At 63.9% G+C, this 55598-nt stretch carries 54 protein-coding genes (1 of these 54 running past the window's edge); 24 read left to right on the forward strand and 30 right to left on the reverse strand.

The features are described from left to right. Window positions 1–44: 44 nt before the first annotated feature. Entirely contained in the window at window positions 45–170 is a 126-nt protein-coding gene (locus tag HYG81_RS45445; RefSeq protein WP_255647635.1) for a hypothetical protein, read from the reverse strand. 330 nt (window positions 171–500) lie between these two features. On the opposite strand from HYG81_RS45445, the gene gatC reads away from it, so the two are divergent. From gatC to HYG81_RS37125, 3 genes are all read left to right on the forward strand, one after another. Beyond that, window positions 501–779, forward strand: coding sequence for an Asp-tRNA(Asn)/Glu-tRNA(Gln) amidotransferase subunit GatC (gene gatC / locus HYG81_RS37115; protein ID WP_180841166.1), 279 nt, complete (start codon window positions 501–503; stop codon window positions 777–779). A gap of 2 nt (window positions 780–781) precedes the next feature. Then, complete coding sequence (gene gatA, locus HYG81_RS37120) at window positions 782–2053, forward strand: Asp-tRNA(Asn)/Glu-tRNA(Gln) amidotransferase subunit GatA (protein ID WP_180841167.1); 1272 nt, start codon at window positions 782–784, stop codon at window positions 2051–2053. 126 nt (window positions 2054–2179) lie between these two features. Continuing rightward, on the forward strand, window positions 2180–2593 hold the full coding sequence (locus HYG81_RS37125; RefSeq protein ID WP_180841168.1) for a DUF8048 family protein: 414 nt from the start codon (window positions 2180–2182) through the stop codon (window positions 2591–2593). Between the two features lie 85 nt (window positions 2594–2678). Here the strand turns inward: HYG81_RS37125 and HYG81_RS37130 are convergent, their stop codons facing one another. From HYG81_RS37130 to HYG81_RS37165, 8 genes are all read right to left on the reverse strand, one after another. Continuing rightward, entirely contained in the window at window positions 2679–3029 is a 351-nt protein-coding gene (locus HYG81_RS37130; RefSeq protein ID WP_180841169.1) for a helix-turn-helix transcriptional regulator, read from the reverse strand. A 72-nt stretch (window positions 3030–3101) separates the two neighbouring features. After that, the gene (locus tag HYG81_RS37135) at window positions 3102–3920 is read right to left on the reverse strand and encodes an NRDE family protein (RefSeq protein WP_180841170.1); all 819 of its coding nucleotides are present in this window, start codon (window positions 3918–3920) and stop codon (window positions 3102–3104) included. A gap of 53 nt (window positions 3921–3973) precedes the next feature. Next, complete coding sequence (locus HYG81_RS37140) at window positions 3974–5563, reverse strand: BCCT family transporter (protein ID WP_180841171.1); 1590 nt, start codon at window positions 5561–5563, stop codon at window positions 3974–3976. 330 nt (window positions 5564–5893) lie between these two features. Further along, window positions 5894–7504, reverse strand: a complete 1611-nt coding sequence (locus HYG81_RS37145) for a class I adenylate-forming enzyme family protein (protein ID WP_180841172.1) — start codon at window positions 7502–7504, stop codon at window positions 5894–5896. Beyond that, entirely contained in the window at window positions 7501–8619 is a 1119-nt protein-coding gene (locus tag HYG81_RS37150) for a mandelate racemase/muconate lactonizing enzyme family protein (RefSeq protein ID WP_180841173.1), read from the reverse strand. The genes HYG81_RS37145 and HYG81_RS37150 overlap by 4 nt, the downstream gene beginning before the upstream one ends. After that, window positions 8616–9560, reverse strand: coding sequence for a 1,4-dihydroxy-2-naphthoate polyprenyltransferase (locus HYG81_RS37155; RefSeq protein ID WP_180841174.1), 945 nt, complete (start codon window positions 9558–9560; stop codon window positions 8616–8618). The genes HYG81_RS37150 and HYG81_RS37155 overlap by 4 nt, the downstream gene beginning before the upstream one ends. A 73-nt stretch (window positions 9561–9633) precedes the next feature. Next, on the reverse strand, window positions 9634–10854 hold the full coding sequence (locus HYG81_RS37160; protein WP_180841175.1) for a DUF7350 domain-containing protein: 1221 nt from the start codon (window positions 10852–10854) through the stop codon (window positions 9634–9636). Window positions 10855–10894: 40 nt separating this feature from the next. Further along, window positions 10895–11788, reverse strand: a complete 894-nt coding sequence (locus HYG81_RS37165; RefSeq protein ID WP_180841176.1) for a 1,4-dihydroxy-2-naphthoyl-CoA synthase — start codon at window positions 11786–11788, stop codon at window positions 10895–10897. Between the two features lie 170 nt (window positions 11789–11958). On the opposite strand from HYG81_RS37165, the gene HYG81_RS37170 reads away from it, so the two are divergent. Next, a complete protein-coding gene (locus HYG81_RS37170; protein ID WP_180841177.1) occupies window positions 11959–12840 on the forward strand; it encodes a hypothetical protein in 882 nt (293 codons plus the stop codon). Between the two features lie 274 nt (window positions 12841–13114). After that, complete coding sequence (locus tag HYG81_RS37175; protein ID WP_180841178.1) at window positions 13115–14101, forward strand: J domain-containing protein; 987 nt, start codon at window positions 13115–13117, stop codon at window positions 14099–14101. A 258-nt stretch (window positions 14102–14359) separates the two neighbouring features. Here the strand turns inward: HYG81_RS37175 and menD are convergent, their stop codons facing one another. From menD to HYG81_RS37190, 3 genes are all read right to left on the reverse strand, one after another. Continuing rightward, window positions 14360–16195, reverse strand: a complete 1836-nt coding sequence (gene menD, locus HYG81_RS37180; RefSeq protein WP_180841179.1) for a 2-succinyl-5-enolpyruvyl-6-hydroxy-3-cyclohexene-1-carboxylic-acid synthase — start codon at window positions 16193–16195, stop codon at window positions 14360–14362. Between the two features lie 11 nt (window positions 16196–16206). Continuing rightward, window positions 16207–17559: an isochorismate synthase gene (locus tag HYG81_RS37185; protein ID WP_180841180.1), complete on the reverse strand. Its 1353-nt coding sequence runs from the start codon at window positions 17557–17559 to the stop codon at window positions 16207–16209. A gap of 63 nt (window positions 17560–17622) precedes the next feature. After that, window positions 17623–18219: a sulfite oxidase-like oxidoreductase gene (locus tag HYG81_RS37190; RefSeq protein ID WP_180841181.1), complete on the reverse strand. Its 597-nt coding sequence runs from the start codon at window positions 18217–18219 to the stop codon at window positions 17623–17625. Window positions 18220–18522: 303 nt separating this feature from the next. Between HYG81_RS37190 and HYG81_RS37195 the strand changes: the two genes are divergently transcribed. Both HYG81_RS37195 and HYG81_RS37200 read left to right on the forward strand, forming a co-directional pair. Beyond that, window positions 18523–18822 (forward strand): hypothetical protein, encoded by a 300-nt coding sequence (locus HYG81_RS37195; RefSeq protein ID WP_180841182.1) that lies wholly within the window; start codon window positions 18523–18525, stop codon window positions 18820–18822. A 158-nt stretch (window positions 18823–18980) separates the two neighbouring features. Further along, complete coding sequence (locus HYG81_RS37200; RefSeq protein ID WP_180841183.1) at window positions 18981–19211, forward strand: ribbon-helix-helix domain-containing protein; 231 nt, start codon at window positions 18981–18983, stop codon at window positions 19209–19211. A gap of 1 nt (window position 19212) precedes the next feature. Here the strand turns inward: HYG81_RS37200 and HYG81_RS37205 are convergent, their stop codons facing one another. Then, entirely contained in the window at window positions 19213–19401 is a 189-nt protein-coding gene (locus HYG81_RS37205) for a DUF7550 family protein (protein WP_180841184.1), read from the reverse strand. Window positions 19402–19596: 195 nt separating this feature from the next. Here HYG81_RS37205 and hisF point away from each other — a divergent pair, with 195 nt between their 5' ends. Beyond that, window positions 19597–20412, forward strand: coding sequence for an imidazole glycerol phosphate synthase subunit HisF (gene hisF / locus HYG81_RS37210; RefSeq protein ID WP_180841185.1), 816 nt, complete (start codon window positions 19597–19599; stop codon window positions 20410–20412). A gap of 120 nt (window positions 20413–20532) precedes the next feature. After that, window positions 20533–21408, forward strand: a complete 876-nt coding sequence (locus HYG81_RS37215) for a Zn(II)2Cys6 transcription factor domain-containing protein (protein ID WP_180841186.1) — start codon at window positions 20533–20535, stop codon at window positions 21406–21408. A 161-nt stretch (window positions 21409–21569) separates the two neighbouring features. Here the strand turns inward: HYG81_RS37215 and HYG81_RS37220 are convergent, their stop codons facing one another. Further along, entirely contained in the window at window positions 21570–21854 is a 285-nt protein-coding gene (locus tag HYG81_RS37220) for a DNA-directed RNA polymerase subunit L (protein ID WP_180841187.1), read from the reverse strand. 168 nt (window positions 21855–22022) lie between these two features. On the opposite strand from HYG81_RS37220, the gene HYG81_RS37225 reads away from it, so the two are divergent. Continuing rightward, window positions 22023–23861: a rhomboid family intramembrane serine protease gene (locus HYG81_RS37225; protein ID WP_180841188.1), complete on the forward strand. Its 1839-nt coding sequence runs from the start codon at window positions 22023–22025 to the stop codon at window positions 23859–23861. Between the two features lie 243 nt (window positions 23862–24104). Here HYG81_RS37225 and HYG81_RS37230 read toward each other — a convergent pair whose 3' ends face one another. Both HYG81_RS37230 and HYG81_RS37235 read right to left on the reverse strand, forming a co-directional pair. Further along, a complete protein-coding gene (locus HYG81_RS37230) occupies window positions 24105–24761 on the reverse strand; it encodes an METTL5 family protein (RefSeq protein WP_180841189.1) in 657 nt (218 codons plus the stop codon). 9 nt (window positions 24762–24770) lie between these two features. Further along, complete coding sequence (locus HYG81_RS37235; RefSeq protein WP_180841190.1) at window positions 24771–25166, reverse strand: DUF7961 family protein; 396 nt, start codon at window positions 25164–25166, stop codon at window positions 24771–24773. Window positions 25167–25351: 185 nt separating this feature from the next. On the opposite strand from HYG81_RS37235, the gene HYG81_RS37240 reads away from it, so the two are divergent. Then, window positions 25352–25534, forward strand: coding sequence for a zinc finger domain-containing protein (locus tag HYG81_RS37240; protein WP_180841191.1), 183 nt, complete (start codon window positions 25352–25354; stop codon window positions 25532–25534). 78 nt (window positions 25535–25612) lie between these two features. Here HYG81_RS37240 and HYG81_RS37245 read toward each other — a convergent pair whose 3' ends face one another. Then, window positions 25613–26644: a disk-shape morphogenesis protein volactin gene (locus HYG81_RS37245; protein ID WP_180841192.1), complete on the reverse strand. Its 1032-nt coding sequence runs from the start codon at window positions 26642–26644 to the stop codon at window positions 25613–25615. Window positions 26645–26740: 96 nt separating this feature from the next. Next, window positions 26741–27661, reverse strand: coding sequence for a cell division protein CdpA domain-containing protein (locus tag HYG81_RS37250; protein ID WP_180841193.1), 921 nt, complete (start codon window positions 27659–27661; stop codon window positions 26741–26743). Window positions 27662–28006: 345 nt separating this feature from the next. Here HYG81_RS37250 and HYG81_RS37255 point away from each other — a divergent pair, with 345 nt between their 5' ends. The 6 genes from HYG81_RS37255 (at window position 28007) to HYG81_RS37280 (ending at window position 34746) form a co-directional block, all read left to right on the forward strand. After that, complete coding sequence (locus tag HYG81_RS37255; RefSeq protein ID WP_180841194.1) at window positions 28007–28594, forward strand: HalX domain-containing protein; 588 nt, start codon at window positions 28007–28009, stop codon at window positions 28592–28594. A 257-nt stretch (window positions 28595–28851) separates the two neighbouring features. Continuing rightward, on the forward strand, window positions 28852–29901 hold the full coding sequence (gene dph2 / locus HYG81_RS37260; protein ID WP_180841195.1) for a diphthamide biosynthesis enzyme Dph2: 1050 nt from the start codon (window positions 28852–28854) through the stop codon (window positions 29899–29901). Between the two features lie 261 nt (window positions 29902–30162). After that, entirely contained in the window at window positions 30163–30912 is a 750-nt protein-coding gene (locus HYG81_RS37265; protein WP_180841196.1) for a DUF7344 domain-containing protein, read from the forward strand. A 132-nt stretch (window positions 30913–31044) separates the two neighbouring features. After that, window positions 31045–31878 carry an MBL fold metallo-hydrolase gene (locus HYG81_RS37270; RefSeq protein WP_180841197.1) on the forward strand — a complete coding sequence of 278 codons (834 nt, stop codon included), beginning with the start codon at window positions 31045–31047 and terminating at the stop codon, window positions 31876–31878. A gap of 72 nt (window positions 31879–31950) precedes the next feature. Beyond that, on the forward strand, window positions 31951–33753 hold the full coding sequence (locus HYG81_RS37275) for an AAA family ATPase (RefSeq protein ID WP_180841198.1): 1803 nt from the start codon (window positions 31951–31953) through the stop codon (window positions 33751–33753). A gap of 57 nt (window positions 33754–33810) precedes the next feature. Continuing rightward, window positions 33811–34746, forward strand: a complete 936-nt coding sequence (locus HYG81_RS37280) for a phosphoribosyltransferase HisG-related protein (protein WP_180841199.1) — start codon at window positions 33811–33813, stop codon at window positions 34744–34746. Window positions 34747–34769: 23 nt separating this feature from the next. On the opposite strand, the gene HYG81_RS37285 is transcribed toward HYG81_RS37280, so the two are convergent. The 4 genes from HYG81_RS37285 to HYG81_RS37300 all read right to left on the reverse strand — a co-directional run bounded on the left by HYG81_RS37285 (window position 34770) and on the right by HYG81_RS37300 (window position 38709). Next, window positions 34770–36083 (reverse strand): hydroxyacid-oxoacid transhydrogenase, encoded by a 1314-nt coding sequence (locus HYG81_RS37285; protein WP_180841200.1) that lies wholly within the window; start codon window positions 36081–36083, stop codon window positions 34770–34772. Next, complete coding sequence (locus HYG81_RS37290) at window positions 36080–36883, reverse strand: N-acyl homoserine lactonase family protein (RefSeq protein ID WP_180841201.1); 804 nt, start codon at window positions 36881–36883, stop codon at window positions 36080–36082. The genes HYG81_RS37285 and HYG81_RS37290 overlap by 4 nt, the downstream gene beginning before the upstream one ends. A 394-nt stretch (window positions 36884–37277) precedes the next feature. After that, window positions 37278–38324, reverse strand: a complete 1047-nt coding sequence (locus HYG81_RS37295) for a tyrosine-type recombinase/integrase (protein ID WP_180841202.1) — start codon at window positions 38322–38324, stop codon at window positions 37278–37280. Beyond that, entirely contained in the window at window positions 38314–38709 is a 396-nt protein-coding gene (locus HYG81_RS37300) for a DUF5805 domain-containing protein (protein ID WP_180841203.1), read from the reverse strand. Before HYG81_RS37300 ends, HYG81_RS37295 begins: the two co-directional genes overlap by 11 nt. A 1476-nt stretch (window positions 38710–40185) precedes the next feature. Between HYG81_RS37300 and HYG81_RS37305 the strand changes: the two genes are divergently transcribed. Beyond that, on the forward strand, window positions 40186–41052 hold the full coding sequence (locus HYG81_RS37305) for an SDR family NAD(P)-dependent oxidoreductase (protein ID WP_180843065.1): 867 nt from the start codon (window positions 40186–40188) through the stop codon (window positions 41050–41052). A gap of 13 nt (window positions 41053–41065) precedes the next feature. Here the strand turns inward: HYG81_RS37305 and HYG81_RS37310 are convergent, their stop codons facing one another. From HYG81_RS37310 to HYG81_RS37325, 4 genes are all read right to left on the reverse strand, one after another. Further along, window positions 41066–42094: a patatin-like phospholipase family protein gene (locus tag HYG81_RS37310; RefSeq protein WP_180841204.1), complete on the reverse strand. Its 1029-nt coding sequence runs from the start codon at window positions 42092–42094 to the stop codon at window positions 41066–41068. Window positions 42095–42166: 72 nt separating this feature from the next. Beyond that, the gene (locus HYG81_RS37315) at window positions 42167–43771 is read right to left on the reverse strand and encodes a PH domain-containing protein (RefSeq protein WP_180841205.1); all 1605 of its coding nucleotides are present in this window, start codon (window positions 43769–43771) and stop codon (window positions 42167–42169) included. Continuing rightward, on the reverse strand, window positions 43768–44256 hold the full coding sequence (locus HYG81_RS37320) for a PH domain-containing protein (protein WP_180841206.1): 489 nt from the start codon (window positions 44254–44256) through the stop codon (window positions 43768–43770). Before HYG81_RS37320 ends, HYG81_RS37315 begins: the two co-directional genes overlap by 4 nt. A gap of 337 nt (window positions 44257–44593) precedes the next feature. Further along, window positions 44594–44827, reverse strand: coding sequence for an HVO_2901 family zinc finger protein (locus HYG81_RS37325; protein ID WP_180841207.1), 234 nt, complete (start codon window positions 44825–44827; stop codon window positions 44594–44596). A gap of 297 nt (window positions 44828–45124) precedes the next feature. Here HYG81_RS37325 and HYG81_RS37330 point away from each other — a divergent pair, with 297 nt between their 5' ends. Both HYG81_RS37330 and HYG81_RS37335 read left to right on the forward strand, forming a co-directional pair. After that, window positions 45125–46201: a CNNM domain-containing protein gene (locus HYG81_RS37330; protein ID WP_180841208.1), complete on the forward strand. Its 1077-nt coding sequence runs from the start codon at window positions 45125–45127 to the stop codon at window positions 46199–46201. Window positions 46202–46267: 66 nt separating this feature from the next. Next, the gene (locus HYG81_RS37335; protein ID WP_180841209.1) at window positions 46268–46699 is read left to right on the forward strand and encodes a universal stress protein; all 432 of its coding nucleotides are present in this window, start codon (window positions 46268–46270) and stop codon (window positions 46697–46699) included. Between the two features lie 59 nt (window positions 46700–46758). Here HYG81_RS37335 and HYG81_RS37340 read toward each other — a convergent pair whose 3' ends face one another. Further along, complete coding sequence (locus HYG81_RS37340; RefSeq protein WP_180841210.1) at window positions 46759–48168, reverse strand: class II fumarate hydratase; 1410 nt, start codon at window positions 48166–48168, stop codon at window positions 46759–46761. 209 nt (window positions 48169–48377) lie between these two features. Here HYG81_RS37340 and HYG81_RS37345 point away from each other — a divergent pair, with 209 nt between their 5' ends. Genes HYG81_RS37345 through HYG81_RS37360 form a run of 4 tightly spaced genes read left to right on the forward strand, consistent with a single transcriptional unit; the run spans window position 48378 to window position 52771 of the window. Then, window positions 48378–49637, forward strand: a complete 1260-nt coding sequence (locus tag HYG81_RS37345; RefSeq protein WP_180841211.1) for an ABC transporter substrate-binding protein — start codon at window positions 48378–48380, stop codon at window positions 49635–49637. A 14-nt stretch (window positions 49638–49651) separates the two neighbouring features. Further along, window positions 49652–50623 (forward strand): carbohydrate ABC transporter permease, encoded by a 972-nt coding sequence (locus HYG81_RS37350; protein ID WP_180841212.1) that lies wholly within the window; start codon window positions 49652–49654, stop codon window positions 50621–50623. Continuing rightward, window positions 50620–51558 (forward strand): carbohydrate ABC transporter permease, encoded by a 939-nt coding sequence (locus tag HYG81_RS37355; RefSeq protein ID WP_180841213.1) that lies wholly within the window; start codon window positions 50620–50622, stop codon window positions 51556–51558. Before HYG81_RS37350 ends, HYG81_RS37355 begins: the two co-directional genes overlap by 4 nt. A 40-nt stretch (window positions 51559–51598) precedes the next feature. Then, window positions 51599–52771: an ABC transporter ATP-binding protein gene (locus HYG81_RS37360; protein WP_180841214.1), complete on the forward strand. Its 1173-nt coding sequence runs from the start codon at window positions 51599–51601 to the stop codon at window positions 52769–52771. An 87-nt stretch (window positions 52772–52858) separates the two neighbouring features. Here HYG81_RS37360 and HYG81_RS37365 read toward each other — a convergent pair whose 3' ends face one another. The 3 genes from HYG81_RS37365 to HYG81_RS37375 all read right to left on the reverse strand — a co-directional run. Further along, window positions 52859–53563 (reverse strand): DUF4013 domain-containing protein, encoded by a 705-nt coding sequence (locus HYG81_RS37365; RefSeq protein ID WP_180841215.1) that lies wholly within the window; start codon window positions 53561–53563, stop codon window positions 52859–52861. 155 nt (window positions 53564–53718) lie between these two features. Beyond that, window positions 53719–55329, reverse strand: coding sequence for a PH domain-containing protein (locus HYG81_RS37370; RefSeq protein WP_180841216.1), 1611 nt, complete (start codon window positions 55327–55329; stop codon window positions 53719–53721). Window position 55330: 1 nt separating this feature from the next. Next, on the reverse strand, window positions 55331–55598 hold the 3' portion of the coding sequence (locus HYG81_RS37375; protein WP_180841217.1) for a PH domain-containing protein. Its footprint extends 194 nt past the window's final position; the window shows 268 of its 462 coding nt (coding positions 195–462); its start codon lies off the right edge, out of view; the stop codon is at window positions 55331–55333.

The raw sequence follows: 55598 nt of genomic DNA on the forward strand, positions 1-55598 counted from the left end.
GCTGGGCTCGCGTCTCGAGCGTCCCGATCCAGCCTGGCGGATCATCACGTCCAGACGCGGAGGCAGTCGGTCGAGCAGAAGTGGAGGTCGACGCTCTCCCCGATGCCGGACTCGACGTAGGTCGTTAGCGTATACGCAACCTCGTCGGCCTCACAGTTGTCACAATCCATACGTCCTGTCTCGGGACAACGACCTTGAGTATGAACTGATTAGCGGTCTCGATTTCACTGTTAGTAATATATTAGATGGAGGTAATATCACCTTGAAATTGCGGTTGCGCTCCGGTATCGCGCACCCAGCCTCGATCGCTTCGGAGCCGCCCGTCGACAGAACTGGAACGGACAACCGTGTCGTCTCTCGAGAGCGGCGTTGTTCTCTTTTCGTGAAACTATCTCGGCGACGCTGGGGGTTTCGCTGCCCTCGTTCCGGACGTCCGGGTCGACGTTCGAGAATGGGGCGGTATCGAAACCCTTACTCTCCGGAGGCCGGTGCGAACACGTATGAGCGACGACGCCGTCAGTGCCGAGGAGGTCCGCCACGTCGCGGAGCTGGCTCGCATCGACCTCGACGACGACGAGGTCGACCGATTCGCCGAGCAGTTCGCGGATATCCTCGAGTACTTCGAGACGCTAGACGAGGTGCCGGAGGTCAATCGCGACGCCGAGCTCGCGAACGTGATGCGACCGGACGAGGAACGCGCGTCCCTCGAGCACGAGGAAGCGCTCCGAAACGCGTCGGAGACCGAGGACGGCTACTTCAAGGGGCCGAACGTCTCGTAATCATGTCGGAGAACATTTTCATCACGGAAGCGCGAATCGAGGGGGACGACGACGGCCCGCTGGCCGGCAAAACGGTCGCGGTCAAGGACAACATTTCGACGGAAGGCGTCCGGACGACCTGCGGCTCCCGGATGCTCGAGGACTACGTCCCGCCCTACGACGCGACGGTCGTCTCCCGGCTGAAAGACGCCGGTGCGACCATCGTCGGCAAGGCCAACATGGACGAGTTCGGGATGGGGACGACCACCGAGACTTCCCACTTCGGCGAGACGGACAACCCCGCCGCACCGGGCCACGTTCCCGGTGGCTCCTCGGGCGGCTCCGCAGCTGCAGTCGCCGCCGGCGAAGCCGACCTCGCGCTGGGCTCCGACACCGGCGGCTCGGTCCGCTGCCCGGCCGCCTTCTGCGGCGTCGTCGGCATCAAGCCCACGTACGGGCTGGTCTCCCGATACGGCCTCGTCGCCTACGGCAACAGCCTCGAGCAGATCGGCCCCTTCGGCGAGACCGTCGAGGACGCTGCGGGGTTGCTCGACGTGATCGCTGGGAGCGACGAGCGGGACGCGACGACGCGTCCTCCCCAACTCGAGGGCGAACGCTACGCCGACGCCGCGACCGGCGACGTCGACGGCCTCCAGATCGGTGTTCCCACGGAGCTGCTCGAGGGGGCCGACGAGGGCGTCGTCGAAACGTTCTGGGACGCGCTGGGAGCGCTCGAGGACCGCGGTGCGGAGTACCACGAGGTCTCCCTCCCCTCCGTCGAACACGCCGTCGAGGCCTACTACGTGATCGCGATGTCGGAGGCCTCCTCGAACCTCGCGCGGTTCGACGGCGTCCGCTACGGCCATTCGGGCGGCTACGACGGCAACTGGAACGAGGCCTTCGCCAAGGCCCGCGAGGAAGGGTTCGGCGACGAGGTCAAGCGTCGCATCCTGCTGGGAACCTACGCGCTCTCGGCGGGCTATCACGACAAGTACTACAAGAAGGCCCAAGACGCCCGCGCGTGGGTCAAGCAGGACTTCGACGAGGCGCTCTCGGAGGCCGACGTGCTCGCGAGCCCCACGATGCCGGTGCCGCCGTTCGAACTCGGCGAGAGTCTGGACGACCCGCTCCAGTTGTACCTCGCCGACGCGAACACCGTTCCCGTGAACCTCGCCGACCTGCCCGCGATCTCGGTTCCGGCGGGCGAAACCGACGGCCTCCCCGTCGGCCTCCAGCTCGTCGGCCCCGCGTTCGGCGAAGAGCAGTTGATTCGCGCCGCGAGCGCACTCGCCTGAACGGGCTGCAGCGACCGTTCATCGCCCTCCTTTCGTCGATCGTGTCTCGACCTTCGCCGACAGATACATTTTTATACAGTACTGTCAACTAGGACCATACCGAACGGATCACCTGAGGAGACTCTCATGAAACTCGCACAGAATCAGGAAGTCGAATTTGACGAATTTTCGAGAGCGTGCGACCTCGTCGAGGAGTATTTCGCCGACACGATCGACGATGTCGCGTTGCACGCGCCCGTCTCTCGTCGGCAGCTTATCGCCGTCCTCGCACGCGCCCAACTTTCCGGCCGCCAGCTCGCGATCGACGGACTCACAGAGGATGGAGAGGTCGTCTACCAGTCGAACGACGAAACCCTGCTCTGGCTCGACGGCGAGTTCTGGACGGATATGCGCGGACAGCATCACTTGGCGCCCGACGAGGGCCGAGCCGCACGCGAGGTCCACCGACGACTCATCGAAGCGCTCGACGGCGACGTGCCGTACTACAATCGCGAACGTGACCCGTTCGTGCTCATCGAGCGATTCGATCCGTACGAGTAGCGCTCGTCGGAGCGATACCGGCGAAAAGAGGGTTTTGAAGCGATCAACCGTTCTCGAGGACAGTGACTCCCTTACGACGAGGAGCTCATTCCTCGTACGCGAGGTTCATGATCCACTGCGAGAAGGCGTCGCTGTTGGGGTCGACCTCCTCCTCGCCGATAAAGGGCGAGAGCATGTCGCCGGCCATCAGGAGGGTGAAGTCGAGGTCTCGAGCGGTCGGTGAGACGTAGTAAGTGTTGTGACCGTCGTAGACGGTCTCCTCGCGGTCAACGAGTTCCTTTTCGACGAGCGACTCGACGATCCGGCTGCCTTTGCGCGAGGAGACGTCCAGTTCCTTCCAGAAGTCGCTCTGGTGGATACCGCCGGACTCGCGGACGAGCTCGAGTCCGGCCCGCTCGTCCTCGGAGAGTTCGGCTTCGGCCGCGGTAACGCTCACGGAGACCACCTCGACGTGTGCGTCGCTACAGGCAGGAGTGCGTCCATATCCATACGAGATGGAGCGAGCCGCTTAAATGTGCCCTTCCCCTTCGAATGCAGAGTCGCCGGCCTCGTCGCACCCGCGTTCGAGCTCGAAATTCGCGCTACCGCCGGCTGTGATGGAGATATCCTCGTAGCTCGTCCGACAGGGAGGTCCCGGTGCGAAGGCGTATCGAGTCGTCTCAGGACCGAGCGCGATCAGCGACGACGATCGGGTCCCGAACCCGTCCCGGTGGATACAGACGCCGTACTCGTGGTCTCCGAGCACGTTGCCCGCCCGCTCGAGCCAGTCCGTAGCGGTCTCTCCGGACTCGGCCGTGAGCGCCTCTCGCACTGCGTTCGCGTTCGCCGCTTGCTCCCGGCCCGCAGCTGGTCGGGCCGACGGCACGTCGACCGCGTCGTCGACGGCGACGTTGACGACCACGTGAACCCCGGGTTCGAACTCGGTCAGGGAGAGCGCGCCGTCCCACTCGTAACAGAACGCGTTCGCCGCGTCGGCAACGACGAGATAGAAACCGTCGTACTCGTCGGCGTCGGTCGCCGCCTCGACGATCGACTTCGCGTCCGCGGCGGAGCGGGCCTCGAGCGCGTCGGCGACGAGGAGACCCCGAGACCGATCGCCGGCGAGATCGGTCTCGGTCCACTTGTTCGTGATCCCGACGAAGACGCCGTACTCGTTGTAGCCGATCCACGTGCCGCCGGCTTCGGCGTCGCTCGGTGCGATGACCAGCGGCTCCTCACTGTAGACGGCGGGCGGCAGCGCCTTGCGCTCGATTGCCTCGTCACGATTCGCGGCGACCGCGACCGGTGCGTCGTCGAAGACCTGCCAGGCGAGCGTGAGCGTACACACGATTCGCGATAGGGGCGCCAGCGTCTTAACTTCGGTTCCGCACGGTCACTCGATCAATCGTCGTCGGTCACGCTGCGGGTAGCTCGCTGCTGACGGACCGTCTGGGGGCCCAGCCGATCCGTCTCCTCGTCGCGGACGTAGTCCCGAGCGACGACGTAACTTCCGTACAGGATGACCAACAGGAACAGCGAGAACGGAAGCGCCATGGTCACCGAGAGCGACTCGATGGCGCTGAACTCCTCGAGTCGGAGCGATATCATCCCGAAGAGCGCGAGCAGTGCACCCCACCACGCGCGGTTTCGCGGGTTCGGGTTCTCGTCACCTAGCGTTATGGCTGAGAGCATGAACACCGCCGAGTCGAGGGAGGTGATGATGTAGCCGGCGATGATGAAGACGAACAGCACTGCGAGCACCGTGCCGAACGGCGTGATCTCGAGCGCTCTCGCGACGGCTGCGGGATTGCCCGCCGAGGCCATCGCCGCTGCGACCGGTTCCTGGTAGCCCGGCGCGAGCACCCAGCCCCCGATGAGCCCGTGCTGGATCCAGGTGAAGACCGTCGGAACCACGACGAGCACGGCGAACATCTCCCGGATGGTCCGGCCCTTCGAGACGCGGGCGACGAAGCTCCCGACGAAGATGCTCCAGGCGGCCCACCAGGCCCACCAGAAGCCGGTCCAGTCGGCCGCCCAGTTCCCCTCGGCTCCCGGCGCGGTGTACAGCGTCAGGCGGAACAGATTGCTGAGCCAGACGCCCGTCGCGTCCAGACTCAACTCGAGCATGTAGAGGGTCGGTCCGACCACCACGAGCAGGGCCATCGCGACGCCGATGAGCACCACCGTCGCGCGTGCCGCGTTGCGGATTCCTTTCCGGAGACCGAGCCAGACGTCGGCGAGGAAGACGATACCGATGAGGGCAAACACCGCGTAGGTCAGGACCGTCGCATCGAGTCCAAAGACGCTACCGAGGATCGCGGACATCGTCTGTGCGCTGAAGCCGAGCGTCGTCGAGATGCCGCCGATCGTGGCGATGAGCGCCGCCAGATCGACCAGCCAGTAGAGCCCCGGGATGCGGTCTTCGTCGACGATGCCGGCGAGCATCGAACTGATCTTGTAGTCGCCGACGCCGTCCGTGTAGACCACGATCCCGAAGGCGATCGCGACGGGGAGATACCACATCGCCAGCCCCGGGAACACCTCGTGAATAAACATGAAGGCCAGCGCCATCGCCTCGACGGATGCACCCTGGACGGGGGCCGGTTCCGGTGGCGGATGCTGGACGATCGACACCGGTTCCGCGACGCCCCAGATGAGAACCGAGGCACCGAACCCGACGGTGAACACCATCGACAGCCACGAGAAGAAGCCGAACTCCGGTTCGGCGTCGGGGCCGCCGATACGGAGCCGACCGTATCGCGAGGCCGTGAAGGCGAACACGGCGATGAGCAGAATGAATCCGAGGAGGATGAACCACCAGCCGAAGTAGGTGAGTATCCATCCCTTCGCGCCGATGAGAACGCTACTCAGCAGCGACGGCCGGAGAAAGCCGATCCCGCCGAGCGAGAGCATGACGCCCATCGTCACGAAAAAGAGGGCCCGCTCCGCTCGTGACGCGTCCTCGAGACCGAGGAGTTTCCCCGCGTTCATCGTTCGACCCCCCAGATAGCGCCGCCAACACCACGGTTGTTCGATCGCGCGATGTTCGACAGCGTGATGTCACTACTCACAGTTTCGTGAGCTACCATCAGATGTGACCCGAATCCCGCAGCCAAGTACTGATATACCCTTTGTCTCGAGGCGGTCTTCAGAGACGTTACCAAACGTGGCTGCGCGGTCTCGGTAACGGTCTTCTCGACGGAAACGCAGGAGGGACTTCGTCTCAGTGAGTCGATGCTTCTCGTCCCGCGAGGTGGGAATCCACGCGTATCAGAACCATCGAGACAGCATCCGTACGGCGATGGCGGCTACCACCTGCGATCACGATGACCCAGTCACGTCGATGCCGCCCTCGAGCAGTCGATCCCGAACGGCGTCGCGATCGACGGTTCCCGAGGCCGTCCGGGGAAGCGCGTCGGCGATTCCGATCGTCTTCGGTCGCTTGAATCCGGCGAGGTATTCGTCGCAGTGGGAGAGGAGTGACTGGGAGAGCTTCTCACCCGAATTGGTTTCGGAGTCGGGAACGACGAGCGCCGCGACCCGTTCGCCCCACTCCTCGTCAGGGAGCCCGACGACTGCGGCGTCGTCGACGCGGGGATGCGATCGGAGTGTCGCGACCACCTCGCCCGGATCGACGTTCTCGCCGCCGGTAACGATGCGGTCGCTGCGGCGATTGAGGATCCACAGTCGACCGTCCGCGTCGCGATAGCCGACGTCGCCGGTATGTAAGCCACGCTCGCCGAACGCGGACTCAGTGTGCTCGTCGTCGAGATAGCCCGGCGTCACCGTCGGCCCCGAAACGACGAGTTCCCCCTGTTCGTCGGGAGCGACTGTCGCGCCGGTCTCGTCGACGACGGAGACGTCAGTGAACAGCAGCGGCTGTCCGACGGTTCCTTCGTGTCTATCGATTTCTGCGGGCGTCGCCGTCGCGATCTGGGACGCCGTCTCGGTCATTCCGTAGGTCGGGTGGACCGGCACGTCCGCGTCCCGACAGCGCTCGAGCAACTCATCCGACGCGGGCGCGCCGCCGAGCAGGACGAATCGCAGGGCGTCGGCCGGCTCCCAGCCGGCCTCGAGCAGGCGCGTGCACATCGTCGGGACGAGCGAGACGCCCGTGATATCGTACGCCTCGAGCACCCGAGCGGTCGATTCAGCACCGAACTCGCGCTGGATCACGACGGGCGTGCCGTACAGCGCCGATCGGAGGACTGGCGCCAGCCCACCCATGTGGTACATCGGGAGACAGCACAGCCACCGATCGGCGGGGTCGACCCCCAGCCGGAACGCGGAGGCGGTGGCGCTCGCGACGAGGTTGCCGACCGTCAGCCGGACGCCCTTGGGCTCCCCGGACGTGCCGGAGGTGAACATGATCAGTTGCGTATCGTCGCGCTCGAGCGGGACCGGCTGAACCGATCGCGACTCGAAAGCGCTGTCGGGGTCGGACACGCCCCCATCGTTCGTCTCGGAGGACAGTGACTGCGTCCGATCGCTTTCGGGTTCGTCGACCGTGAACACGCCGACCGACCCGGTTTCGACTGCGAGCTCGAGCGCCGCCTTCTCGGTGTCCCGCTCACAGACGACGGCAGCGAGATCGGTCCGGGTAGCTTTCGCGGCGAGTTCGCCGGTCGTCTCACGGACGTTCAGCGGGACCATGGTCACACCGGTCCGCATGGCGGCGAAAAAGAGGGTCGCGAACGCGGGGCGAGTGTCCATGAGGACGCCGATTCGCTGCTGATTGCCTCGTTTCGAGTCGCTCAGTTCGAGAACCGCGTCCTCGAGCCCCGCCGCGGCGCGGTCGACGCGGCGGTCGAACTCGCGAAAACTCCACGCCGCGTCGGTCTCGATATCGAGCAGCGCCGTCCGCTGTGGCGTCGCGGCCGCGCGGTGCGCGATCGGATCGCGCGTCGGCCAGTCGACCGGACCCGGAGTCATCGCTCGCTCCAGACGTCCGAGACGCCGAGCCCCTTCGCCTGCGGGACGACTGCCGATCCCTTCTCGAGCAACACGGGATCCCGGCCGAGATCCGCCGCGAGCAGTTCGCCGGTCGCGAGTCCGCAGGCCGGGACGTCGGGGATCGCCGCCGCGAGGTGGACCGCACCCGTCCGCGCGACGACCCCGTCGATCGTCGTCGTCACCAGCGGCGTGACATCGAGTTCGGTCAGCCAGGCCGCGACCTTGCGAGCGACATCGATCCCGCCGAGCGCCATCGGCTTCAGGACGACGACGTCCGCCGCGTCGGCCTCACAGATAGAGTCGACGCCGTGCTCGAGCAACCCCTCGTCGAGCGCGATCGAGACGCCGCTGTTCAGCTCTCGGAGATCCGCGTGTCCCTCGAGCGCGCCGGCTGGCAGCGGCTGCTCGAGGATCGAAACTCCCAGATCCGTGAAGGCCTCGAGCGCCGATTCGGCTTCCTCGTAGGTCCACGCCTCGTTGGCATCGGCCCGCAGTTCGACGCTCGAGCCGACGGCCTCACGGACGCGACGAACGCGCTCGATATCCGCTTCGACGCTTCGGATCCCGACCTTCAGCTTGCAGCAATCGAAGCCGCGATCGACCGCCTCGCGCGCTTTTCTCACCGTTTCAGCGGGAGTCCCGTCGCTGATCGTCGCGTTGACGGGAACCCGGCCGACCATCGGCCCCTGGCCGAGGTAGCGGTACAGCGGCGTCGACTCGCGCGTCGCCTGCAGGTCCGCCAGCGCGAGCGCGAGCGCGTGCCGCGCTGCGACCTGGCGGTCGACGGTCTCGAGCGCCTCGATCGGCCCGTCAGTCTGCAGCGCGTCCCGGGCGCGCTCGAGGGCCCGTTCGCAGGCATCGAGGGACTCCGTCCAGCCCTGCAGCGGTGTCGCCTCGCCGTAGCCGACGGCAGGTCCGGCTGTTGGTTCGTCGCCGACGCCGACCACACCATCGCCGACATCGTCGCTCTCGTCGACCAGCCGAACGAGAAATCCGTCTCGCGAGTCGATTGTCCCGTCGGCCGTCTCGAGCGGCTCGGCGAGGTCCAGCGAGAACGATCGGTACTCGAGCGAGAGGTCCTCGGTGGAGCTCATAGGAACGCTAACCCCCCCGCGAAACAGATCGCGTACATCGCGAGCAGTTTGCCGGTCCCCTCGAGCGCCGGGTTGAGCGCCTCGCCGTCGGTTCGCGTACAGACCGTTCGGGCGACCATCGCGGCGTAGGGCAGCGTGACCAGCGGGAGCAGTACGCCGGGGCCGAACCCGGCTTCGAGCCAGAACCAGAACGGGACGACGTAGGCGAGCGCGAGCATGGCGACGTACTCGAGGCGGCTCCACCGGTAGCCGAGCCGGACCGCGAGCGTCCGTTTGCCGGTCTCGGCGTCGGTCTCCAGATCGCGGACGTTGTTCACGACGAGAATGGCCGTCGAAATCGCAGCGACGGGCAGGCTCGCCGCGATGGCTTCGCGCGGGACGGTTCCGTCGGGGATCGTCGTCGCCAGCGGCTCCGCGAGGACGGCCGCAGCCTGGACGTAGTAGGTCCCGGTCACGGCGACGAGGCCGAAGAAGACGAAGACGAACAGGTCTCCGAGGCCGTGATAGCCCAGCGGGTAGGGGCCGCCGGTGTAGGCCCAGCCGCAGAAGACGCTCACGACCCCGATCACGAGGATCGGGAGCCCGCCGACGTAGACGAGGTAGGTCCCAGTGAGGATCGCCAGCCCGAACGTTACGACGGTCGCGAGCTTGACCTGCTCGGGCGAGATGAGCCCCGACTGCGTTACTCGGGTAAACCCCTCGCGGTCCTCCGTGTCGGCACCGTTGACCGCGTCGTAGTAGTCGTTCGCGAAATTCGTCCCGATCTGTATCAACGCCGAGCCGACGAACGCCATCACTGCCGGCAGCACTGCGAATACCCCCTCGTCGGCTGCCAGCCCCGTCCCCACGATGATCGGGGCCGCAGCCGCGGGCAAGGTCTGGGGGCGGGCTGCCATCAGCCACGCCTTCGTCCGTGAGATCTCGACCTCGGCCGAACTCATGAATCGAGTGTCCCACTCGAGAGAGTGTCAACGTTGGCATTGCGAGTCGACCGACGACCACTCGACAGTGAAATTACGGCTCGGGAACGATCAGTTCGAGCGGCTCCATTTCGACGAACGCGGTCTCGTATCCCTGGTGTCGAGCCGTTTGCGGCGGTGATTCGACCGTGAGCGTCATCGAGTCGCCCGGTCGCGCGTTCGCGAGGGACCTTCCGTAGTGGAACCCGAACTCGCCGTCGAGCGTTTGCGTGAGCTCGAGCGGATCGTCGACGGCCGGTTCCCCGTCGCGTTCGACCTCGGCGCGCAGCGACATATTCGCGAGCGGCACGCGGTTGTACGGCGTCCGCGGCGAGACGAGTAGGTACCGGTCGTCGCCGTTTGCTAGTCGCGACCCAAACTCGAGCAGCGTGACGACGAACGCCGCATCGCCGCTCATCGGTACACCGCCGTTCGAATCCGTCCCGGAGTCTGCCTCCGGATCGATCAGTTGGGTTCCGGGGTAGTCGTCGGCGGGCGGCAGCGCGGAGTACGGAATCCCGGAGTGCATACCCTCCGTTTCTCCGTCGCTATCGTCGGTCATGGGCTCGAGCGCACCCCGCTGGCCCCAGCGCTCTCGATCCAGTAGTTCGATGCCGTCGACGACCTCCTCGCGAAAGGCGTCGTCGTAGGTAAACTCGAACGTCGCCGTCTTGGCCTCGCCGAAGCGTCCCTCGAACGTACCGGTTCGCCGCGTCGAAAGTGGCGGCAGTTCGACACTGACGGCGTAGGTTCCATCGCTCGGCAGGAAGACGTTGTCACCGAAGTGGAGCCCCATCTCCTGCGAGAGCATGGGCCAGAGCTGTCGCGACCGGACCTGATCGCCGTCCTTCGTGATCGTTACCCTCGGTTCGACATCGCCCGGAAGGACGATCCCGGTCTCCGGATCCCAGCAAACGACCATTAGATGGACGCCCCGATCGGCGTCCGGTTCGACGAGCTGGCGATCGGTCCCGGTGACGAGCCAGAACGGATGCGGGTACGTGAGCAAAGGTGCCAGCGCGTAGTCGCCGGCCTCGAGGGGGTCGAGGACTCGCATCGATTTCCGGTGGCCGGGGAGGTAGACCGCCTTCGGTGGGTCCTCGATCATCGGAATCGGCGCGGTTCCCGTGGCACCGTCGTCACCGTCGGCTTCGTTTGCGCGGTTGCCGCCGCTCTCGTTCTGATCGTCTGCCTCGTTTCCCGGAGCCGTACAACCCGCAACAGTGAGTGCCGCCGGGAGTACGGCCGTCCGCCGGAGGTACGTTCGTCGATTCATGCGATTCACTCGAGAGACCGACAATTAGGTGCTCGGGCACTCAGTAGTGCCACGGGTAGTCGTCGAAATCGGGGTCACGACCCTCGACGAATGCGTCCCGTCCCTCCTCAGCCTCGTCGGTCATGTAGCCCAGCCGGGTCGCCTCGCCCGCGAAGACCTGCTGGCCGACCATTCCGTCGTCGGTCATATTAAAGGCGTACTTGAGCATCCGCATCGCCGTCGGGCTCTTGGAATTGATGCGCTCGCCCCACTCGAGGGCGGTCGACTCTAACTCCTCGTGTGGCACCGCTTCGTTGACCATGCCCATCTCCGCGGCTTCCTCGGCGGAGTAGGTCTTCCCGAGGAAGAACACCTCGCGGGCCTTCTTCTGACCGATCTGCTTGGCGAGGTAGGCCGAGCCGAAGCCGGCGTCGTAGCTCGCCACATCGGGGTCGGTCTGGAGGAACTTCGCGTGCTCCTCGCTCGCGAGCGTGAGATCACAGACGACGTGCAGCGAGTGACCGCCGCCGACGGCCCAGCCGGGGACGACGCAGACGACGACCTTCGGAACGTGCCGGATGAGACGCTGGACCTCGAGGATGTGAAGTCTCCCCTGCTCCGATGCCCGTTCTTCGTCTCCTTCATACTGATAGCCGTCCTCGCCGCGAATCGTCTGGTCACCGCCGGAACAGAAGGCCCAGCCGCCGTCCTTCGACGATGGACCGTTCCCGGTCAGCAAGATGCAGCCGACATCCGTCTGGCGCTTGGCGTGATCCAGCGCGTCGTACAGTTCGTCGACGGTCCCCGGTCGAAAGGCGTTGCGGACGTCGGGTCGGTCGAACGCGATCCGAACCGTTCCGGAATCGACCGCCCGGTGGTACGTGATGTCCTCGAACTCGTCGTTCATGTCCGCGACCGGCTTCCACTGCTCCGGATCGAAGAGTTCCGAAACCATTTGCTCGAGAGTCGTCGGCGATAGCTGAAATAGGTTCGCGTCACGAGTCGGCCCAACCCGTGCCGTCACCGACCGGCGGCATATCTCATGGCCCTGCGGAATGGGATTTCAATCTCGGCGGTCGAAAGTGAGACGATGGCATTTAAGTTAGCCATTTGACTTTACTGCGTATGAATCGCACGCTCGCCGGTTCGGCCATACTTGGTTTTCTCGGCGGACTCGTGAACGTCGCAGTGACGCGTACATTGCTCACTCACGTGGACTCTCCATTCTTCGAACTGGGGAGAGACGCGGCCCCGAACGCGGTAATCATTAGGTCCATACGTGACACACCCCAGCTCTGGATCGGCGTATTCGCACTCGGCTTCGTCCCATTGTTTATCACCGCCAGTACCAGATTACTCGCGCCTACTGGTGGATTCGCCGCGCTTCTTGGCGGTGTCGCGTACGTCGTATTGACGTCCCCGTTTCCCCAGGGAGAGACCAGTGCCTCGGGAATATTCGTCAACGGACCGTTCTACGCATCGAACTACGCGAAGTCGTGGTACGCGTGGCTTTCCTTGTTGCTGGTTGCCGGCGTCGCCGAGTTCGCACTTCGACGCGGGTACGGGCTCCGCGATGGGCGACTTCGACATCTTCCGGATCTCTCTCTGTCTCGGTCACAGTTCTGGTCAGTCACCCTCGTCATGGGTGCCCTCGTCGGTCTCGGTGTCGGACTTTTGAACCCCTTGTATTACTATCAGTCGGACCTGTCCACCGTTCTCGCCGTTCTCGTAACGGCCGGGGCCGCGACGTGGATTGCCCTCGCCGCACTGCTGTCGAGAGGACTCGTCACACCGCTCGCCCTGGACGCGTACTGGGCGCAGGGGATCGTCGCCGCCACAGTGTTTCCGCCCCACCCTTCTCCGGAGTCTCATACGCACCCGGAACTACTGTTCCTATTCCTGTCCGTTGCCGTATCGCTCCTCGGACTCCTCGAGTTGGCGATCCGATCTCGCTACCGCGGCTGGGATGGCGGTTCCTTCACCGGCCGAACCGATACGCCGGAGTGACTTGTGGGCCGCCGGCCGGAATGGACGTGGATCGAACGGTATCGACGCTGTCTCGGCCAGAGCCAGTAGATAGCGCATTTCCCATCCGCTCGAGACCGGATCAGCAGTGCCCCGATTTCATATAGCATAATAGGATTCATCCGTCTCAAATCGTCCGATCTGATGCGACGATCAAATCGTAAGATCGGCGTTCACATTCGGAGCGTTCCGAGTCGACGCCGACACTCATCTAGCCAAAGTGATTTTTTATCCGGCCGGTCAACTTGGTCACAAGATGGGCGAGTCGTACTACGAGATACTCGAGGTTGACCCCGGTGCGACTCGAGACGAGATCGAGTCGGCCTACCGGGAGCGCGTTCTCGAGACGCATCCGGACCACTCCGACGACCCCGACGCAGCCGAGCGGTTCCAGCGCGTTACGGCCGCGAAGTCAGTCCTCACCGACGGGACGGAACGCGCACGCTACGATCGACTCGGTCACGACGCCTACGTCGGGCTCGCCCGCGGCCCTGCCGGCGGGGCCAGCTCGAGCGGAGGGGGCGAGGAACCCGAACGAGCAGCGTCGAACGCCCGACGACCGAACGCGGCGTCGTCGGGCCACGGCACGGAAACAGGGGGCTCCGCTACCGACAGCGAGCGGACGACTCAGGGTAGTGCCCGCTCGAGCGAGGGATGGACTCGAGACGGAGCCGGGACCGACCAGGACACTCGAGCGGGGAACCACCACGCTCGCCAGCGGGCCAGACGGCAGCGGCGACGGAAGCAGCGTCGGGCGACGGACGAGTGGCCGTTCGACGGCGACCGGTCGTCCGGCAGCGGCCGTTCGGACTCGAGATCGGCGGCCGCGGCCACAACGGCCACAGGAGACGACGGCGAGGATGGCTTTCGCTACGCGGTCCACGACTGGGACGGCGAGGTCGACCTCGAGTGGGAGGGACCACCAATCGACCGGACGACGGCGGTTTCGGTGGCGTCGATCGCACTCCTCTATCCGATACTCGTCATCGCGAGTCTCACACCGATGTTTTCGCTGCCGGTCAACGGAATCGTCGCCGCGTGCACGCTCTTGCTGGTCGGTTACCTGCTCACGATGCCTCGACTCGCGATAGTGACGTTCGGCGTCTGGAGCGTCCTCTTTCCGGCCGGGATGGTCGGGTTTTCGCTGGTCGATCCGCTCTCCCTCTTTGGCTTGCTGGCGCTCGGATTCGCCTGGGTGCCGTTCGGCTACGCCGTTGCCCTCTGGTGGGTCCTCCGGCCATGAAAGTCGAGGATATTTGCATAGACGCTGCTCGTGTGAAGAGAGACATTTGTTCGTGAGATTGAGATCAGAAGATGAGTGTCCTGCTCCCGTGGACACAGGGGATTTCCACACCCTCCCCAGCCGATTCGCTCACTCTTTTCAGTCGTTCGCTCATCCCTCGCACAATGTCATCGATCGTCCTCACTATCGTTCGGACGACCGATAGCGCGCGCCACCGCATGCCGGTTCATCAATCGAGGACGAGCCCCGAAATCCAAATCAGTCCGAACTGTCGACAGCATCGTCCTCGAGCACGCTGGCAACTGCGTCCGTAACCCGCCCTGCGAGTGCGTCGCGCCGCCGGTGGTTCGCTTCGGAATCGAATTCAACGGCGAGAACCTGCGTTCCCGCGGTCTCGAGCGATCGACGATACGCAGCGGTAAAGTCAGCGGGAGTCACGCGCTCGAACTCGAGGCCGTACAGCTCGCCGAGCGCGTCGAACTCGAGGCTGTGGGGCGTTTTGAACTGCTGGGTGAACGGCGGGTCGAACTCCTCGATCGGGAGTTTGTGGAAGATACCGCCGCCGTCGTTGTCCAGCAACACGATCGTCGCGTCCACGTCACAGCGATCGACCGCGAGCAGCCCGTTCGAGTCGTGATAGAAGGCCAGATCGCCGGTGACGAGCACGAGCGGGTCGTCCGTCGCACTCCCGGCGCCGAGCGCCGTGCTCGTGATCCCGTCGATCCCGCTCGCGCCGCGGTTCGCGAGCACCGTCAGCTCCGCGTCTCGCGGTCGGCCGAACCGGTCGGCGTCCCGGATCGGCATGCTGTTCGAGACGAACACCGTCGCCGGATTCGGCGCGTTCGAAAAGACGGATGCGAGGATCGCGCCCTCGAACGGCTCCGACTCGAGTGCACTCGCCGTCAGCGCCTCGTTTCGAATCTCCCAGTGGCGGCGCTCGGCGTCGTCGAAGGCTGCCAGCCACTCGGCTTCGATTTCGCTGTCGGTCGCATCCGCGCCGGCTTCGGCCTCGAGTCGCTCGCGCAGCCCATCGAAGACGGTGCCGGGTGCGGCCGCGAGCAGGTCCGTCGCGGTGAACGTCGCCTCGCGCCAGTCGCCCGCGGGGTCGATCAGGAACTGGCGAGCGTTGGCGTCGCGCAGGGCGTGGCGCAGCGGTTTCGAGGTCGGCGACGCGCCGAAGCGGACGACGACGTCCGGATCCGGGAGTTCGTCGACGTAGGCGTCGTAGCCGCCGTAGACCGGGCCGTCAGCGCTATCGTCCCCGATGTGGGGACCGAACCGCAGCCCCGAAAGCGGGTCGGCGAGGATCGGCGCGCCGACGCGCTCGGCGACTGCGACGACGTCCGCGGGCTCGAGGCGGGTCAGATCGACCGGATCGGCCGGCCCGGCGACGATCAGGGGCCGGTCGGCGTCCGCGAGCGCCCGAACGAGCGGTCGGTACTGGTCGTCCGAGAGCGTCCGCTCGCCTGCCGTGGTTTCGACGAACGCGCCGTCCCGCCCACCTCCGGCGAGCGTCTCGGCGAACGACTCGGGAACGTCACCGGGCACGTCGATCGGCTCGAGGGGCTTGCGGAACGGACAGTTGAGGTGGACGGGACCCGGCGGGACGCCGGTCGTTTCGGTGAGCGCTCGCACTGCGGTCGTTCGGAGGCTGCGCACTTTTCGCTCGTCGGGTTCGGGTTCGGGCAGTTCCGCATCCCACCGCACTGCATCGCCGTAGAGCTTAACCTGATCGACGGTCTGATTCGCGCCGCTGTCGCGGAGTTCGGGCGGGCGATCGGCCGTGAGCACCAGTAGCGGGACGCGCGCCTGATCGGCCTCTATCACTGCAGGGTGGAAGTTCGCCGCGGCCGTCCCAGAGGTGCAGACCAGCGCAGTCGGCTCGCCGGTCCGCCGGGCGCGACCGAGCGCGAAGTAGGCCGCCGAGCGCTCGTCGAGATGCGAGTAGACGTCGATGTCGTCGTGCGCTGCGAAGGTCACTGTCAACGGCGTCGATCGGCTGCCGGGCGCGATGCAAACGGCCTCGAGGCCGCCCTTTGCGAGTTCGTCGGCGAGAACGCGACCCCAGAGGGTCGCGCGGTTAGGTGCAGTCATCGTGTTACGTGCTATCGCAATTCATCGAGGATCGGCCGGAACTTCAGCTGTACTTCCTCCCACTCTTCGTCGGGATCGCTGTCGGCGACGATCCCGTTGCCCGCGAACAGCGTCACCGCCCCGTCGCCCGCGACGCCGGAGCGAAGCGCGACCGCGAACTCACCGTCGCCAGCGGCGTCGAACCAACCGACCGGCGCGGCGTACCAGCCTCGATCGAACGGCTCCGTGTCGCGGATCGTCTCCCAGGCCGCGTCGGGCGGAACGCCGCCGACAGCGGGCGTCGGATGGAGCGCCTCGACGATCTCGAGGACGTGTCGATCGCCATCGAGAATCGCCTCGATCGGCGTCTGCAGGTGCTGGATGGTCGCTAATCGGCGAATCGTCTGCTCGCTAACAGTGAGGTCGCGTGCGAGCGGCGCGAGTTGCTCGCGGATCGCGTCCACGACGAGTTCGTGTTCGTGCTGGAACTTCGCGTCTGCTCGCATCCGGTCGACGTGTGCCTCGTCTTCGGCCGGCGTCTCCCCTCGAGGGACCGAGCCGGCCAGCGCCTCCGTTTCGACGCGGTCACCACGTTTCGAGACGAGCCGCTCCGGCGGAACACCGAAGAACGTGCCGCCGACGTCCTGTCCGACCAGAAACCGGTAACAGTTCGGGTACTGCCGTCCCAGCTGCTCGAGCGTCGCGGGGACGTCGATCGGCCCCTCGAGGTCGACCGAGAGGGCCTGCGCCAGGACGACCTTCGTGAGTCGTCCCGCGGCGATCCGCTCGAGGGCGGTTTCGACCTGCTCGGTCCACTCCGCCGGCGAGGTCGTGCGCCGCGTCCCGGCGACGCCAGGAGGGGAGTCGTTCGGGCGGCTCACCTCGTCACTCGACGACGCCGTCAGGCGGCCGTGCCAGTGCTCGAGACGGTCCTCAGCCTCGTCGATTCGGCTTCCGACGGCCGTCACCCACGTCCCGTCGTCGGGACGGGTCACGAAGACTTGCGGGACGACGAACGCCGCCGCGTCGAAGCCGATCCAGGGCGGGCCCGGTTCGTGACCGTCGTGAAAGGAAAAGCCGCCGAACGCTCGTGGCCGTGCGTGTTCGGGGCCGTCGTGATCGAGGCCCTCGAAGGTCCGCTCCGCCTGTGTTCGAATCCGGTCGAATCTGTCGGTCCCGCCCGCGGTGAAGCGAGCGGCGGCACCGCGACCGACGAGTTCGTGACCATCGGGTGTGGTCCACTGTACGCGCCATTCGGCGCTTCCGTCGAGAATCGCACTGACGGAGCCAGCTTCGAGTTTGCGACTCCGACTGACGAGTTCGACGGCGTCGTCCGTCGACTCGGTCTCGCCCGCCAGTCGACCCTCGCCCGACGATCGATCCATCTATCCCACGTCGGGACCGCCCCGCCTTCAGCCTAACTATTTGCCGACCGTTCCCGAAGTGGGCTAGCTGTACCGCTCTTCTTGCCACGGATCCGCGGTCTGCGAATAGCCCCGGCGCTCCCAGTACCCGCGCTGGGATTCCGTGAGGAACTCGACGCCGTCGACCCACTTCGCGCCCTTGTAGGCGTACTTATGCGGCGTGACCACGCGAACCGGGCCGCCGTGATCGTCGGGCAGTGGCTCGCCGTCGAACTCCCACGTGAACAGGACCTCCTCGCGCATGCAGTCCTCGAGCGGCAGATCGGTCGTGTAGTCGTCCAGCGCCGAGAACATGACGTGAACTGCGTCGTCGTGAACACCGGCCTGCTTGGCGATTTCGGGGAACGAGACGCCGGTGAATTCGCAGTCGAACTTGCTCCAACCGGTCACGCAGTGAAAGTCCTGCCGCTGCGTGACGGACGGCAACGAGCGGAACTCGTCCCACGAGAAGGACAGTTCCTCGTCGACCGCGCCGGTAACGGTAAACTCCCACGTCTCGGGGTCCCAGTCGGGCGTCCCGCTCTTCGAGAGGACGGGGAACGCGGACGTCTCCCGCTGTCCCGGTGGCAGCCGCTCGTCGCCGAACTCCTGATAGAGGTCCGTAACGTCCGTCGTTTCCATGTTCGTGCGTACGCCGCGAGCGACGTATGTCTGACGCCATCACCTGAGAGTCGCGTTCGATTCGACCGCATGGCCGGTCTGTACTCGATCCGACGCTCCGATACCCCGGGCCGATCGAGCCAAATTGATAGCTGCACACGAGTCTCACAGTAGACGCGACCGGCCCGCTCGGGCAAGCCGATATTGCCACGACGGCGCCAGGACAACAACTGATCGAAACGATACCGTCGCGGACACAACTCGGGGGTTCCCAGCGAAACCCTCGTCATCCCTTAGTACAGTCTCGCCGACGACTCGCATTGCATGGCGAGCAGACAACAACTAACGGAACGGGAAATGACCGGACAGGAACCAGAAGAGATCGGCGAGCAAGCGATGGGGCCCGCGTTCGTCGCGTCGGCCGCAGCGGTCGGCCTCTCGCTGTACTACTTCTTCCTCCGCGGAGAGCGCCAGCTCGGTGCGTTTATCGGCCTCTGGCCGCCGACCATCCTCGCGTTCGCGAGTTACTTCAACCAGCGGAAGATGACCAAGCAACTCGAGACGCTGACCCAGCCCGGGACGAAGCTGAAGGACGCGTTCGATTCGATGATGGGCAACCGCTAGGTCGACCCGCTACGCCGGTTCCGTACCCACGCGGCCTCGCGTATCGTCTTCGACTTTTCTTCGAACGCCCCCATCGTTTCGACGAGACGGATCGCTGGTTCCGAGTACTATGGACTCCCCGTCAAACCTAAATACCCCCTCGCCGAAAGCCGAATCAGATGCCGAAAGTAGAGATCACCATACCGGAGCACCTCGAGATGCAGATCGCCCAGATGGTCGAACGCGGCGAGTTCGTCAACCGCGAGGAAGCGATCGAGGATCTCCTGTCGACGGGTATCAAGGCATACAAGACCAGTGGCCCCTCCGACGACGAGGACGGGGCAGGAACCGGCGGTACCGGCTTCGAAGACGACGGCATGATGGGCCACGACGACGAGTACGTCTTCTGACTTATACTCCGACCGCGAGCAACGGAATTCCAAACGCGATTGCTGCGCCGACCAGCGCGACGAGGGCACCGATGGCGACGGCACGCGACGAGTAGTCGCTCATCGGTGCGGTCGTTCGTTCGGCGTCGAGATCGTGACCGACGTCGGCTCCCGAGTCGTCATCCGCGGCGGTTTCGGTGTCGTCCGTCATACCCGCTCGTTCTCGACTCGGTCACTTAAGAACACCTACACGGATCGCCACCACCGGGAGTCGACGGCGGATGCTGGTCCGTTTCCTCGAGTCGACGCGCTCCCCTCCTGAGTCGACGGTCCGTTCCCGCATTACCCTGCCGTTCGATCCAGACGCCTTTACTACCCGGAACGCGAACAAAGCAGTAGTTACCACATGGTCCTGACCAAGCGAGTCATCCCGTGTATCGACGTGGACCTCGACGAGGACGGCAACCCGGCAGTTTACACCGGCGTCAACTTCGAGGATCTGAAATACACCGGCGATCCGGTCGAGATGGCCCGCGCGTACAATCGTGCGGGCGCGGACGAGTTCGTCTTCCTCGACATCACCGCCTCCGCGGAGGGACGCGAGACGATGCTCGACGTCGTCGAGCGCGTCGCCGACGAGGTCTTTATCCCCCTCACGGTCGGTGGTGGCATCCGCACCACGGAAGACATCAAAGAGACGCTCCGCGCCGGCGCTGACAAGGTCTCGATCACTACCGGTGCGCTCGAGCGACCAGAACTCGTCAACGAGGGCGCTCGCGCATTCGGCAGCCAGTGTATCGTCATCAGCGTCGACGCTAAGCGGCGATTCGACGAACAGGGCGAGCACTACGTCGAGATCGACGGCGAGTCCTGCTGGTTCGAGTGCACGAAGAAGGGCGGCCGCGAGGGGACCGGGATCGACGTCCTCGAGTGGGCCGCAGAAGCCGAGTCCCGCGGCGCCGGCGAGCTGTTCGTCAACTCGATTGACAAGGACGGTACCAAAGACGGCTACGACCTGCCGCTGACGACGGCCGTCAGCGAGACCGTCGATACGCCGGTCATCGCGTCGTCGGGCTGTGGCGGTCCCGAAGACATGTATGACGTGTTCACCGAGGCCGGCGCCGACGCGGGACTCGCGGCGTCGATCTTCCACTTCGACGAGTACTCGATCGAGGAGACGAAGGCCTACCTCGACGAGCACGGCGTCCCCGTTCGCCTCTGAAATCCACGGCATCCCCGTTCGCCTCTAAAGTCACTGCTTCGTACGAGTCGTCCGAGAGCCGGCGAGCATTCCGTCGCCCTTCCAATACGTTTATTCCGTCGCAGTCCTCCTTTCCGAGCAGTGAAATGGCGGTGTACGCGGTGTGGCAAACCGCACGCGGAGAACGAGCCCCCCTGTGACGAGTGCGGGCACAACGCCTTCGAGAAGGCGATCGTCCGCGTTGACGATGGAAGCCAGAGCGGGACCGAGGGCGGTGTCGATTCCGATCCAGAACTGACGGAATCCGGAACCGTCGACACCGGCCCCGATTACGTCTGGGCCTGCACGAACTGCGGCCGAAAGCACGTCCGGAACACGCCGCCGTGTTCGCGCTGTGGCAACCCCGACCTCGAGCGGGTCGAGCAGACCTACGAGGGCCTCGAGCGAGAGCTGGCCACGCCGAGCTGGTTCGAGGTCGCGAAACCGTATCTGCCGATTCTCGTCGTGATGGGGGTCGTCGTCGCGCTGTTCGCGACGGGCGTTATTTCCCCGTCGGTGTTACCGGGTATCGGGCCACCGTCGCCGCCCGACGCGCCCGGCGAGGGGACCGAGGTCGCCGGGATCGATCTCGAGGCGACGGAGGAAGAGATTCACGATCGGCTCGAGGACGAACGGGAGTCGTCGGAATCGCGAACGCACGACGACGGACTCGCGGCGTACGCGGAGTATCAAAACCGCGGGTTCGTCGCGATGGAGTTCGACGGCCGAGAGCCCGAGGCCGTAGACGTCGACGAGTTCGATCACGGCTGCGGTGACTCGCGGGTCGCCAGTAGACCCCTGACTCTCACCGATGTATCGGTCCAAAACTACAGCGACGAGTCGGCGTTGGGCGACGCCATCGCCGAGGAACTCCTCGCGGAGTACGGTGACAACGTGCTGACCGGCTTCGACGCCGAGGGGTTCGACGTTCACAGAGCGCCCAACGGGGACGTCTTCGTCTTCTACGCAGCGTGTTGAGTGTCCCTCCTGAGCACGGTGGGACCGAAATCAGCCTCTCGAACGATCGGACAAAATCCTCGAGAGACAACTCGAGTGGAATAGCATACGGAAGGAGTGTACCAGTTCGAAATCGAGCGGCGTCCGATCAGCGGTGACTGCGACTGCGGTCGTCTGCCGGTTCAGGCCGCGGCTTCGAACGCGTCGCGGAACGAATTCGCTTTCTCGCGGACGGTTGCGGCTCCCTCCTCGAGCGCCTCGAGCGGATCCGCGCCGCCCTCGGTCTTGATCGTCAGGATCGGCTCGGTCTGACCGCCCGACTGTTCGGGGTTGACGTCGTAGGTTGCTGCACTCACGTCGTCGTGCTCGAGCAGTGAGCCCTTGAGCACGTTCATGAAGGTGTGGTCCTCGCCGGCGATCTCGATGGACAGTTCGTCCTCGGTGCTCTCGGTGACCCGCAGTTCCATGGCTGCTACTCCGGTCGTCGGCCGCTTGTACCTTTCGAAGCCGACGCTCGTCGCGGTTCGCCGCGACTGTCACCGGCCCAGTTGCGCGAGGCGGCACGGCTCGAGCCGGATAGCTGACGGCGTTCGCTGAAGGCAAACCACTATACGGCCCCGTTCGAACCACGGCATATGCGCTTGCTCGCGACCCTGCTGGCGGTCGTCGTCACCGCGTCGCTGGTCGGGTCGATCGCAGTCGTCAGACGGATCCACCGGCCGGCGCGGCGCTGGCGCGACGTGGCCCGGGAACGGCTCGTGTACGGTGTTCCGTGGGGTTCGCTCGTGGTGATCGCGTTCGTCCTCGCCGTCTATCTGTTCGTCCAAAGCGGGATCGCGGACTTCGATAATCCCGTGACGATCCCCTTCCGCACGTGGTCGTACTTCTATCCGCTCGGGATGGTGACGGCAGCGTTTTCCCACGCCGGCCCGAGTCATCTCATCGGCAATCTGGCCGGAACGGTCGTCGTCGCGCCGCTCGCCGAATACGCCTGGGGACACTACCCCGACGAACGCGAGCCGCGGCGGGCTGACTCGTGGCGCACCGATCCGCGAGTGCGCGCGTTCGTGCTCTTTCCGCTGGCCGTCATTGGAGTCGGACTGGTGACCGGCCTGTTCGCGCTCGGCCCCGTAATCGGTTTCTCGGGGGTCGTCTTCGCCCTCGCCGGGTTCGCCATCGTCCACTATCCGATCGTGACGATCGTCGGGACCCTCGGCGTCCAGAGCGTCGTCCTGCGGCTCTACTCTGCGCTGCAGAACCCGATCAGTGTCTACACCGCCCAGCCGAGCCCGCCGTCAGCGCCGTCCTGGGCCGGCATCGCCATTCAGGGCCACGCGCTCGGACTCTTCATCGGCTTCGTCCTCGGTGTCGTCCTCCTCGAGCGACGGGGTACCCGTCCGAACCCGCTTCGGCTCTGGCTCGCCGTCCTGTTGTTCGGGTTCTCGAAGGGGCTGTGGGCCATCTACTGGTACGGTGCCGAGAACACCTTCGTGCTCTTCCAGGGACCGGGCGTCGCTATCGTCTCGGTGCTCGCGCTCGTGGTCATGCTCTCGATGACCGCTTCGGAGACGCCCCTCCTCCCGCCGCGGCTCCGGCAGCTGTTTACTCGCTCGAACGAGCGAACTGCGGGGTCGACCGCTGACGCCGAGCCGTCGGTCGCCCGATCGCTCGAACTGGCCGGCGGTGGCCGCGGTGACGGCGTCGTCACGGCCCGTATAGACCGTGTTCGCGAGATCGTCGATGGAAACCGACGGGCTCGCGAGTCGGGCGGCCTCTCGGATCTGACCCGCAAGGGAGCCGCGTTCCTGGCGGTTCTCGGTATCCTCGCGCTCCTCGCCGGCATGGCGATTCCCGCGAATTTCCTGGTCGTCGACGATTCGACCGCCTCCTCGGACGCGGCGGTGCAGATCGAGGACTACACCGTGGAATACGTCGAGGGCGTTCCCAACGGACTCGTCACCGGGATCGGTATCGAGGCCCTCGAGGACGACGAGGGACTCGAGTCCAGCGGGGTGATCGTCGCCAGCGACCACCGCGAGATCTGGTTCGAAGCGGTGAGCGCCCAGCGGCTCGCGTTTACCGGCGAGGAGACGGTCTACGTGGGTGGCACCGGCTGGCGCGAGGCAGTCCACGTCGAACGCACCGGCTGGGAACCGGTCGGAAACGACGTCGTCTATCAGGTCTGGCTGTGGGAAGACGGGGCGGACCGACAGCTCGCACACGAATCCAACGACTCGAAGGCCGAAGCCCAGATCGCCGGCCGAAACGTGACGATCGGCTCCGACGACGGGACGTTCGTCCTCGGCGTCGGCTCGAGCGATACCGATGCCGTCGCGACAACACCGATTCCGGACGAGAACGGAACGGTGACGGCCGGCGGACTCACCTTCGAGCGCGAAAACGAGACGATCTACGCGGCCGCCGACGGGACGCGGGTTGCGGTCGCGAGTCAAGAGACGTACAACGGCTACTGATCGATCGGGTTCTCTGCACCGGGGAAACTACCGTGCGGTGGCGCGCGCTGTCGACCGCCCGAAGTGAAAACGAGGGCGGTCGATGACTTGTGCGAGGGATGAGTGAGGGAGCGGAGCGACCGAACGAATCGGTTGGGGAGGGTGTGGAAATTCCGTGTTGCCAGCAGTCGCAAAACGCTCGATGCATCACTATTCGCTCGAGGCGTCGTCGCTTCACGGAGTCGCTCGAGTGTTCACCACCAGTCACTTACGAGACGACCATTCGATGCGAAAGACCTCGGCCTCGAGCGTCTCCTGTGCCGCGGTGTGAAACTCGAAGCGCTTCGGAATCGGGAACTCGGCCCGGAACGCGTGGGTCACCGATCCGCCCTCGTCGTCTGCGAACGATTCGACGAACGCCTGACTCCCCTCGTTGTGGATCGTGTAGGAGACGGCTCCGATCTCGCGGGCCGTCTCGAGGAACGCCCGATCCGCGTGTCGGTTCCCGCGCTGGGCACCGAAGGGCGGGTTCGAGAGGACGGTGGCGTCGGCGAGCGAAAACGGATGGCGGGAGACGTCGCCGCGGAACCACTCGATCGGATAATCTCGGCTGCCACCATCACCGCCACCGCCCGCAACCGCCCGCTCGTTCCGACGGGCGACCTCGAGTGCCCCCGCATCCAGATCGATCCCCGCGACCCGGTCGGCACCGGCGAGCGACGCCGCGATCGCGAGCATCCCCGTTCCGGTACCGAGGTCAACGACCCGTCGCTCGAAATCGCCCTGTAACCCCGCCAGATGGCAGAGATGAGCCGCCAGCTCCGCCGGCGTCAGATACTGTTCTAATCGAACCGATGGCTCGGAGAAGTCCTCGATCGACTCGAGTCGACGGGCGAGCGTGCGCCGAGACGGACCGGACATCCCTGCCGGTCAGTGCTCGACCGAAATCGGTCCCTCGAGTTCGAACGCGAGCCCCTCGCGGTCGGCCCGTTCGGCACAGGCCGCCAGCGCGGGGCGAACCTTCTCGGGGTCCGCGACGTCGTCGACGGTGACGGTCACGGTTCCGACGCCGAGGAAGGAGCCGGCGCGCACGTAGCCCCGGATGCGGTCGATTTCGTCCTGCGTCGCGAGCGAGCAGTCCTCGTCGAAACACGCCGCGACGGTCAACTCGGCGGGGATCAGCCCGTCAGCGGTCAGTTCGCGCTTGAGATCGCGGAGATATTCGGGGGCGGTCGACTCGAGCGCAGTCGCCTCGAGGGCGACGGGAGTGGCATCGGCCGGCTGACACCGGTCGATCGCGGACTCGGGTGACGATGTCGTACTCATTGCTGTGCCATACATGGCTTGCATACAAAAAGTTTGTTGAATACGCAGTAGTAATACATACAGCTCGATGTGTCGCCGAGCGTGATGCCGTCTCGGAGAAGGGACGATCCCCTCACGGGAATTCGAGCGGTCGGATTTATGATAAAATAGAATAGAGTTAAGAACATCCCGTGAAAGTTACAGGTATGGACGAGTGTCCACGGTGTGGGGGGACCATCGAAGAACTCTCGCTCGGCGACGTGTCGACGATTTCGTGTTCCCGGTGTGGGTTCGCCGACATCCCCGTCGAACACCAGCCGGCCGGTGCGGATGTCGAGTCCTGGCGAGACGCCTTCAATCGATTCTACGAGGAGTCGGCCGATACCTGAACTCGAGCCATCCCTTCGCGGTGCTCGAGGTCGAACGAATACCGCTCTAAGAAAACCGTGATCCGCAGAACCGACGGGTTACTCGTTTGTGGCCGCCGCTTCGGCCTCTTCCGCTTCCTCCTCGTGATCGATGTCCTCGTCGGAGCGGGCCGCGACGAGGCCACCGCGTGCCACGCTGTACAGCGGTTCGTTCGCGTGCGTGACGCCGCTGATCGAGAACGGAATGTTCGCCTCGCCCAGGTGGTCCTTGAATAAGGCCTCGAAGCCGCTGGGGCTCGAGGTGCCGCCGGTGACGACGACGGGCACGTCCAGTCCTTCTTCGACGTCTTCCTCGTCGACTTCGCTGACGATGTTCTCGATGACGTAGTCGAGCAGGTTCTCGTAGTAGATCGAGAGCGCACCCTCGACGCCGCCGACATCAGTTGTGAAGTCGAGTTCGAAGTCGTCTTCCTTGATGGAGGTGACCTTGTCGACGGGCGTGCCCGTCGCGCGCGCAGCTTGCTCGTCGACCCAGTCGCCACCGCGGGCGACGGAGAACTTCATGACGGGGACCGCGTAGTAGGAGAGACAGACGTTCGTCATCCCAGCACCGAAACTGATCCCCAGGCCGGTGAAGTTGTTGTCCGCGAGTTCGGAGTAGATGACGGACATCCCCTCATTGATCGGTTCGGAGTCGTACCCCATGTCGTCGAGGAAGGACTCGATCGTCTTCTGGTGATACAGCGTCGAGAGATCCGAGTCGATCGGATCCGCCGGGGACGAGAAGTAGAGCTTCTCGTCCGGATAGGCGGGCTCGCCGACGACCTGTTCGATGATGAGCTTCATCATCGGGATCGCGCTCTGCTCGTCGTTCGAGAGGATCCCGTGTTTCATCGGGCGGCGGGTCTCCTTGTTGAAAATATTCGCGAAGTTCAGGGCGTCGTCGCCGACGACGTACACCTTGTCGTCCTTGCGAATGTGGAGGACTTCGCTTCGCGAGAGCATCTGCTCGGCCATATCCGAGTACTCAATCTCTACGAAGGAGTTGCGCTGTTGCACGAAAACCGTGTCGTTCCCATCCTGCTGTGCTGACAGGATGTTCATCGTACCGACGTCCAGGCCTTTAGCCATGTGTTGGCAAGGCCACTCGCGGATTATAAATCTATGTGCGAAACTTTCGGAACTGATACTATGAAAGACGCGTCTATTTCTTTCCGCTTTGCCGTATTAATTCCTCTTTACCAGATTTCGGAAGCGCTCGAGCAGACTCGAGAGCGGTTTCGTCACCGTTTCGATCGCACCGTCGTCGTCGGCCGTCGCCAGTTCTTCGGCCCGCTGTTGCTCCCGAAGTTCTTTGAGCTTCGCCGTCTGGTCGTCGACCGTCGAACTCGAGGTGGTTTCCTTCGTTTCGCCGCCTTTCAGTCCTTTGAGACCCGCGACCTGCGAATCGACGCCCGTCGAGCGAGTGGTCGTCGTGCCGGCGTCGGAATCGATGTCGATATCGTCGAGGGTATCGCTCGAGAAGTTCAATCGCTTGTGTTCGGTCTTCTGGACGCCGCCCCACGAGAGTTCAACGCCCTCCATCGCGTCGTCGATGTCCTGTTGAATCTCCGCGTCGGTCAGTTCGGGCTCGTCGTCCGCGTCATCGTCGGTCACGACCGCCTCGGCTTGCTGTGCCATATCGAGGTAGTGGGCGATCAGTGCTGCGCCCGTCGAGGCAGCAATACCGGCGAGGCCGACGGCGTACACGGCGACTACCTGCACGGTGTAGTCGTCGCCGTAGCCGTTCCAGTTATCGGGATAGACGAAGAGAAAGCCGACGACCGCAGCGGCGGTGATCGCCGCGCCCGTGACCGACGCGTACAGCATCCGCCGTTCCGACGGGAGGAGAGTAACGATCCCCAGCATCACGACGGGAAGCGCCATCATCGCGAGGGCGTACGCGGGACCCACCCACGCGAAGTAGCTGGCAGACCGGGCATCGAACGCGTTGCCGACGAGGAAGAGCACCAACGCGACGACTGCCAGTCCGATTCCGCCCAGGAACAGACCGAATCCGACGTAGACGTCGGTTCGATCCTCCGGTTCACCGATGTATCGACGATAGAGGTCGAAGAGATACCCGTTTTGGACCTGTTCCGCTGCCATTAACCCCCAGTTTACGCTCCAGTACTATGACTGTTGGGACGGGAAACGAACCGAACGTCGTTCGAAACGACCATCGGTATCTAACCGGAAACGACCATCGGTATCTAACCGGAAACGACTGAGATAGTCGACTGGAAACGGCCCGCTTCTGCAGCTGAATCCGTCCGCGATCAGCTGCTGTGAGCCGTTTCGGGACACACCGAACGGCCCGTGTCACACCGTTCCTGACTCCATCCTGTCGCCGACGATGGATACGTGATTTGATCAGCCTCCAATCTGTAAAATGCTGTAAATCAGCCCATAGTTTGATATCAGTCGGCTCATGAAGTACCACTATCTCAAAGTATGGCTGGTGATACGAACACCGTCCTCGTTGCGGACAACGTTCCGGCCGTTGTCACGAATCTGCAATCGTGGCTCGCCGAGGACTATCAGGTCGAGACGACGACCGACGGCGATGAGGCGCTTTCGCTCGTCGAAGACGCCGACGCAGCGCTGGTCGGCTGCAATCTCCGGACGGCGGCCGGAGCCGTCGTCGCGGCCGAGATTGAACACCGGGCGACGGCACAGACGATGGCAATCCTCTGTGACGCCCACGAGGTCGACCCGCTTCCCGCCGTCGGCGACTCGCTCGAGAAACCAGTCGAAAGCGCGCCCCTTCTCAAAACCGTCGACCGACTCGTCCGTCGCGCCCGGTACGAGGAGCTACTCGCGGAGTGTACGACACTCGCTGCCGAGCGCGGCGCGGTCGAATCACGCGGCGACGCCGAATCGAACGAGGAGTACGAGACCCTGCAGCGACGACTCAACGAGGTGTTCACGGAGCTAGACGAGCTGGTGGAAACCTTCGACGGCGAAGACTTCCGGGCCGCGTTCGCGACGTGTGAGTTCGGTACCCCGTCCCAGCCACAGTCCGCGAGCGAGCATCCCTGATCGGAGTCAACGCTGATCGGAATCTCCGTTACGTTACTCAGAAGTACTCTCGTCTCCACTGAACGGCAGCAGACTCCCGATCGAACGTCGGCTGTCTGATTAGTGTACAAATCGTTTCAGTTCGAAGTCAGAGTAGTGCGTAACACGTACCGTGAAACCGCTCGCGAGAGGTATCAGCTCATTCGCCTTCAGCCCGGCGAATTTTCCCGTTTCGACACAGCGTGCAGTATATACGTTCGTGGCCGTTAGGACGGTCAATGAGTCAGGAGTCGGAGTACACCGAGGGGGACCTCCGGAACACGGGAATGAGTCTGAAGCACGATCGCGAGTGGGATTACGAACTCGAGGAAATCGTCGATGCGATCGAGGAGCGTGACGCCACGAAGGTCGGGCTGCAGTTCCCCGAGGGGTTGAAGCGACGCGGGCCGGCCGTCGCTGACGACCTCCGTGCGCTGGCCGACGACGACGTGACGTTCATGCTGTCGGGCCAGCCCTGTTACGGCGCCTGCGATCTCGATACGTATCTGATGAAGCGGACCGACGTGTTCGTCCACTTCGGACACTCGCCGATGAAGGACACGGACAAGGTGATCTACGTCCCGCTGTTCTCGAACGTCGAAGTCACGCCGATCATGGAAGAATCGCTGGAGACCCTCGAGCCGCCCGAAGAGACCGAGGGCGTCGGCCTCGTCACGACGGCCCAGCACATGAACCTATACGAGGAGATGACGGAATTCCTCGAGGAACACGGCTACGAGGTCCAGAGCCGTCGCGGCGACGAGCGGCTGACCAACGAGGGACAGGTGCTCGGGTGCAACTACGCGAGCGCGGATGTTCCCGCGGATCAAGTCCTCTACGTCGGTGGCGGGAAGTTTCACCCGCTGGGGCTGGCGATGGAACATCCGGACAAACACGTCGTCATCGCGGACCCGGTCAACAACGTCGTCACCGTCGCGGATACGGACAAGTTCCTGAAACAGCGCTACGGTGCGGTCCACCGCGCGATGGACGCCGAGAAGTGGGGCGTCATCTTCTGTACCAAGATCGGACAGGGGCGTTGGGACATGGCCCAGGAAATTATCGACGACAACGACAACGCCTATCTCATCACGATGGACGAGGTTACGCCGGATCGCCTGCGGAACTTCGATATGGACGCGTTCGTCAACACCGGCTGTCCGCGAATCACGACCGACGACGGCCCGCAGTTCCACAAGCCGATGCTCACGCCCGGCGAGTACCGGATCGCCGTCGGTGACGAGCCGCTCGATAGCCTCTCGTTCGATACGTTCCACGGCACCTGGTAGCACTTCGAGACCGCGCTAGCGGCTTTCCGCTGGTTTTGGGTTCAATCAGTCGATCAATTCAGTTCCAGTCCCAATGAGCGTCACGAGTAGCAGTCACTCAATACAATAGTTATGCATTCTACTATGAACAGAATATATCCTTACGTCCCGTGTGGAATTAACATATTTGATTAATTGTTTTCCGTAGAAGCGGTAATAGAGTGCTAAATCCAAATCAGTTTGGGGGAGTTCTTTTGCTCGCTAGTCACCGATTAGTAGTAGATGAGTAACTCAGCTTCGGGCAGAGCGGTGACCGCTGTTCGCGACGAACTCTTTGATATCCTCTCGGACACCTCTCGACGGGCCGTTCTCCGGATTGTGACTGAGCAATCACCTGTTGGAATCGCGAAAAACGATCTTGCGTTTCAGCTCGCAGCAGTACTAGCGGACAAACCGCTCGCTTCGGTCTCCGAGAACGATTACCAGCAGGCGCACGCCGAACTCCATCACCGGCACGTGCCGCATCTGACGAATACCGGCCTCCTGGCAGAGACCGACGACGGATCGATCGTGACCGGCGACCATCTAGCGTACGACGATCCCCGTCTCGAGGAAAGTATTTCGGGGGACCGCGACGCAGATCGGGAAGCGCTCGACACCGTGTTCCGCGCACTTGCCGACGAACGACGGCGGACGATTCTCTCGGTACTGAGCGAGCAGTACCATCCGATCGGGACCGAAACGCTCGCTCGAGACGTTGCCGCTCGTGAAGCCGAGACGACCGAGCGCGAGGTCTCGCAGGAGCGCGTCGATGACGTCCGGCTGTCGCTCGTTCATCTCCACCTGCCGCTGCTGTCCGACGCCACGCTCGTTGGGTACGACGCCGAGACGGCCCGCGTCTCCTATGAGGGCCATCCCGACGTTCGCGCCGAATGGATCCGGCCTGCAGACGGTGCCGAACCGTCCGACGGCGCGGCCGCGAGTATCGAGGAGAGTGCCGACGTCCGTACCCTCGAAGGTTCCCCGCCGTAACACGTGAGCCGGCCGCTTCCAGCACTGATGTCTTTCTCTCTCCGTTTCTGAGTCGCACCCCTTGCACTCGGCGAAACAGGACAATCAGCAGAGACGATAACACTTACCCAGTCGGTTCCCGAAGCCGCAGGTATGATTCACAGCGACTGGGGCGACTGGCTCGTCCGGGATGTAGAGAACGCGAATCCGGCCGGCGTCGCGATCTGGTATCACGGCTGTAACGGCTTCGTCGTCAAAGGATCGGCGGGAACGACGATCTACATCGATCCGTATCTCGGACTGGGCGATCCGCCGCGGACGACTCGCATGATTCCCGTCCCGTTCGATCCGACGGACGTCGAGGAAGCCGACGCGGTTCTCGCCACTCACGAACACACTGACCACGTCGACGGGCCGAGTCAGGCTCCGATCCTCGCGAATACCGGCGCGACCTTCTACGCGCCCGACGACAGCCTCGCTGTCGCCCGCGAGGACGAAGCCTGGACTGACGAGTGGGACGTGACGGACGAGCAACTGACCGAGGTCGCCGAAGGCGAGACGTTCGATGTCGGCGAGTTCACGATCCACGTCGAGATTGCGCACGATCCGGACGCGACCCACCCCGTGAGCTACGTGGTCGAACACGACGCCGGGACCTTTTTCCACGGCGGCGATACGAAACCGACGGACGAGTTCGAGCGGGTCGGCGACGAGTATGACATCGATCTCGCCGCGCTCGCGTTCGGTGCCGTCGGGCGGATTCCCGACAAGCAGACCCGCGAACCGAAGCGAACCCGCTGGTACAACGACGAGAACCAGATCATCGAGTGTGCCGCCGCCCTCGAGTGCGAGCGGCTCCTGCCGAGTCACTGGGACATGTGGAAGGGGCTCACCGCCGATCCGACCGTGCTTCACCACCACGCGGCGAGCTTCGACCATCCGCGGCGACTCGAGATCACCGAGATCGGCGATCGCGTCGACCTATAAGTGAACGGTTACGATTTGCCAACCAGACTGTCCGCACGTTTTATAGTTATGCTATGGTAACGTTGGTCTCATATGAGCAGCACCGCCGACACGGACGATGTAATCGAGGCCAGCGCTGACGGGATTTCCGTCCGGAAGACGTTTGAAGCGGACAAATTCCCGGTTCCAGCGATCCGCTTCGAGATCGAGTCCGACCGCGACGACCCGGTCACCGTTCAGCTCGCCGAGGACATCCCCGAATCGTTCCAGATGGACAAAGTCGGGTTTCACCCCGACTATAACAGCGACGACTGGACGGCCTACCAGGACAACCACGTCGAGTTCACCACCACGCTCGAGGCGGGTGAGAGCCTCGAGACCGTCTACGGCATTCAGCTCGACGACGAGAGTCGGGCTACGGAGTTCCTGACGGAGCCGTCGATCGTCGAACTCGACGCCGACGACGAGGACCGATCGAAGGCCGAAGAGGTCGACGACGAGGTCATCGGCAACATCGTGTCCGAGGATCGCAATCAGGCCGTCAAGGACATGATCGCCGGCGACTCGGACACCGTCCCCGGGCTCGAGGACGACGACGCTCGAGCTGACGCGGCTGCGGCCGACGAGGCGGTCGACGCGTCAGCGTCGACCGAGGACGAGGATGAGGCACCGACGGGGGATGTAACGGTAGACGAGTCGTCGGACGAGTCGGCAGGACTCGATCTCGATCTGGAGAACATCGACCCCGACCCGGTCGCCGTCGACCCGGACGAGGAGGACGAAGATGACGACACGCCGGATATCGACCTCGGGTTCGAGGAAGAGGAGATTCCGGAGCCCGATGACGATTCGGGAACCACACTCGAGACGGACGCCGATGACGAGCCGAGCGTCGAACTCGATCTCGGGACCGATACTGACGAGTTGGCCGTCGACGACGCAACGGACGACTCCGGAATCGACCTGGGTCTCGAGGATGGGGCCGACGGGGACGACGACTTCGAAGCCGACGACGAGCCGGACGTGTCGATCGAGACGGAAACAGACGACGCGCCCGACGACGGTGAACCCGCCAGTGCGGCCGACGAAGCGGTCGAAGCGGTCGAGGAACAAACGGACACGGGCGACGAATCCGACGAGGCGGTCGAGCCGGACAGCGAACTCGACGAGACGCCCGAGCCGGACAGTGAATCCGCCGAGGATGCCGAACCGACCGACGAACCGGCCGAAGCGGCCGACGACGCCGACTCGGCGGAACCGGCCGCCGCGGCTCCGAACGTCGGTTCCGAAGTCGACGAGTCGATCGCGGCCCGACTCGCAACCGAGATTCGCGATGGAACGGTCGACGACGACGATCTCGAGACGATCCAGACCGAACTCGATCTCGAGCCCTCGGGGCCCGACATCGCGAAAGTCGAGCACCTCCAGTCTCGCGTCGAGGAGGTCACTGCGTATACCGACGCGCTCGAGACGTTCCTCGAGGAGAACGGCACCGGCGCACAGCTCATCGAAGAGCTCCAGACCGATCTCGAGGCGCTCGAGGACGAGTTCGCATCGATGGACGATCGGCTCGCGGGAACGGAGTCGCGGGTCGACGACCTCGACGGAGACATCACGGACCTCTCCGACTGGAACACCGATCTCGAGGCAAACGTGGGCGGCGTCGCGGACGACGTCGACGAACTCGACGAGACCGTGGACGAGCTGGCTGACGACGTCGTGGAGATCGACACCGACGTCGACGACCTCGAAGCCGATCTCGAGGGGACCGAAAGCGAGATCGAGCGCGTCGAAGACGACCTCGAGACGGTCGCTGACGACCTCGAGGACGTCCAGTCGGCTGTCACGGACATCCAGGAGTGGCGCGACCAGCTCGGCTCGATGTTCTCGGACTAACGCGCCGCCGTTCCGGAAACACAACTCGTTTATCCGTCGCCGGTCGAGAACCGGTCGATGGGCGAGACGATACCGATCGCTGTGCCACGCAAGGGGCGACCGCTCGAGTCGGTGCTCGACCGGATCGCGGATCGCCTCGACGTCCCCGAACTCGCGGACGACATCACGTCGACGCTCCGCCACGAGAAGGCGGTCACGAAGGCGACCGTCGATCCCGATGAGGAGGACGTCTACCAACGTCTCGCCGACTACAGTACCGTCGCCGATCCGACCGCACCGGAATACACGCTGTTGCGGGACAATCGTGCAGGCAAACCGCGACGGATCGTCTTCGACAGCGTCACGATCCCGCTTGCGGGCATCGAGGGCGCACCTGACGACGCAGCGATCCAGCTCGTGGGTCGCGAGGAACCGTTCCGCTCGCTTCGAACCCACGAATTCGCGCTCGGGTTCGACAGCGCCGATCTCGTCCTCGAGGAGGTCGTCGAACTCCGACCGGAGCCGCTCAACCGGATCGCCGACGTCAACGCCCGAATCGATCCCTCCGACACCGACGTCCAGGTCATCACCGGGCTCGGCGATACCGTCTATCACACCCTGTTGGCCACGCCCGACGTCGTCCCGTCCACCGAATCGGTCGATCGGGACTTCCTTGAGGCCTACGAGGGGCCGCTCTGCATCGAGCCCAGATACGAACGGCTCGTTCAGGCGGTGCTCGGAACGCGAACGCTCGACGGCGTCGAATTCCGTTACCCCGAGGAGGGCCGCGAGGAGGAAGCGGCCATCGCCGACGCGGGCCTCGGCGTCTACCTGACCGTCACCGGTTCGACCGCACGCGATCACGGCCTCCTGCTGGGCGAGCAACTGTTCCCGAGCGAGACGGTGTTACTCGAGAACGCGGCGGAGACCACCGAGACGGTCGAACTCGTTCGCTCGCTGCTGAACGGGGCCGACCTCGAGACGGAACTCGCGGTCGTCGATCGGGCGCGATAGCGATTCCACCTGTCTCTCAAAGGCTACTCCCAGTTGTGTAGCGAGTCGCGGAAGATTTCCGCGACGTCGTCTTTCGTCACCGGACACGGATTACACCGGAGCAGCCGCTGCTGGGTGTCGACGGTCTGTTCGGCCAGCCAGTCGATCTCGTCTTCGGTGACACCGGCGAGTTCGTGGAGGCCGCTCGGCAGGACGTTCAGATCTCGCTGGAGAGCGACGAACTCCTCGCGTGCTCGACCGGCGGCCGCGCGGGTGCCCAACCCGTCCGTATTCGCACCAAGCATATCCGCGATATCCGCGAAACGATCGGGATCGCTGGCGACGTTGTACCCCAGCGTGCTCGCCGGCGTGAGGACGGCGATGGTCTCTCCGTGGTACGTGTGATACTTGTTCCCCACTGGGTACGCCATCGCGTGACAGAGGCTCGCGCCGGCCGTCAGTCCGGCGATCGCCCCGTACAGCGCGCCCTTCAACATCGCCTCGCGAGCCTCGAGGTCGTCACCGTTGTTGACCGCGCGTCGAACGTTGCTCGAGAGGAGGTCGATCGCCTTCTCGCTGAACAGTTCCGTGAAGCCGGTTCGACCCGCGTACACCGGGCGATCGGCGGGGTCCTCGGGACGGAGCAGTTCGTCGTACCGATGGGTGGTGTATCCCTCGATGGCGTGTCCCAGCGCGTCCATCGCCGTCTTCGCGGTGAGATCCGGCGGAAGCGACGTGGTCAGCGTCGGATCGAGCACCGCCGCATCGGCACGCACGTTGTTGCTCGAGATCCCCTCCTTGATGTCTTTCTCGGCGACGGAAAGGATCGCGACCGGCGAGATTTCCGACCCCGTCCCCGCCGTCGTCGGGAGTAAGACGAGAGGCGGGCCCGAATCCGTCAAGTCCTCGCCGGAGCCGGTCGGCTCGGCCACGTAATCGAGAGTCTCGCCGCCGTTAGCGACGACAGCGCGGGTCGCCTTCGCGGTGTCGAGACAGCTCCCGCCGCCGAGCCCGACGTAGAAGTCGTAGCCGTCTTCGTCCATCTCCTCGCGGACGAACGAGAGACAGTCCTCGACGGCCTCGATCGACGGTTCGCGCTCCGAGTCGTCGTAGATATCGACGTCGAACCCCCTGTCCTCGACGTGGTCGGCGACCCGCCCCGCGTGACCGATCCCGGCGAGGGTTTCGTCGGTTACGATCAGCCCGCGCGCGTCACCGTCGACGCCGAGGTCGTCGAGCTGGAATCCGAGTTCCCTGACCGCGCCGCGACCGACGCGAATCTGAGGCATCTGGACGTGCCAGACGGTTTCCGGGGTGAGTTCGTGGGGGCTGGCGGAGACGGACCTATCGTAGCTCACAGCCCCCACCCCGGCTGCATGGCCTCGAACTGTTCGGGATCGTGTCCGTAGACGATCTCTGCGTCCTGACGCCGCTCGAGTTCCTGAATCCGGCGGAGACTGTCGAACCACTCGGTCTTTCCCCAGAGGAGGTTCGCTCCGAGCGGGATCTCCGCTTCGAAGTTGTCAGCCATGTAGACCTGATCGCCGGTGAAGACGAGCGTTCCCTCGTCGAGGTGGATCATCGTCCCGGTGAGCCCGGGGGTGTGTCCCGGGAAGCGGACGAACTCTATATCTGCGAAGTGTCGCTCGCGGTCCCGGTGTAACACGTGCCAGTTCAGGTCGTGATCGAAGTCCTCGAGGATGTACGCCCCGCTCCCTTCCTCGGTCTTGGCGCTGTAGTAGGCGTACTTGAGTTCCTTTTCGTGGACGAACACCGGGACGTCCGTTCCGTCGAAGAACTCCAAGCCGCCGGCGTGGTCGAGGTGCAGGTGGGTCTGAAAGACGTAATCAATGTCGTCGATTTCGAACCCGGCCTCGTTCAGATCGTCGTCGAGGCGATGCTCATGGGCGTCATAGGGATAAAACGCCTGTAACAATCCTTCGGGCCAGTGTCCCTCGAGCGCGTCGTGATGAGATCCGGTGTCCCAGAGGATCGTCCCCTCGGGGTGATCGATGACGAGACTCCAAACCGGGATTTCGCCGTAGTCGATGTCGGGATTCGGCTCGTCGTGCGTGCCGAGCACGTGGCCTTCCATCATGTAGTTCATATCGACGTCGAGACTGCCGCGATCGAGCACGTGGATGCTAGCATCTACCATAGGACAACACAGGTAAACGCCAACACAGTGACTAATAATCCTTCGGGAGAATTCGCTGCTGGTAGTGAACGTTCGACGGTCTCGAGACTGCTATCTCGACGAAACCGATAGCTCCCATGAGGATCTGGACGGAGAGACAACTATCCGAGACCCCTCGAAAGAGAAGGTATTGGTATAGCTGTATACGATTTACAAGTCCGGAATGAGGCAGATTAATTGAGTACTTTCATAGTAAAACTGAGACACAGCGGACGTTTTTTCGCGAAAAGAAACCTGCGTCAGACGACAATTTCGGACATTTCAACCCCGAACTGAGACGAACGCCGGATAGACGGCGGACCCGAAACTCGACGAGACGGTGGAACGACCGTCCGGGCGTCCGGCCAGCGTCCGGTCACCGGGTGACGGAGTAGACAGACTCGAGATAGGTCTCTCGAACGCGATCTCCCCAGTTGTGGGTGTAGGTATCGATCACGTCGCCAGCGACGTCGCCGCGGAGGTACTGAACGATCCCCCGATCACCGGTTCGGTCCCGGAGATGCGTGGTGAAGAAGTGCCGGAAGTAGTGTGGCGTGACGTTCTCCTTGGTTCCGCCGCCGGTCCGGTACCAGCCGTACTCTCGAGCGTGTTTCTGGACGATATAGCGAACGTCCGACGGTGTCAGCCGTTCGCCCCACGACGACCCGGTATCGAGGAAGAGCGGCTGCGCCGGCGATATGGCGTCGGGGCGGACGGCCAGCCACTCGAGCAACGCCGCTCGAAGCTCGTCGTCGACGGGGACGACCGTATCCCGCTTTCGCTTGTTCGAGGCCGTCCGTTCCTCGCCGTTGACGGTCGTTCCGCGAGCCGGCTCGGACGAGACAAATACCGACGAGGGTCGCCGCTCGAGGCCGACGCGGGGCTCCCACTCGAGGTCGAGTTCCGGCAGTTCGAGGTGCAGATCCCGCAGATCGAGGTTACAGCACTCGCCGACACGCATCCCCGTCTTGAGGAGGGTGACGATGACGCATCGCTCGAGGGGATGCGCGATCGTCGCGACGAACGACCGCATTTCGCCCACCGAGATGTCGCGTCTCGTCGGGTTCGTATCGATCGATTCGGACATCTCCTCCATGACGAGCGCCATCGGATTGTCGTCGAAGGCACCGACGCGGGTCATGTAGTCGTAGAATCGGTTGAGATAGGACGCGTACGACGCGATCGTGCTGTCTTCGAACGCGCCGCGTAGCGAGTGGATCCAGGCCATACACTCCCGACGCTGGGCCCCGCCGACCGTGTCGACGTCGAAGCGCTCGGCTAGAAACGTCTCGAACTGCCGAAGCACCCGCTCGTAGGCCTCGAGCGTCCGTTCGCTCTTGCCGTGATAGCGCTGGTCGTCGAGGAAGTACGCGATCGGATCCGTCACGTCTGCCGGCGCATCGCCGGTGGGCTCAGTCGCCATCGCCACCACCGTCGACGGTCGTGTATCCATCGTGGCGTCCGCTGTATCGAATTCGGTTGTTCGATTGGAGTTCCTCGAGCGTCTCGTCCAGTCGCGACTCGATATCGTCGGACACCGCCTCAAGTAGTTCGTCCCACGAATACGTGTCAGCCGAGAGCAGTTTGAGGACCCGTGTTTCGAGGCCGTTACCCCCAGGGTCTGGGTCCGGAGAATCGGGTTCCGCAGAGCCGGATTCGAACCCCTTTCGCCCCGCCTGCACCATCGTCCGAACGAACTCGCTCTGGCTCATGTCGAGGTCGTCGGCGTGAGATTGCCACTCCGATTTCTGGTAGGCCGGGACGTAGGTCTTGACAGCGGCTCGAGATGTGTCCGCCGAATCGCTCATACGCCATCCATCAAACGCGATGATCTTCAATCTACCCATTATTCGAGCTAAGTGAGTTTATCTCAACTGGCAGGATCAGTCTATCGCCGAATTGGGCCCTATTATCGGAGATAAGTATCTATAGTAGTGATACGAGAGGAGATATTGAATATTGGGGTGTAGTGTTATAGTTTAAGATATAATGATAGTGAGCAGCTGGGTGGCCGAAGCGCTTCCGTCGCTCGTGACGTGAAATCGTCGAGCGCCAACCTGTGAATGTAGTCGATTTCACTCACGTATCGCGACTCGTTCAGTGACCATCAATCGAGAAAGCAGTCTCGGCTCGGACCTGTTCCAGCGACGAACGCCACTGGTCTCGTAGACGCCGCTCGCGTTCGGCCGGATCACGCACCACCTCTCGGGCGATAGCCTGTCACTGCCTACCGGACGATCGACTCGACAGCGCTCTTCGTTTCCAAACGATCTGCAGCCGATCGTCCAGCCGTGGCTATCGGAGAGTCCGAACCTCGATTACGAACTCAGCTCGAGTCGATATCTCTTCGCTCATCGCCCGGATAAAGGGCATCTTCTCAGTTTGTGGAGGGACAGCAGTAGCATCGGATAGGAGCCGAGCGAGCCGGCCGACCGCCCGACCGCGAGGCGGAGTCAGCACGGACTGGCCGCTTCAAGCGCGCGCACTCTCGGCGAGACCTCCTTGAGTCACAGCCACTGAGTTGCGAGTTCAGCGTTGGACGATGACTGTCCTCTAGCCGACGCTGTGCTGAACCTCGATATCGGCGTCGTCGACGGTCGATTTCATCGGTCCGGACCAGACACCGTAGACGTCGATACGCAAGCCGTTCCGGACATCAGCTATAGTAAGAACTGAAACGATTCACAGACCGATCACACAGCCAGCGATCGATGTGCAATGACGGTCAGTGGCTGCTATAGTTCTGCCACGCTCTGTTGTCCGCCATTTGGACTGCAGTACTCCCGTGCTCGAGTCGATTCCAAGCCGTCTGTAGTGACCCTCTCGGAACCATCTCAGTCAGACAAGGGGTAAATACCGTATACGACTCGAGTCGGACCAGGACGGCGTGAACGGCGTTTCAGCAACTGGTATCCCTTGGGACCGAACTTGGTTATGCTAGCTCCTCACGGGCCGCTGTGGCTCTTGAACTCGACACGAGTGTAATCGCTCGGCAAGCGATGCGTTGTCCGGGAGAGATGTCATAGAGTTGTAGTCTTTGGAGTCGTGCACTGTCTGCTCTCGAACTCATGAATTGTATGTTGCTATACGTATTGTGTGGGCGCTGAAAACACACAGTTTCGGGAACCGCACCCAATTCGTCGTGACTTCGGACGGTACGCACCGATTCTCAGCAGTGTTCTCCAACGATCCGGTAGTGAGTGCGATTCCCCCGGTCAATCGCGGTACGGCTACCTCGGCGGTAGTTATTCCCCGCTGGTGTTCGTCGTTCCGGTATGGCTGATATGACCGTCGAGGAGGCGATGGAAACGTACGGACCGTCCGAACTCACTCGTGACGATCTACTGGTGCTCGAGGATCCACAGTACACCGCCGAGAACGTCGCGATCGTAACGGGGGCCGGCTCGGGTATCGGGCAGGCGACCGCGCTGGCCTTCGCGGCGAACGACTTGACAGTCGTCGCGACGGACCGCGACGAAGACGGACTCGCCGAAACGCAGACGCAAGCCGAGGAACTGTCGCTTCCGGGCGAACTCGTCACGGTTATTGGAGATCTGACCGACGACACCGATCTCGAGCGGATCGTCGACGAGGCGGCCGAACAGGGCAACGTTCGGTATCTGGCCAACATCGCCGGGATCCAGACCGTCGCGCCCATCGAATCGTTCCCGCTCGAGAAGTACGACCTGATGCACGACGTCATGCAGCGGGCACCGATGGTGCTCTCGAAACACTGCCTGCCACACTTTCGCGACAACGAGGACGGCAACGGTGTCGTCGCGAACATGTGCTCGGTCCACGGCCACATCGTGACGCGGGACAAGGTCGCGTACAACACGACAAAGTTCGGGCTCCGGGGGCTGACCCAGTCGATCGCCGCCGAGGGCGAGGGGGACGTGCGAGCGTTCACCATCAGCACCGCCTACGTCAAGACGGCGCTCGTCGCGAAACAGCTCCCCGACACGGCCGATCGGCGCGATATGACCGTCGACGAGGTCGTCGAAAACGTGATGCTCGAGCGCACTCGCGTCAAGGAGATGATGGAGCCGTACGAGGTCGCGAACTTGTTCGTGATGGGCTGTTCACACCACAGCAAGCATCTCAACGGCGGCGACATGACCCACGAGGGCGGGATGAGTCTAACCTACTGACCCCCGGAGGAACTCACGGATCCTCGAAGTAGTTCGTCGGCCGCGCGTCGGCGGGCCGATCGGCGAGGAAGGAGTCGGCACGCTCGCGGCCGGTTCGGAACAGCGCGTCGATGAGGTGGGGCGATCGGTCGAGTTTCGTCGACCACCGGAGTTCCTCGTCGAATCTCACACGCCGGACGTCGGTGTGCGTGTATCGGTCCGGCAGATAGCCCGCGTCGACCCACTCGTTGACCTGCTCGATGAATTCGACCTCCTGCTCGAGCGCGGTGTTGCCGCTGAGTTCGTTGCGCCGGTCGGCGATTTCGGCCTGCGAACGGGGGACGTTCGACCGACTGGACGGGTTGATCTGGATGAGCCAGACTTCGTCGGGATCCGGAATGTCGTCGGCCGTCGAGAAGTCCCGGACTGGCGGGTTCTTCGAGAAGAGTCCGTCCCAGTAGTGCCCGCCATCAATATCGACGGCGTCGAAGAGGCCAGGCTCGGCGGCGCTGGCCAGAAGAGTGTCGGCGGTCATCTCGTGGCCTCGAAAGACGCGAAAGTCGCCGGTCAGTACCTCGATCGCACTCACCAGTAACGCCGGGAGGACGATCCCTTCGGTCCGTCGACGCTCTCGAATGGTATCGCTGAGCGATCGGACGCGTTCGAAGTCGACGTGGCGGTTCAACAGCGATCGAAGCTCCCGCTGTGCCATCGTCCCTGCGGGCGTCTGCGTGGGACTATACTGTGGCAACCCGATCCCCATCGTGCGAAGCTCGGTCAATCGGACTGCGAAGTCGTTCACGAGGCGCTCGGTCAGCGTCGTCGCTTTCAGGTCGTTCCAGAACTCGCCGAGCAGCGCAGCGGGGGCGAGTTCCGGGTCGACGTGTCCGTACCAGCCTAGGAGCGCACATATCGCGCCGCCGGACGTTCCCGAGAAGCCGACGAGTTCGTACTCCGGCCGGGCGATTTCCGGAAGGAGTCGCTGGAGTGCCCCCGCAGTGAACGCCGTGTGGCTGCCACCGCCCTGACAGGCGATCGCGATCTTCGTCGGCTCGTCGCTCATTCCGTGGCCGTTTCGGAGTCGAGGTCATGTAACTGTCCCTCTCGAGCGAGCAGTTTCGCGTCGATCGGCGGCTCAGCTCTCGTCGTCGGGCTCCTCCGACGGCTCCTCGGTCGGCGAGTCGCTCTCGCCCGAGTCCCGAAACCACCGCCCGACCGTCCGCTGGCGCTGGCGCGCCCGGAGACGGTCCTGTAACCGCTCTTCGATGACGGCCTGTAGCTCGAGGCCCCGATCCGTATCCACGTCGTAGGCGGTCGCGGCCCGGCCGAGCAGCGAGGCGGAGCTGGCGGTGTCGGCGGTGACGCTGGCGAGCCCCCGTCGGCGCTGGAAGATCGTCGCCTGGTGGAGGACGGCCTGCACTCGATAGTAGGGGACGACCTTCGTCGTCCGCCGCCAGAAGCCCGTGCGCGTGAGGAAGTAGCGATCGTCGATGCGGTAGCCCCGGCTCGACCACTTCAGGTGGGCGGCGAACGGGGCGAGGACGGCGAGGGCGGCGAGGACGTACCACTGACGGACGACCGTCGTATACCGCGCCAGCAGATACGCGCCGACGACGACGGCGGCGACGACGAGTAGGTATCTGACCACGTATCGTTCGCGAGCGCGACGCGGCGGCGACTCGAGGTCGACCGGGCCGAACGGTTCGATCGCGCGCGCGAGCGTTCGCACTCGGGTGGCGTCGGCGAGCGGGATCGCGGACTCCGTGCCGCGGGAATCGGACTGCCCGGGCGCGTAGCCGGCCGTCTCGACGCTCAGCGCGGCGTAGCCGAACCAGCGGAAGGGGATCGATTCCGAGATGGTCAGGGTCTGTACTTTCTCGAGCGGAATCGTCCCACTGTAGCGCTGGAGGAGCCCCCGTTCGTAGTAGAGTTCGTCGTCGACGCGAGTGAGCCGGAAGCCGTAGTATCGGGTGAACGTGAGGATCGCACTGACGATCCAGGCGGCGAGCACGAAGAGCAAGAGCCCCCAGGCGAGGAGGAACAGCCCCGTCGCCGGGCCTGGCAGACCCGCGATTCGGTCGGTCGGAAGCAACGTTTCGGGATCGAACCCGCTGGCGAACGAGAGCGCGATCCCGCCCAGCACGCTGGCTCCCGGATCGATGGTGAAGACGCTCAGAATAGCGAGTTCGCGCGGGCGGATCTCGAACAGGATTTCTTCGTCTTCGGCCGGCTCCGTGGCGGATTCGGCCGCGTCCGCTTCACTCTCGAGTGCCGTCTCGTCGTCCCCTTCGGTCCGCTCGGCGCCCGCGCCACCTCGCAGTTGCCGTCTGAGGTGGCGAGCTTCGGACTCGTCGACGTACTGGAGACTGACCTCGGTTTCGCCGCCGCCGGCGGTTTCGATGTGGACGGCCGCAATCCCGAGGATCCGTTCGATCACGTTCTGCCTGATATCGACGTTCTGGACCCGTCCGAGGGGAAGCTCGCGGTCCCGACGCGAGATCACGCCGGAGGTGACGTCGAACGTGTCCGCGGTGAGTTCGTACCGGAATCGCTGGTAGTAGGCGAACTCGTAGACGATTCCCGTAACGACCCCGAACAGGACGAGGCCGAACACCGAGAGCAGATTCATTCCGTTGCCGCCGGGCGAGACGATGATGCCGATGACAAAGAAGACGAAGCCGGTGTTGAGGCTGCGCGAGAGCGATCTGACGGCGATCGACGCCGGATGGAGTTTCCTCATACAGCGTCTTCACCCGCGCTCTCGATCGCGAGTTGGCGCAGTGATTCCTGTAGCTCCTCGGCGCGTGCCGGCGTCAGGCCGGGAATCGCGACGTCCGAACTCCGCGAGCCGGCCGTGTACACCACGACCGTCGCGAGGCCGACGGTTCGCTCGAGCGGCGAGCGCCGGGAGTCGACGTGCTGGACCCGGACGTAGGGGACGACAGTCTTGGTTCGCGTGAAGACGCCCCGTTCGATGTAGAGGTCGTCGTCCCGGAGGTCGAACCGCCAGACACCGTAGCGCTGCCAGGCGATATAGATTCGAACGATGGCGAGTGAGACGGCGATCACGGCGGCGGCCGGGAGAAGTGCTGCCGGCGCAGCGGGCCAGAGATCGGTGCGGAAGAGCGCGATCGTTCCACCGACGATGAGGCCGCCGAAAATCGCGGCTCGAACGATCGCGAGGCCGAGCCAGACTCCTCGAACTCGCGGGGTGAGCCGTTCCATACGTCTTATGACGGAACATATGTGATTAAAGGGTTGGAAAGCGGCGGCGGTTTGCAGGCCGTGAGATACCGCCCCGCCTGCGATCGCGTTCGATTCGATCACCCTCGAGTGGCTGCGTGTCCCACGAGTAATATGGATGTGGCAGCAGTCGAACTTATCGGCAGGATCGTTGAACACAGGTCAGCCGTATCCCCGCCGTCGTGATGTCGACAGTCTCCGCTCCCGAGTGAGGGGAGGCTACAAGCGATCGGCGACGACAGAACGGCACTGCACGGGGACGTCCAGCTATCGCTCGAGGAGGAGAGCGCGAGAAGACTGCGTAGAAACTGGTCGTCTCTCAGTGGGTTGTCGTCCGCACGTCCTCGACGTGATAGAGGTCATCCTGGAGTCCGTCGCCATCACAGTCCTCGTTCGGGCACGCGTAGTGCCAGCCGTCTTGGGTCGCCGTCCCCTCTCGGAACCGCTCCCCACATACCTGACAGAAGAGTTGCCCCTTTTTGCACGTATCTCGGTGTAACTCGAGGGCGAGTTCGGTCTGGAACGACTGGTTGCAGTTGCGACAGGTGTGCATATTTCGTCTGACGCGAGCATCCGCAAAAACTGCTTGGTTATTTTATTCCACCGTATTCCGAGGTGATCCGGCGTCACTGCCACGATTTGCTGGGGACTGACTGGCAAAAAAGACAAGCCAAATTGCGTGTTTACTCGCCCTCGAGTATCTCGGTGGGTGGTAGATCGACTCGCTACTGTCCCCCGCGACCACGCCGTTCGAAAGATTATCACGTATATGATAGTATCGCCATTTAACTGCTGCGCTCGAGGTCGAGTTCCCCGACTGATTTGTGTTTGCCGAGACAATGATCGGATAATGAACTCGCTCGTCATCGGTGGGCGACTGTTCGCAGGCGTATTACTCATCTTGGCGAACGCCTTCTTCGTCGCTATCGAGTTCGCGCTGACCCGCGCTCGACAGTTCACCGAGGAGGAATTCGTCGGTGGCAACCCCAAACTCGAGCGGGCGTGGGAGATGACGGACGACCTCGAGCTCTATCTCACGACGTGTCAGGTGGGGATTACGGCCTCGAGTATCGCTGTCGGGATCGTCGCCGAACCCGCGCTGGCGGCCATCTTCGAGCCGCTGTTCGCGAACACGGCGCTGGCCTCGATCGGAAGCGGAGCGATCCTCGCCTTCCTCATCATTAACCTCGTCCACCTGACCCACGGCGAGCAGACGCCGACGTATCTCGGCGTCGAACGGTCGCGAATGGTCTGTCGATACGGTGCCGCGCCGCTGTACTGGTTTCACTGGATCATTTCGCCGGTCATCACGCTCGGCGACGGCATCGCGAAACTGACGCTCAAACTCTTCGGGATCGAGATGACCGGCGCGTGGCTCGAGACCGAGGAGGACGTCATCGAGTCCCGGGCGGACCTCCGGAACCGACTCGGTTCGGTCCTCGAGGAAGGGGACATGTCCGACGAGCGCCGCGAGGAGGTGATGAACGCCTTCCAGATCGGCGAGCAGTCTATCAGCGAGCTGATGGTACCGCCCGAGGAGATCGTCGCGCTGTCGACCGAAAACGATACCGAGGAAAACTTCCGGAAGATGGAGGAGCGACCGCAGACCCGGTACCCGCTAGTCGGCGAGAAGCTGACGGACTTCCGCGGAATCGTCTACACGCCGGTTTTCGTCAGGCACCGCGAGGAACTAGCGGACGGCACCGTCGACTTCGCCGAACTGGCGGCACCGCCAATGACGCTCTCCCCCGACGTGGACGTCAGCGACGCTGTTGACCAGTTTCAGGCCGAGAATCAGGAACTCGCGCTGGTGATCGAGGACGGGGAAATCGTCGGACTGGTGACCGTGACCGACCTGCTCGAGGCGGTGATGGGCGATATCGAGGACCCGCTCGATGAGGGGCGAATCGATCCAATCGACCGCTGACTGAGCGTCGACGGGCCGGCCAGTGCGCGTGTCCAGCTTTTCCGTTTCTCGATGGAACTGGTACCCATGTACGGCGATATTTTAGTTCCAACCGACGGGAGTGACTCGAGCGCGGCGGCGGTCGAACAGGCCGTCGCGATAGCCAAGGGCGGAACGACGACGGTCCATTTCCTCCACGTCGTGGACGTGGGGACGGAGATGTCCGCATCCGCGTCGGGCAACATCGCATCTCAGCTCACGGAGACGCTCAAGGAGGAAGCCGAATCGGCCCTCGACGAGGCCATAAGTCGGGCGGAATCGGCGGGCGTGGATTACGAGCGGATCACGCGCGAGGGCGACCCCCACGAGGTGATCGAAGCGTACAGCGCCGAACACGATGTCGATCTCATTATCATGGGAGCGAGCGGCCGCTCGGGGTTGAAAGAACGCCTCCTCGGGAGCACGACCGATCGCGTTATTCGAACCGTCGATACGTCGGTCCTTATCGCGCGTCCCTGAGCACCGAGCGAGTCGAAACGATACCGAAACGGACGGCTGACAGGCTGGCCTGATCCGGCTCAGTCGTCCTGTCCGAGAATGCCGCGCTCGGTCATCTTCCGGGCGTCGAGCACCTCGTCGGCCTCCTCCTCGGTGAGATACCCCTTCTCGAGGACGACTTCGCGAACGGTCTTGTCCTCCTTGAGCGCAGTCTTGGCGACCTCGCTGGCCTTGTCGTAGCCGATGTGGACGTTCAGCGAGGTGGCCATCGCCATCGACTGCTCGACTCGCGACTCGCAGTACTCCTCGTTGGCCTCGAGTTTCCGGACGAAGCGCTCGCCGAACACCTGACTTGCGTTCGAGATGAGTTCAGCCGACTCGAGGAAGTTGTGCGCCAGGACGGGCTTGTAGAGGTTGAGGTCGATCTGGCCCTCCGCCGCGCCGGCGGAGACGGCAGCGTCGTTGCCGACGACCTGCTTGTGAACCTGATTGACGGCCTCGGCGACGACCGGGTTGATCTTACCGGGCATGATCGAGGAGCCGGGCTGGTTCTCGGGCTGTTCGATCTCGCCGAGCCCGTTTCGCGGACCGGAGGCGAGGAGTCGGAGGTCGTTGGCGATCTTGTTCAACGAACCGGCCACAGTTCGAAGGGCGCCGTGGGCCTCGCTCATCGCGTCGTGGGCGGCCTGGGCCTCGAAGTGGTTGTCGGCCTCGCGGAACTGGACGCCGGTCTCCTTCGTGATGTACTCCGCGGCGCGACCGGGGAACTCCTCGTGGGTGTTCAGCCCCGTGCCGGTCGCGGTACCACCGAGCGCGAGTTCACCGAGGTGGTCGCGAACGCCATCGACGCGCGCCAACCCCTTCGCGACCTGCGTCCGGTAGCCGCCGAACTCCTGGCCCAGCGTGACCGGCGTCGCGTCCTGCAGGTGGGTTCGACCCGTCTTGACGACATCGTCGAACTCCTCCTCTTTCTCCTCGAGCGCCTCGCGGAGGGTGTCGAGTGCCGGGATAACGTCCTTCTCGACGGCCTCGAGGGAGGCGACGTGCATCGCGGTCGGGATGACGTCGTTGGACGACTGGCCGTAGTTGACGTGGTCGTTGGGGTGGACGACGCGGTCGCCGATCTCGCTGCCCATGAGTTCGGCGGCGCGGTTGGCGATGACCTCGTTGGCGTTCATGTTCGAGGAGGTTCCGGAGCCGGTCTGGAAGATGTCGACCGGGAACTGGTCGTCGTGCTCGCCGGCGATGACCTCGTCGGCGGCCTCGACGATCGCCTCGGCGACGTCGTCGTCGACGAGGCCGAGGTCGCGGTTGGCCTGTGCGGCGGCCTTCTTGACGACGCCGAGCCCGCGGACGAACCGGCGGCTGAACGTGATCCCCGAGATGGGGAAGTTCTGGATCGCACGCTGAGTCTGTGCGCCCCAGTAGGCGTCCGATGGTACCTGCATCTCGCCGAGACTGTCGCGTTCGACTCTGTAATCCTCGCTCATGTGCGGTGCGTTGACGGCCGGGTGCGTAAAATCCACCGGTCTGATTCTGGGCCCCGATGCAGGCCCGCGTAACCGTACTGACGTGCACCGTACCGATATTCCAGTGGGCATCCGGTCAACCCCTCTCAAATTAAACCATTCACTCAGAACATAATTAATTTTGAAAACTATTAAGTAGGACCCATACAATCTATCATGTGTGATTCGCAGTGACTGACGCTAACAAGGTACCACGGAGAACGGTGCTGAAAGGGGTAGGTGCAGCGGGGCTCGCCGGTCTCGCAGGATGTACGGGCGGTGGCGACGACACGCTCGAGCTCCTCCACGGATGGACCGGCGGCGACGGGAAAGAGGCCGCCGACGCGCTCTTCTCGACGTTCGAGGACGAGCACTCGGACGTCGACTACGATCCGAACCCGATCGGTGGCGGTGGAAACACGACGCTCGACCAGACGGTCTCCAACCGCCTCCAGGGCGGCGATCCGCCGAGTTCGTTCGCCGGCTGGCCGGGTGCGAACCTGGAGCAGTACGGGGACGCCGTCGGCGACATCGAGTCGGAGGTCTGGGACGAGGCCGGCCTGAAGGACACCCACGTCGAGGAAGCGGTCGAACTCTGCCAGCACAACGGCGGTTTCTCGGCGGTCCCGCTCGGCTCCCACCGCCTGAACGACCTCTTCTACAACGTCGAGGTCCTCGAGAGCGCCGGCGTCGATCCGGAGTCGATCGACAGCGCCGACGCCTTCATCGACGCGCTCGACGCCGTCGAATCGGAGACCGACGCGACGCCGTTCGGGTTCTCGCTCGCGACGTGGTGTATCCTCCAGACGTGGGCGCAGACGATGCTCGGCGAACACGGCTACGAGGCCTACACGAACTTCATCGAGGGCAACGGCGACGAGAGCGCCGTCCGCGACACCTTCGAGAAGCTCGAGCAGCTCCTCGGCTACATCAACAACGACGCGGCCTCCGTCGAATTCACCGAAGTCAATCAGGACATCATGGGCGGCGACGCCGCGTTCGTCCACCAGGGCAACTGGGCCGCCGGCGCGTACATCGCGGATGACAGGGATCTCACGTACGGCGAAGATTGGGACGCGATCCGGTACCCCGGTACGGAGGATTACTACACCCTCCACATCGACTCGTTCATCTACCCGAGCGACAATCCGACGCCCGACGACACCGCGACCTGGTTACAGTTCGTCGGCTCCGAAACGGCGCAAGTCGCGTACAACCAGTACAAGGGGTCGATCCCGACGGTAACGGACGCGTCTACCGACGATTTCAACCCTTACCTCACGGAGACGATCGAGGACTTCAATAACGTCTCGGAGAAGCCGCCGACGCTCGCACACGGCCTCGCCGTGGACACGACCACCCAAGACGACCTCGAGGAAGCCCTCAACCAAAACTTCGCGGACCCCTACGATGTCGACGGTGCGACGAGCGGGTTCATGGACGCCGTCTAACTCGTTCCAAGACTATGAAACGTTTTTTCGAATTACTGCGTAGCGTCCGGCGTAAGCGACGCGTCAGGACGGACGGGGGGACCGCCGAGGAGCGCTCGACGCTCCGCCGCTGGCTCGACAGCGATATCGTGCAGTCGTCGCCGTTCTGGCTGCCGCCGTTCCTGTTGATGGGCTTTTTCGTCTACGCCGCGATCGGCTGGAACCTCCTGCTCTCGCTGACGGAGTACTCGGGGTTCGGGGATCCGGACTACAACAATCTGAGTCTGCAGAACTACTGGGCGATGTTGGACGATCCGGGAATGTGGGCGGCGACGCGGAACACGTTCGTTCTACTCATCGGATTTACGATCGTCTGTCTGATCGTCGGTCTCCTGTTAGCGCTGCTGCTCGACCGCGAGATTCGGTTCGGCAGGTCGTTTCGGACGATCTACCTCCTGCCGTTCGCCCTCTCGTTCATCGTCACGGCGCAGTTCTGGCGGTGGATGTACAACGTGAACAACGGCATCATCAACCAGTTCATCGGGCTCTTCGGTCTCGGACCCTACAACTGGCTGGGGAGTCCCAACCTCGTGTTAGGGGCGGTGATCTTCGCGCTCGTCTGGCAGTTCAGCGGGTACACGATGATTATCTACCTCGCCGCGCTCCGGTCGATTCCGAACGACCAGTACGAGGCCGCTCGAGTCGACGGTGCGAGCACGGTTCGGATGTATTGGCGCGTGATCGTTCCGCAGTTGCGGCCGGCGACGGTCAGCGCGTCCGTCGTACTCGTGCTGTTCGCGCTGAAGGCCTTCGACTTCCTGTACGCGACCTTCGACGGCTACCGACCCCGCCGCGGGGCCGACATCCTGGCGACCAAGATGGTCCGCGAGTCGTTCGGTCGATCCGAGTGGGCGTACGGGTCGTCGATCGCGATCATGTTGTTCGTGGTGTCGCTGGCGGTCATCGCGCCGTACCTGTACAACCAATACAAGCGAGGGAACCTATGAGCGAAAAGACAGTTACCACCGAAGAGGCGACGGAACAGGCGGCGACGGAGCGCGTGACCGACGGGATTACGCTCGGTCTCGTGGGGCTGTACGCCACGCTGATCGGTCTCGTCGGATTCTACCTGATCCCGATCGAGTCCGGTCTCGTGACGTCGATCAAAACGTCGACCGCACTCCAGGAGACCTTCCCGTTCCTTCCACCCCTCTCTGCGAGCGGGATTACGTTCGAGAAGTGGCAGGTCGCGTTCGATTTCCTCGCGCCCGGAATGGTAAACAGCATGCTGTTCACCATCCCGTCGACGATTCTCTGTGCGATCCTCGGCAGCATGGCCGCCTACGGGTTGACGCTCGTCAACTGGCGCGGCCAGATCGCCGTGCTGGCGCTGTTCATCGCGGGCATTTTCGTCCCGTACCAGGCGGTGATCGTCCCGCTCTTCCAGTTCTGGAGCCAGTACATGCAACTGGGCGCGCGGCTCTCGTTCCTGTGGGCCCTCCCGCTGCTCGAGCGACACCACGCGACGATCCTCGAGCTGATCATCACGCACACGGCGTACGGGATTCCGATCGTGACGCTGCTGTTCCGGTCGCAGTACAAGACGATGTCCGAGGAGATGATCGAGGCCGCGAGACTCGACGGTGCGTCGGTCTGGCGGGTCTACCGACGAATCGTCCTGCCGCTGTCGATACCGATGTTCGCGGTCGTGTTCATCTTCCAGTTCACCCAGATCTGGAACGAGTTCCTGTTCTCGCTGACGATCATCGGGAGCACCAACAACCCGGCCGCGTCCGCGACCCTCATTCTGTCCGGGCTCGGCCAGTCGATGGAGGGAACGGACTACCCGCTCCGAATGGCGGGCGCGTTCATCACGGCGCTCCCGACGCTGCTCGTCTACGTACTGTTCGCCGACAAGTTCGCGGAAGGGGTACAGACATGACCGACCGACGACTACTGGTACGAAACCGGAGGATTTGACGATGGCAGAAACCCAACTCGACGACGTACGAAAAGTATTCACGGAAGGCGACGGCAACGAAATCGTTGCCGTCAACGATGTATCGATCGACATCGAGGACGGGGAGTTCCTCGTTCTCGTCGGCCCCTCGGGCTGTGGCAAGTCGACGACGCTGCGGATGATCGCGGGACTCGAGACGATCACGGACGGTGCGATTCGCCTCGACGACCGGGTGATCAACGACCTGCCGGCGAAAGAACGGAACATCGCGATGGTGTTCCAGTCCTACGCGCTGTACCCGCACATGACCGTGCAGGAGAACATGGCGTTCGGACTCGAGGAGTCCACCGACCTCTCGGACGACGAGATCGCCGCGCGAGTCGAAGAGACCGCCGAAATGATGGGGATCGAGAACCTGCTGGACCGGAAACCGGAAGACCTCTCGGGCGGCCAGCAACAGCGGGTCGCGCTCGGTCGAGCGATCGTCCGGGAGCCGGCCGTGTTCCTGATGGACGAACCCCTCTCGAACCTCGACGCCAAGCTCCGGGCACAGATGCGGACCGAACTCCAACAACTGCAGGAGAAACTCGAGACGACGACGGTCTACGTCACGCACGATCAGACGGAGGCGATGACGATGGGCGACCGTATCGCCATCCTCAACGACGGCGAACTGCAGCAGGTCGGCACACCGCTCGAGTGTTATCACGAACCCGCGAACGCGTTCGTCGCGGACTTCATCGGCGAACCGGCGATGAACTTCTTCGACGTGACGCGCCGCGACGCGGACGGCGACGGGGCCGTCCTCGCCGGCGATATCCTCAATTACACCGTCTCTGACGACATCTCGACGGCGATCGGCGATCGAAGCGACCTCGTCCTCGGTGTGCGTCCGGAGGACATCAGCATCGAACGCAGCGAGGGTGAGACTCGGCGAGCGGACGGCCACACCATCCCTGCGACGGTCAGCGTCGTCGAACCGACCGGCGACGAGAATATCGTCTATCTCGAACTCGGTGACGACGGGAACGAGACGGCCATCGTGACGATCAACGGGATGAGGCGGATCGATGCCGGCGAACGCGTGGTCGTTCACATTCCCGAGGACGCGATTCACGTCTTCGATGCCGAGACCAACGAGGCGCTCCACAACCGTCGCGTCGAGAGCAGCGAGCCCCGAGTGCCGAACATCTGATCGACGAGGACGGTCCGACGGGTCTCGAGACGGGTTGCCGCGGCTGATTTTCTCGATACGGCACGGATTTCGGGACGCCGTCCGTGGCTACGATCTCGGTTCGCCGCCCAACGCTCGAGTGTAGCCGACGCCGACAGCGCGGGCGCCCGCGACGAGGCCATAGGCGGCGGTCACCGCGGCGATCAATCCCAGTACGTCACCGCGACGGACGGCCGTGATAGTGAACCACACCGCGAGAACGACAAACGAGAACCCGACGGCCCACCGCAGGAAGTACGTCGAGTCGGTCAACACGGGCAGTAACGTCTCGGCCTCGACGGCCGCGCGAAGCCGTCCGGTCGAGACGCCCGTGGCCACTGCGGCCGGGTACACGTACGTACACGCGATAAAGAAGAACACTGCTGCGGTCGACGAGACGAGCGAGAACAGTCCCGCACCGTTCTCGAGCGCGAGCGCCGCCGGCGTCTCGATCAGTGACCGCGCCAGCAGGACGATCGGTGGGACGAGTAAGACGACCGACAGCGCGAGCGCCCCGAGACCGGGACGGACGACCGCCCACACGGACGGACGCGGTCGCTGCTCGTCGAATCCGAGGACGAACGCCGTCGTTCCGAAGAGGACGACGAGAGCGAGGAGCGCGACGAGCGCGGGGACGAGCGCGACTATCGACGGCGAGAACGCGACCGCGTACCGCGCCCCGACCGCGATCGCGACGACGCTGACACCGCACCTGAGCAGCGCCGCCCGTCCGAATGCGTTAGTGACCGGGTACCGGAGCGCATCGCTGATCATGCCCGTCCCCGGTGACGGTCCTCGGTCGGTCGGTCGATGCCGTCTGAACCCATACAGAGCGGGTGGGACGGTCGGGGCAAAAACGTCGTGGTCTCGGCCGTGACGGCGGGGAGGCCGCCGAGCGCTGAACCGGGTCTCGGTGTCGCCTCGATGGCTCACGACCGATCGGTGAAATCCACCGATAGCTCGCCGTCGCCTCGAGCGCGTTCGCGCAGTGCCACCTGCAGATGCTCCCGACTGGTTTCGTTGGCGGCACGCGCGTCGGCGAGGGCGATATCGTCGATCGTCGGCGTCCCCCAGGCGAACGTGCGCGAACTGGCAGTGTCGACGGCTAGCGACGCCAGTCCGAGCCGGCGCTGGAAGATCGACCGCCGCATCGAGACCGTCTGAATGCGGTAGTAGGGAACGACGGTCGTCCGGCGCTTCCAGAAGCCGCTCCGGATCACGAGGTGGTCGTCGCCGACGTAGTAGCCGAGGTTGACGTACCGCAGGTGTGCCGCGGGCGGCACCGCGGCGAAGACGACTGCGGCGAGATACCAGCGCTCGAGACCGGTTACCTGCGCGAGTCCGAAGGCCGCAACGACGACGATGGCCGCGACGATGGCGTAGCGGACGAGGTAGCGCCGGCGGGCCAGCGTCGGCGGACTCCGGAACCGTGGCGATTCGACGCCGGTGAGGTTCTCGGCGAACCGGTAGACGCGATCGGTCCCGGCCAGGGGAACGGCCGACTGGCTGCCGCTGCCACTATCGGGGCCGTAGCCCGCGGTTTCGACCCAGAGCCCGGCGTAGCCGACCAGTCGCTGGAGCGGGTTCTCGGTGACGGTGACCGACTGGACTTTCTCGACGGGGATTGAACCGCTGTAGCGCTGGATCAGCCCGCGCTCGTAGACGAAATCGTTCCCGGCCCGCCCGAGACGGAACCCGTAGTAGTTCGCGACCGTGTAGATCGCGCTCGCGACGTACGTCGCGACCGACCACTGGATGAGGGAGAGTCCGATCAACACGAAGAGCGGCCCGACGCCGGCTCCGTCGAGTGTCTCCGGACCCCCGAAGGGTCGGGCGATGTCGAGAACGAACGATGGGACGAGACTCGGGCCGGAATCGGCACCGCCCAGGAAGAACAGCAGTGCGATCGGAAAGACCGCCGCGCCCCACCGGAACGAGGTCAGGGCGTAGAGCAGCAGTTCGCGGAACTCGAGGTCGAACAGGAGGGTCGATTTCTCCTCGTCTCGAGGGCGCGTTTGCTGTACTCTCTCGCCGACATCGGTAGCCGATTCGTCGCCGTCGGCCGGGGCCGCGCGCTCGTCAGCGTCCGCTTCGTCGTCCGTCTTGGCCGTCAGTCGGCGGATCTCGGCCCGAAGGCGCTCGGCTTCGCCCTCGCTGACGTAATTCAGCGTCGCCTCTGTTTCGCCGCCGCCGGCGGTCTCGATCGAGACGACGGCGAGTCCGAGAACGCGGTGGAAGATGCTCTGAGACACGTCAACGTTCTGGATACGGCGATACGGGATTTCGCGGGAACGTCGGGAGAAGACGCCCGAGGTGACGTCGAAGGTGTCCGGCGTCGCTTCGTAGGCGAACCGATAGTAGTACGCGATCCCGTAGCCGATACCGGCGACGAGACCGATCGGGACCAGCACCAACAGCGCGTCGCTGTCGATGCCGAGCAGGCCGGAACCGAGACCCATGAGGAGGACCGGAATCGAGAACCCGGTCAGCCCACGCTGAAGTGCCATCGTCACCGCGCTGAGCGGATGTAAGCGATTCATATCAGACGGCGTCCTCGGCCTCGCTCTCGACGGCCAGTTCGCGGAGGGTGTCTTGCAGACTCCGCGCGCGATCGGGAGTCAGTCCCGGAATCCGGACGTCCGCGTTCCGGGAACCGGCCGTGTAGACCACAACACTCGAGAGCCCGAGCACCCGCTCGACGGGGCCGAACTGGGTGTCGACGTGCTGGACGCGAACGAAGGGAACGGCCGTCTCGACGAACGTGACGACGCCGCGCTCGAGGTAGAGGGCGTCGTCCTGTAGCTCGAAC

Source organism: Natrinema zhouii, from assembly GCF_013456555.2.
GTDB classification, from domain to species: domain Archaea; phylum Halobacteriota; class Halobacteria; order Halobacteriales; family Natrialbaceae; genus Natrinema; species Natrinema zhouii.

What these genes read in the sequence shown, in the direction of transcription:
- HYG81_RS37175 (WP_180841178.1), top strand. Translation starts at nt 13,115, where the DNA reads ATGGGCGAGTCGTACTACGAGATACTCGAGGTTGACCCCGGTGCGACT.
- HYG81_RS37305 (WP_180843065.1), top strand. Translation starts at nt 40,186, where the DNA reads ATGACCGTCGAGGAGGCGATGGAAACGTACGGACCGTCCGAACTCACT.
- menD (WP_180841179.1), bottom strand. Translation starts at nt 16,195, where the DNA reads ATGACTGCACCTAACCGCGCGACCCTCTGGGGTCGCGTTCTCGCCGAC.
- HYG81_RS37165 (WP_180841176.1), bottom strand. Translation starts at nt 11,788, where the DNA reads ATGGTTTCGGAACTCTTCGATCCGGAGCAGTGGAAGCCGGTCGCGGAC.
- HYG81_RS37170 (WP_180841177.1), top strand. Translation starts at nt 11,959, where the DNA reads ATGAATCGCACGCTCGCCGGTTCGGCCATACTTGGTTTTCTCGGCGGA.
- HYG81_RS37145 (WP_180841172.1), bottom strand. Translation starts at nt 7,504, where the DNA reads ATGACTCCGGGTCCGGTCGACTGGCCGACGCGCGATCCGATCGCGCAC.
- HYG81_RS37155 (WP_180841174.1), bottom strand. Translation starts at nt 9,560, where the DNA reads ATGAGTTCGGCCGAGGTCGAGATCTCACGGACGAAGGCGTGGCTGATG.
- HYG81_RS37320 (WP_180841206.1), bottom strand. Translation starts at nt 44,256, where the DNA reads ATGGAACGGCTCACCCCGCGAGTTCGAGGAGTCTGGCTCGGCCTCGCG.
- HYG81_RS37140 (WP_180841171.1), bottom strand. Translation starts at nt 5,563, where the DNA reads ATGAACGCGGGGAAACTCCTCGGTCTCGAGGACGCGTCACGAGCGGAG.
- HYG81_RS37245 (WP_180841192.1), bottom strand. Translation starts at nt 26,644, where the DNA reads ATGGCTAAAGGCCTGGACGTCGGTACGATGAACATCCTGTCAGCACAG.
- HYG81_RS37225 (WP_180841188.1), top strand. Translation starts at nt 22,023, where the DNA reads ATGCGCTTGCTCGCGACCCTGCTGGCGGTCGTCGTCACCGCGTCGCTG.
- HYG81_RS37280 (WP_180841199.1), top strand. Translation starts at nt 33,811, where the DNA reads ATGGGCGAGACGATACCGATCGCTGTGCCACGCAAGGGGCGACCGCTC.
- HYG81_RS37325 (WP_180841207.1), bottom strand. Translation starts at nt 44,827, where the DNA reads ATGCACACCTGTCGCAACTGCAACCAGTCGTTCCAGACCGAACTCGCC.
- HYG81_RS37185 (WP_180841180.1), bottom strand. Translation starts at nt 17,559, where the DNA reads ATGGATCGATCGTCGGGCGAGGGTCGACTGGCGGGCGAGACCGAGTCG.
- HYG81_RS37250 (WP_180841193.1), bottom strand. Translation starts at nt 27,661, where the DNA reads ATGGCAGCGGAACAGGTCCAAAACGGGTATCTCTTCGACCTCTATCGT.
- HYG81_RS37150 (WP_180841173.1), bottom strand. Translation starts at nt 8,619, where the DNA reads ATGAGCTCCACCGAGGACCTCTCGCTCGAGTACCGATCGTTCTCGCTG.
- HYG81_RS37240 (WP_180841191.1), top strand. Translation starts at nt 25,352, where the DNA reads ATGGACGAGTGTCCACGGTGTGGGGGGACCATCGAAGAACTCTCGCTC.
- HYG81_RS37360 (WP_180841214.1), top strand. Translation starts at nt 51,599, where the DNA reads ATGGCAGAAACCCAACTCGACGACGTACGAAAAGTATTCACGGAAGGC.
- HYG81_RS37335 (WP_180841209.1), top strand. Translation starts at nt 46,268, where the DNA reads ATGTACGGCGATATTTTAGTTCCAACCGACGGGAGTGACTCGAGCGCG.
- HYG81_RS37195 (WP_180841182.1), top strand. Translation starts at nt 18,523, where the DNA reads ATGGCGAGCAGACAACAACTAACGGAACGGGAAATGACCGGACAGGAA.
- HYG81_RS37270 (WP_180841197.1), top strand. Translation starts at nt 31,045, where the DNA reads ATGATTCACAGCGACTGGGGCGACTGGCTCGTCCGGGATGTAGAGAAC.
- dph2 (WP_180841195.1), top strand. Translation starts at nt 28,852, where the DNA reads ATGAGTCAGGAGTCGGAGTACACCGAGGGGGACCTCCGGAACACGGGA.
- HYG81_RS45445 (WP_255647635.1), bottom strand. Translation starts at nt 170, where the DNA reads ATGGATTGTGACAACTGTGAGGCCGACGAGGTTGCGTATACGCTAACG.
- HYG81_RS37295 (WP_180841202.1), bottom strand. Translation starts at nt 38,324, where the DNA reads ATGGCGACTGAGCCCACCGGCGATGCGCCGGCAGACGTGACGGATCCG.
- HYG81_RS37235 (WP_180841190.1), bottom strand. Translation starts at nt 25,166, where the DNA reads ATGAGTACGACATCGTCACCCGAGTCCGCGATCGACCGGTGTCAGCCG.
- gatA (WP_180841167.1), top strand. Translation starts at nt 782, where the DNA reads ATGTCGGAGAACATTTTCATCACGGAAGCGCGAATCGAGGGGGACGAC.
- HYG81_RS37330 (WP_180841208.1), top strand. Translation starts at nt 45,125, where the DNA reads ATGAACTCGCTCGTCATCGGTGGGCGACTGTTCGCAGGCGTATTACTC.
- hisF (WP_180841185.1), top strand. Translation starts at nt 19,597, where the DNA reads ATGGTCCTGACCAAGCGAGTCATCCCGTGTATCGACGTGGACCTCGAC.
- gatC (WP_180841166.1), top strand. Translation starts at nt 501, where the DNA reads ATGAGCGACGACGCCGTCAGTGCCGAGGAGGTCCGCCACGTCGCGGAG.
- HYG81_RS37355 (WP_180841213.1), top strand. Translation starts at nt 50,620, where the DNA reads ATGAGCGAAAAGACAGTTACCACCGAAGAGGCGACGGAACAGGCGGCG.
- HYG81_RS37300 (WP_180841203.1), bottom strand. Translation starts at nt 38,709, where the DNA reads ATGAGCGATTCGGCGGACACATCTCGAGCCGCTGTCAAGACCTACGTC.
- HYG81_RS37255 (WP_180841194.1), top strand. Translation starts at nt 28,007, where the DNA reads ATGGCTGGTGATACGAACACCGTCCTCGTTGCGGACAACGTTCCGGCC.
- HYG81_RS37315 (WP_180841205.1), bottom strand. Translation starts at nt 43,771, where the DNA reads ATGAGGAAACTCCATCCGGCGTCGATCGCCGTCAGATCGCTCTCGCGC.
- HYG81_RS37220 (WP_180841187.1), bottom strand. Translation starts at nt 21,854, where the DNA reads ATGGAACTGCGGGTCACCGAGAGCACCGAGGACGAACTGTCCATCGAG.
- HYG81_RS37200 (WP_180841183.1), top strand. Translation starts at nt 18,981, where the DNA reads ATGCCGAAAGTAGAGATCACCATACCGGAGCACCTCGAGATGCAGATC.
- HYG81_RS37290 (WP_180841201.1), bottom strand. Translation starts at nt 36,883, where the DNA reads ATGGTAGATGCTAGCATCCACGTGCTCGATCGCGGCAGTCTCGACGTC.
- HYG81_RS37125 (WP_180841168.1), top strand. Translation starts at nt 2,180, where the DNA reads ATGAAACTCGCACAGAATCAGGAAGTCGAATTTGACGAATTTTCGAGA.
- HYG81_RS37365 (WP_180841215.1), bottom strand. Translation starts at nt 53,563, where the DNA reads ATGATCAGCGATGCGCTCCGGTACCCGGTCACTAACGCATTCGGACGG.
- HYG81_RS37205 (WP_180841184.1), bottom strand. Translation starts at nt 19,401, where the DNA reads ATGACGGACGACACCGAAACCGCCGCGGATGACGACTCGGGAGCCGAC.
- HYG81_RS37230 (WP_180841189.1), bottom strand. Translation starts at nt 24,761, where the DNA reads ATGTCCGGTCCGTCTCGGCGCACGCTCGCCCGTCGACTCGAGTCGATC.
- HYG81_RS37190 (WP_180841181.1), bottom strand. Translation starts at nt 18,219, where the DNA reads ATGGAAACGACGGACGTTACGGACCTCTATCAGGAGTTCGGCGACGAG.
- HYG81_RS37340 (WP_180841210.1), bottom strand. Translation starts at nt 48,168, where the DNA reads ATGAGCGAGGATTACAGAGTCGAACGCGACAGTCTCGGCGAGATGCAG.
- HYG81_RS37160 (WP_180841175.1), bottom strand. Translation starts at nt 10,854, where the DNA reads ATGAATCGACGAACGTACCTCCGGCGGACGGCCGTACTCCCGGCGGCA.
- HYG81_RS37350 (WP_180841212.1), top strand. Translation starts at nt 49,652, where the DNA reads ATGAAACGTTTTTTCGAATTACTGCGTAGCGTCCGGCGTAAGCGACGC.
- HYG81_RS37265 (WP_180841196.1), top strand. Translation starts at nt 30,163, where the DNA reads ATGAGTAACTCAGCTTCGGGCAGAGCGGTGACCGCTGTTCGCGACGAA.
- HYG81_RS37370 (WP_180841216.1), bottom strand. Translation starts at nt 55,329, where the DNA reads ATGAATCGCTTACATCCGCTCAGCGCGGTGACGATGGCACTTCAGCGT.
- HYG81_RS37310 (WP_180841204.1), bottom strand. Translation starts at nt 42,094, where the DNA reads ATGAGCGACGAGCCGACGAAGATCGCGATCGCCTGTCAGGGCGGTGGC.
- HYG81_RS37275 (WP_180841198.1), top strand. Translation starts at nt 31,951, where the DNA reads ATGAGCAGCACCGCCGACACGGACGATGTAATCGAGGCCAGCGCTGAC.